Below are 57,671 nucleotides of genomic sequence, written 5' to 3'. Positions count from 1 at the left end.
TCCTTGACATTGAAATGCCGGGCCACGGACATCGGCAGGATCACGAGGCCGGCACCGGACGCCACCACCTGCATGGCCATCTCCGGCCCGCCCATTCCGGCGACATCCAGGAAGTTCTCCTCCGCGAGGTCCTCCAGCGCCACCTCTTCGAACACCGAGATTTCATGGCCCTTCGGGGCCACCACCACAGGCTGCTCTTCGTAGAGCGGAATCACGTGCAGTCCATCGCGATCCACCGGCAGGCGGACAAAGCTGAGATCCGCGGAGCCGTCGCGCAGGACGTCCAGCTGCGCGCCGTCGTCGGACATGAACGAGTGAAGCGGAACATCCGGCATGCGCTCTTCCCAGCGCCGGATCCATTTCCCGGGCGTCACGCCGGCGACATAGGCGAAAGTGAGCCCCTGGGGCCCGCTGGTTTCAGCGTCGGAAGCGTCGGGGGTACCGACGGCGGGCAGGGATTCTTGATCGGATGGCACCAGTTCACAGTACCGCGCGGGCCGTAGCCAACCCAGCGCCGGCCCAAGCTACGCCGCGTACACCTGGACCGCTGTCGCCTTGACTACAAAGTGGACGCGCGAGCCCGGTTCCAATCCCAGCTCGGCGGACGCTGAGGGCGTGATGTCCGCTGCCAGATCGCCGGCCCGGACCCTGATGTGGTCCCCATGCGGTTCAAGATCCGTGATCGCAACCGGGAACGAGTTGCGCGGGCTGCCGTGGGCAGCGTCCAGGAAGATGGAAACGGCCGACGGCGGGAACGCGGCGACGCCTGGCTGGCCGGGTTCCGCTTCGTCATCGAGGTCTCCCGCGACATGCAGGCTGGGAAGCTCGACGGTGGCGACCGTCCTGAGTCCGTCCTCCGTGACGGTGCCAGCCATGAGGTTCACTCCGGCCAGGCCCGCGGCGAATGGGCTTCGTGGACGTCGGAATACCTCACGGGTGGCCCCTTCCTCCACAATCCTGCCCTTTTCCATGACGATCACGCGGTCCGCGAGCATGAGGGCATCCAGGACGTCGTGGGTGATGATCAGGGCACGACGCCCGGACAGGACGCGTTTGAGGAGCCGGCGCAAGTGCGGGGCGGCGTGGATGTCCAACGCGGACATCGGCTCGTCCAGGAGCAGCAACTCGGGACTGGCCGCCAGCGCGCGGGCCACCGCAACACGTTGGGCTTGGCCCCCGGACAACTGCCCCGGCTTGCGCCCGGCGAGCTCCATGGCGTCCACTTCGGCCAGCCAGTGCCGCGCAGTTTCGCGCGATTCCGTCCGTGAAACGCCTGAGCTGCGCGGGCCGAATGCCACGTTGTCCAGGACGCTCAGGTGCGGGAAAAGCAACGGCTCCTGGGCCAACAGCGCCGTGCCGCGAAGGTGCGGAGGGGTCCATGCCCGGCCGCCGCCGTCGAGGTTGAAGAGAACCTGGTCCCCGAGGCGGGCAGAGCCCGCGTCCGGCCGCAAGAGTCCCGCCGCGACGGAGAGAAGCGTCGACTTTCCGGCCCCGTTGGGTCCGAGGATCGCAACGGTCTCCGCTTGCCCGAGGGTCAGTGACACGTCCAGGTTGCGGGCCCGGACGGTGGCGTCGATCTGGAAACTCACGCGGCTGCCTCCGCGGGAAGATCCGCGCGGTGCGGACGCCGGTAAGACAGTCCGACGACGATCACGGCCACCGCGACGAGAACCAGCGAAAGGGCGACGGCGGCGTCCGCGTCGGTCTCTCGCTGCAGGTAGATTTCCAGCGGCAGCGTCCTCGTGACACCTTGCAGGCTCCCCGCAAATGTCAGCGTGGCGCCGAACTCGCCCAGGCTGCGGGCAAAGGACAACACCGCCCCCGAGGCAAGGCCGGGGAGGACCATCGGGATGGTCACGCGCCTCAAGATGGTGGTGGGGCGGGCGCCGAGCGTCGCGGCAACGGCTTCGTAGCGGTTGCCGGCCGTCCGCAAGGCGCCTTCGAGGCTGACCACCAGGAATGGCAAGGCGACAAACGTCTGGGCCAGGACCACCGCCGTCGTCGAGAACGCGATCTGGATGCCCGCGAGTTCAAGGCTCTTGCCCAGAAGACCCTGCCGACCGAACGTATAGAGCAGCGCGATCCCGCCCACCACGGGTGGCAACACCAAGGGCAGGAGGACGAAGGCACGGAGGAGCCGCTGCCCGCGGAAGGGCCGGCGGGCTAGGACAAGCGCCAACGGGATGCCGAAGACGATGCAGAGCGCGGTGCTCGCGGCAGAGGTGCGGAGGCTGAGACCCAACGCCGTGAGCGAGGAATCGGAGGTCACCAGCGGGATGAACTGTGTCCAGTTGACCTTTGCAACCATGGCGGCCAGCGGCAACAGGACGAACAAGCCGCCCACTACCGCCAGGCCATAGACCCACCGTGGAATCCCGCTGAAATTCATCGACGCCTACGGTACGCCGAGGCTTGGGTCACCGGGACCATCCGGGCGGCCCCGGCGACTCTTGTGTGCGGCATGGATTCATCCTAGAACAGGGGCTGTGCCACTTCCCTGCAGGGGCGGATACCCTTGAACCATGACCTCTGCAAACTCCCAGTCCATGAAGCCGGCCACCGTTGCCAAGAAACTTGGCATCTACCTGCCTGCAACACCCCAGGAGTTCCAGGATTCGGAAATCACCCGCGCCGATTTCGCCGAGCTCCAGGCCAATGCCCCGGAGTGGCTCGCCGAGCTCCGCCGGACGGGTCCGCACCCGCGTCCCGTCGTGGCACAGAAGCTGAACATCTCCATCAGCGGCCTTGCCCGCGGCGGAATCACCGAGGCCCTCACGACGGCGGAAATCACCGAACTGCTGGCAGCTCCCCCGCAGTGGCTCGTCGTCGAGCGCGCCACGCACGCAGCCGTGCGCTCCGAGGCAAAGCGCATCAAGGAAGAAGCTGCCAAAAAGGAAGCCACGAAGGAAGCCAAGTCCAACGCCACTGCCAAGCGGGACGCACCGAAGGCATCCAAGCGGGACCACGCTTAAGCTCCAAAAGACGTTCACAGGAAGGCGGACAACCCGGACCGGGTTGTCCGCCTTCCTGCTTTTAGGCACGGAATCGGGGCCCTCGCCTCCGAGCCATCCTCGGCGCATACTGAATTTGAGAGCGGTGCGCGTTCGCGTGGAGGTGGTCCGATTGCCCGCCACAACTGGAATCCAGCTGACGGCCTGGGAGGTCGGGCTGTGGGGGCTTTTGCTTCTGTGCGCGGTGGTCTTTACCGTCAACACCGTCCGGAAAGCGGCCGTCCACGGAGCCCCCGACGGCGGCCATCCCGACTTGCAGGGGCACCTCGGCCACCGCGATCGGGAGTTCGTCAAAGAGCCGGACGCCACCTTCTGGAACATCTTCGCCGGACTCGTGGTGATTGTCCCGGCGGTCGTCATTCCCGCGTTGGCCTCGCCCGCCGTCGGGCTCTTGATGCTCTTCCTCGGCGTAGCTGCCGCTATTGCAGCCTTTGCGGTCGGCCGGACACTGGAGCGGAACCGTCAGGACCGCAGCGGTTTCACCGAAGCGGCAGCCCGTCACGACGCCCTCTTGGCCCGCTGGCAAAGGTATGAACTCGATCCCGCCAAGGGCATCGACTTCCCCGGCATGAGCGATGTCAGCGTTCCGCAGACCGCCGCTTTAGTCCGTGCGCTGCAGGAAGCCCAACGGTGCCGCCTCACCGCAGGGACGGACTATGCCCGCGCGGTCGAGAAGTTGGATGTGGCGATGGTCGAAGCCGAAGCAGCTGCGGGCGTTTCTGCGTCGTAGGCGGCTCGCCCGGGCTTCCAAAAGTGAGGTCTCGGCCCTTTCAACCAGTGAAAGCGCCGAGACCTCACGTGTCGATCGGTAACTCGTCCTAGGCCACCGGTACCGCTACGACGCGGCTGTTTGCGGTGACGATCCTGGCGGCTGTTGCCTGGCCCATCCGGACCGCGCCGTCCACGTGCTGGTAGCCTTCGGCAGCCAGATCGGAGGAAGACCAGTAGATCGGTCCTACGTGGGCGTGCTGGTCCTTGCCGTAACGGTGCAGGCCGCCCAGGTCGTAGCTGGACGCGTAGGCCCCACGGGTCCATTCTTCGGAACCCCAGTCGGATTCGTAGTAGACCTCGGCGTCCAGCGCTTTGTCGCCGAGGAAGCCCGCGATGGACTCAAGGACCTTTTTCTTGCGGTCCCCGGCGCTGAGCTCGAAGACCGCGTCTGCCTTTTCGTCCGAAATGAAGCCCACCAGGGTCCCGCGGGCGTCTCCGTGGTTGGTGTTGTCGTAGACCTCCTGGACCAGGGCGTCGGCGCCGAAGCCCGTCCCGGAGAGGCCGTCTTCGCGCCAGAACGGCGTGCGGTAGACGGCGTGCACCTTGATGACCAAGCCCAAGGACTGGTGCTGGTGCATCTGGTGCTGGCGGCGCGGCAGCGGCGGGTTGAAGGACACGCGGGAGTACAGGTTCGGCGGGACAGCCATGATCACGAATCGCGCATTGACGGTTGCACGCTCGGATTCAACGGTGACCCGATGGCCTTCGCCGGCGGCCTCCCAGTTGATGGTGCGGACCGGGCTGCTAAGTACGACGTCGTCGCCCAGTTCCGCGGCGATCAACAGGGAGACCTGCTGCATCCCGCCGATAACCCGCTTGTCAAGGATGAAGTCTTCGTCCGTCAGGTTGGAGAAGGAGCCTGCCGAGGCTGCCATCAGCACCGCTTGCAGGGCCGAGAAAGCGTGGGCCGGCTTCGTCAGCATGCCGCCGGCGATGAAGAGGCCGATATTGTTGCAGGCCTCCTCGTCCGTGGAATTCTGGCGCAGCCAGTGGTGGAAGGAAATGGTGTCCAATTCGCGGGCCTTCGGGTGGGCCCATGGCTCCTCCGGGCCGATCTCCGCGGCGAGGCCGTCCAGGATGGCGGTGAGCTTCTCCATTTCGGCCGCAGTGGTCTCGCTTACGGGGAAGGACGTACCGGTGTAGCGGGTGCGGGTGCCGTCCGGCGAGAGGTACACCGATTCGCCGTCGCGGTAGCGGGAGTACATTTTCAAGCCCAGCTCGTCCAGGAGCCCCATGAGGGCGGTCTGGTCCGGGGACACCCACTGTCCGCCGATTTCCAGCATGGCGCCGTCAATCGTGTCGGTCCACGTACGGCCACCGACGCGGTCGCGTGCTTCGAGCACGGCAACGCTGAGCCCGGCCTTCTTCAACTCGCGGGCGGCCGTCAACCCCGACGGACCGGCACCGACAATTACGACGTCGCGATCAAGATTCAACATGATGTCCTTTCTGTGGCCGTCCCCGTTGGCTGACCAATAAATGAATGACGTTCATTTATCTCAACTGTAGCTGGATTGGCCCCGGCTGTGAAGACCCAAATGGAATAATGCTGATGACACTGCTTCCAGAAAGGTCAGCGATGCCTGAACCCACCCCGGCTCCCGGCGAGACTAAAGCGCGCCGCAGGGCAGGTCGGCCAATGGCGGCGGTCCTCGACCAGGACGGCATCACTGCCGCGGCCTTGGAACTGATCAGCAAGAAGGGCTACGACGGCCTCACGATGGCCGCACTCGCGCGCTCCCTGGGCGTGGCGCCGTCGGCCCTTTACAACCACGTCTCCTCCAAGGACGAGGTCCTTAAACTCGTTGAAGAGGACCTGATGTCCAAAGTCGACTTCGGGGGTTTCAGCACGCTGCCCTGGGAGGAGGCTGTCCGGCAATGGGCCTATTCCTACCGCGGCATCTTCGCGAGGCACACCCCGCTGATCTCGGTGATCGCGGTTCTTCCCGTGACGGACGCCCCACAGACCCTCGCCATGTACGAAGCCGTTACCGAGGGCTTCCTCCGCGCCGGCTTCCCGGAGCAGCAGATCATCCCGAGCATCGTGGCCCTTGAGGCCTACATTTTCGGCGCCGCGTTCGACGCGAACGCGCCGGCGGACATTTTCGACTCCGGCCGCTTGGCCGACTCCACGCCGCACTTCACCTCGGCGGTCCGCAGCCTCGGACCCGAACGGAACAACTACCCGTCCGACCTCGCGTTCGCCATGGGCTTGGATGCGTTGATCACCGGCCTCGGCGCGCTGCGGGTGCAGCCCAACTGACTCGCAGTTGTTGTCGTTATGAGGGCTCATAACGACAACAACTGCGAGTCAGTTGGGAGTTACGGGGTTTGGTGAGTTAAACAAAGGAACCCCGGTCAGAGACCGGGGTTCCTTTGAATTGCGTGCGCGAGGGGGGATTTGAACCCCCACACCCTTTCGGATACTGGCACCTGAAGCCAGCGCGTCTGCCGTTCCGCCACTCGCGCGCAACTTCCTTCGCCCGGGCCGCACCAGGTTTCCCCGGCCTCACCCCTGCGAAAGCAGCGAGATCAAGCATAACGGACAACCTGTTGAAAACGCCAATCGCCCAAGGTCGGGGCAGTAAAACCCCGGGATCCCCCGCTTTGCCGGTCCCCCGCACGGTGCTGAAATCACGCGAGAAGCGTCGCGAAATGATGCGGGCCGCCGAACTTTTCCGGCCTTCCAGGCGTTGTGGAATAAGGCCATTCACAGTCTTGCCCAGTAGTATCGGGGTTGAAGACAGGCTCCTTGCGTGCGCTCCGGCCACTGCGGGGATTCGTCTTGGCTACTGATATCGCAGAGTCAACGAAACGGAAGGAGAAGGACCATGGGCTTGCTTGACAGGGTTGAACGTGGCATAGAAAAGGCCGTCCGCGGCGTCTTCTCCACCGGCTCGCGGGCAAAGGTGGAGCCGGTGGAGATAGCCAGCAAGCTACGCCGTGAACTGGACAACAAGTCCATCACCATTTCGGCCGGCCGCACCTTGGCTCCCAACATCTTCGATGTCCTCTTGAGCGATGCGGACTTCACGCGCGCCCAGGAATGGGGAACCCCACTGGCCGAAGAATTGTGCGACGTCGTCATCCAGCACGTGCGCAGCCAGGGTTACATCCTGCAGGGTCCGGTACGGATCTCTTTCCGTCACGACGAGGCCCAGCGCGAAGGCCATTTCGAAATCACGTCCAGCACCGAGAAATCCAACGGGGCTGCCGCGCCCGCTGCTCCCCGGCCAGTCGTTCCCGCCGCGCCAAACCGCGAACCCACACGGCTCCAGCCTGTCCTGGACATAGGCGGACAACGCTATTCCCTCAACGCGCCTTCGATCGTGCTGGGCAGGTCCTCCGAGGCCGACATCCTGGTGGACGATACCGGCGTCTCGCGCAAGCACTTGGAAATCCAGACGGCAGACGGGGTCATCCACGCCGTCGACCTCGGTTCCACCAATGGAAGCTACGTCAACGGCCACAAAGTGGACGGCAGTGTGGAATTGACTGACGGATCCACCATCACCATGGGACGGACCAAGATCATCTTCAGACTTCTCCCCCAGCCTTCTGGTGGGCGCCCGTGAGCGACATCAGCGAACTGACCATCACCGCACTCCGCTTCGGCTTCCTGCTGTTGCTGTGGGTCCTGATCTTCAGCATCGTCTCGACCATGCGCCGCGATCTCGTGATCGGCCGCAAAGCCGCAATGGGGACTCCGACGGCACGCGAGTTACGCAAGAATCCGGAACTCGCCCCCGCGCCGCCCCAGCCCGTGAAGCAGCAGGCGCACCAGCTCGTCGTCGTTGAGGGACCACTCAAGGGGACCACGCTTCCTCTGGCCGCGAGCCCCATTTTGCTGGGCCGCGCACAAGAGGCCACCTTGGTCCTCGAGGATGATTATGCTTCGGGCAGGCACGCACGCTTGTTCCCGCAAGGCAGCCGCTGGTTCATCGAAGATCTCGGTTCCACCAACGGCACCTACCTCGCCGATCAGCAACTGACCCGCGCCCTGCCGGTGGAGCTTGGCGTCCCCGTGAGGATCGGCAAGACGGTCATCGAATTGAGGCCGTAGCCCATGGCTTCCCCGCAGGCCTCCGAGGGCAAGTCGCTGCCTCCGGAACTTCCCCTCATCATGCGCTACGCGGCGCGGTCCGACGTCGGGCGTGTCCGCTCGAAGAACGACGACTCCGCGTACGCCGGCCGGCACCTTGCCGTCGTCGCGGACGGCATGGGCGGGCATGCGGGCGGGGACGTCGCCTCAGCGTCCACCGTGCTGGACATGATCCACCTCGATCACGATTCCTACCCGGACGGCGCGGAAACAGTCCTGGCAGATGAAATCCAGACCGCCAATTCCCTCCTCTCCGAGCTTGTCCACGTTGACCCGAAGCTCGCAGGCATGGGCACCACGGTCACTGCCCTGCTGCTCGAAGGCAGGCGGCTGCACTTCGCGCACATCGGCGATTCCCGGGCCTACCGCTTGCGCAATGGCAAATTCGAACAAGTCAGCGTGGACCACACCTTCGTCCAGAGGTTGATTGACGAGGGCCGCCTGCGCCCGGAGGAAGCCGAAACCCACCCGCACAAGAACGTCCTCATGCGCGTTCTGGGGGACGTGGACGCCAGCCCCGAGCTGGACCTGGACGAGCTCGACGTCGAACCCGGCGAACGCTGGCTCCTTTGTTCCGACGGCCTGAACTACGTCCAAGGCGCCGTCGTGGAGCAAGTAGTCCGCGAAACCAAGGACCTTGCCGAATGCGCAGAGCTCCTCATTGAGCTGACCCTCGCCAACGGCGCTCCGGACAACGTCACCGTGGTGCTGTTGGAAATCGTGGAGGAGACAGGCGACAACCTCAGCACGGCCGCCGTCGACGTCGTCCCGGAAGCGCCGGCGCCAGCGAACGCGGCCGAAGCGGCGAAAGCCGCACCGCGCAAGGACGGGCACGGCAGCGATGCCAGCGCACCGGCTAAAGAGTCCGGGGCCAACGCCCCCGCAACGGGCCGGGTCCCGCCGCGGGAAACAACGTCCGACGCAGGACCTTCCGCCGCCGCGGCAAAGCCCACCGCGCCCGCGGAGCCCGAAGCGGGCGCTCCCGCAAATCCCGCCGGGACTACCGAACCTCCGACGGCGACAGACCCGCACCTTGGGGAGCACTTGTCGGCCGAGATCCTCCGCGAGGAGCTTTCGAGCCGCCCGCACGAACTTGTCGGTGCCGCCGCAACCGCCGCCGATACGGGTTCGATCCCCACCATCGCAGGGCGCAGTGTTGCACGCCGTGCCGCCACTGTACTGACCCACAAGGCTGAACAGGACCGTCAGGATCCCCAGCCGATTGTCGCCCGGAAGCGGCGCTGGTTGACCCCTGCTATCGCAGCGGTCTTGGCCATTTTCGTGATCGCCGGGCTGTGGCTCGGTTATGCGTGGACCCAGACCCGCTACTACGTCGGTGAATTCAACCAGCACGTCGCGATCTTCAACGGCATTTCGCAGAGCCTTGGCCCGTTCCAGCTGTCGAAAGTAGAGGCCACGACGAATATCCGCATGGACTCTTTGCCTGAATACACACAACAGACACTTCGCCAGACCGTTCCGGCACGGGATCTCTCCGATGCCCAGCAGATTGTGAAAAGCCTGCAGGAGAACGGCACCACAGGGCTGCCGGCCAATTGCCCGACGGCTACCGCCACACCGACGGCAAGCCTCACCCCTACGGCAAGTCCCACGCCAAGCCCGAGTCCCTCGAACCGGCCAACATCGTCACCGACGTCCACGCCGGTCCCTTCGTGCGCGGTGTCCCGATGATTCTGGCCATTACCGCACCCCAGCCACGCCGCAACGTCGAGCTCGTCCTGCTGGTCCTTGCCCTCGCGGTGGGAATCGGCGCCAGCGCCATGGTCGGGCTCAATAATGCGACCGCGTTCGACGGCGATTTCTGGTTCCAGTCGAGTCTCTTGATCGTGGCAGCATTTGCGTTCCACATGGTCCTCAGGTTTCGCGCAAAATATGCCGATCCGATCATGCTCCCGATCGTCGTTGCCCTCAACGGCTTGGGACTGGCCCTCATCCATCGCATGGATCAGCCTGGCGAGGACACGGGTAACAACCAGTTGCGCTGGACCCTCCTGGCCATGGCGGTGTCAATCGTCGTGATCTGGTTCGTCAAGGACCACCGCCTCCTTCGCCGCTTCACCTTCATCGCGCTGGCGGCCAGCGCAGTTCTCCTTGTGCTGCCGCTCGTTCCGGGCATCTCAGCCGGCGAGGTGCTTGGCGCGAGCGTATGGATCCGTCTCGGTCCCATGACCTTCCAGCCAGGCGAAATCGCCAAGATCACCCTGGCTATCTTCTTCGCAGGTTACCTTTCGTCCAACCGCGACCTCATCCTGCTGGCCGGCCGCAAGATCGGCCCCATGCAATTGCCGCGCTTCAAGGATCTCGGCCCCATGATCACGGCCTGGCTCGTGAGCATCGGCATCCTCGTCTTCCAGCGGGACCTCGGCACGTCGATCCTTTTCTTCGGCTTGTTCATCGTCATCATTTACGTGGCAACAAGCCGGATCAGCTGGGTGGTCATCGGGGGCGCCCTGATCCTCGGTGGCGGATTCCTCGCGTCCAAGTTCTTCTCGCACGTTGCGTTCCGGCTGGACAGCTGGTGGAACGCCTTCACCCCGGAAGTCTTCGACCGGTCCCCGGGCGGCAGCGGCCAGATCGTCCAGGGCCTCTTCGGCATGGCCGACGGCGGCCTCGGCGGCACCGGCCTCGGACAGGGCCGGCCGGACCTGGTGCCGTTTGCGAACAGCGATATGATCGTGGCCCTCATCGGTGAGGAACTCGGACTGGTCGGCCTCTTTGCCGTCGTGCTGCTCTACATGCTGCTCTTCACGCGCGGGTTCCGCGCGGCCCTTGGCGCGCGGGACGCGTTCGGCAAGCTCCTGGCGTGCGGGCTCTCCTTTGCCATCGCGCTGCAGTGCTTCGTGGTGATCGGCGGCGTCACGCGGCTCATCCCGCTGACCGGGCTCACCACTCCCTTCCTGGCGGCAGGCGGTTCCTCACTGCTTGCCAACTGGATCATCGTGGGTTTGCTGCTCATGATTTCGAACACCGCGCGCGGCCCGGTGGACACCTCGCCCATTACCCATGCCCCCACAGAGGCGGTGCAGACCTCATGAACCATTCCATACGCAATTCGTGGATGGCAGCCGTTGCCATGTTCGCCCTGCTCTTTGGCGCGATCAGCTATGTCCAGGTCATCGGCGCCGGCGACCTCAATGACAATCCGTGGAACCAGCGCGCTGTCCTGGCGAACTACTGCAACGACCGCGGTGCGATCATCGTGGGCGGCAAACCAGTCGCGGAATCCGTTGCTGGAGACGAAACCTGCAAGTACCAGCGCAGCTACGCCCAGCCGGAGCTCTATGCCGGAATCACGGGCTACTTCTCACGGACCTATGGATCCACCGGGCTCGAGCAGCAGCTCCGGGACGAACTGGCCGGCAGTTCCGACCAGCTCTTCCTGGACCGTGTAAGCCAGATTTTCCTCGGCAGCCAGCCAAAGGGCGCCTCGGTGGAACTGACCCTCGATCCCGTGATCCAGAAGCTCGCCTACGACCTCATTCCTGACGGTCAGCGCGGCTCGATCGTTGTCACCAACCCCAAGACGGGCGCGATCATCGCGATGGTCTCCAAACCGTCCTACGATCCCAACCTGATCGCCACGCACGATCCCGCCAAGGAAAAGGCCGGCTACGACCAAATCAACCAGGTTCCCGGCATCAACCTCAACCAGTCCGTGAGCGGACCCACCGGCGAGTTGCTGGCGCCCGGTTCCGTATTCAAGCTCGTCGATACTGCCGCTGCATTGAGTTCCGGGAAGTACAACAAGGACAGTGTCTTGCCGAACCCGGACAGCCTGCCCTTGCCCGGTTCGAGCGCTTCGCTGCCCAACTACGCCGGCGGCAACTGCTCAACCCGCAACACGGCCGATTTCCCTTTCGCCCTTGAGCAGTCGTGCAATACGCCGTTCGCGAGCATCGCCCTCGACCTGGGCCAGAAGGCCATCGCGGACCAGGCCAGCAAGTTCGGCTTCGGCCAGGATTTCGGGGACCAGCTCAAGCTTCAGTCCGCGGTCAGCGTCTTCCCCACGAATCTGGACCAGGCCGCGCTGGCCCAGTCGGCCGTCGGGCAGCGGGACGTCAGGGCCACTCCGCTGCAAATCGCGATGATGACGGCGGCCATCGCCAACAAGGGCGTCCAGATGAAGCCGAACCTCATCAAGACTGTGCGGGCACCGGACCTGCGCGTCATCAGCGAACCCAAGCCCGAGGCGCTGCGTACGTCCACCACGCCCGATATCGCCAGCCAGATCACTCAATGGATGACCGACGTCGTATCGCAAGGCATTGCGAGTGGTGCCGCAGTACCGGGAATCCAGGTGGCCGGCAAGACCGGTACGGCGCAACTCGGAGATACAGGTTTGAACAACTCATGGTTTACCGGGTTCGCCCCGGCCAACGACCCGCAGGTAGCCGTCACCATTGTCATGGAAGGCGTTGATGTGTCTACCGGCGCAAAGCTAACCAGTCCGAACGCGAAGAAGATTTTTGAGGCGGTGTTGAATAAGTGAGGCCTACGTCAGGAATCACCCTCGGCGGCAGGTTCCAGCTGACCAGTCGCATTGCGATTGGCGGCATGGGAGAGGTCTGGAGGGCAAAGGATCAGATCCTTGGCCGGATCGTCGCCATCAAGGTACTCAAGGAGGAATACACGGGTGACCCCGGGTTCCTCCAGCGGTTCCGTGCCGAGGCCCGCCACACCGCGTTGCTTAATCACGTGGGGATCGCCAACGTCTTCGACTACGGAGAGGAAGACGGCTCCGCCTACTTGGTCATGGAATTGGTGCCAGGCCAGCCGTTGAGCAGCATCCTGGAACACGAGCAGGTTCTTTCGCCGGACCGCACCATGTCCATCATTTCCCAGACCGCCCGGGCACTGGCCCCCGCGCACGCCCAGGGCCTGGTGCACCGCGACATCAAACCGGGCAACCTCCTGATCACGCCGGACTTCCGCGTCAAGATCACCGACTTCGGCATCGCCCGCCTGGCAGACCAGGTTCCGCTCACGCAGACCGGGCAGGTCATGGGTACCGCCCAGTACCTCGCTCCGGAGCAGGCCACGGGGCAAACGGCCACGGGCTCCTCGGACATATATTCCCTCGGGGTTATTGGCTACGAGTGCCTCACGGGGCATCGCCCGTTCTCCGGCGAATCCCAAATCGCCATTGCGCTGGCCCAGGTCAACGACGCGCCGCCGCCGCTTCCCGAAAGCCTGCCCACCCCGGTACGCGCCCTGCTGATGTCCATGCTTGCGAAGGATCCGAAGAACCGTCCTGCGGATGCCATCAAGCTGGCCGAGGCCGCGGAAGCGATCCGCGCGGGCGATATAGCCGCGGCACACGTCGCAGTGCCGGGAATGTTGCTCTTCGAATCCGCCACGGGCCCCATCACAGCGCCGACCGACATCGCCACCGCTCCCACCGGGATTGTGGCCTCGCCGTACGGCAGGGAAGCCCGTTCGACGTCGACCTCGGCACTCCCGGTGATCGGCGCCGCAGCAGCAGGCGCCGCAGCGGTAGGGGCTGCCGCTGAAGGTGGAAACGCGTTGGCCCGCGCCAATGCCCTGGCCGCCGAGCGCAGTTTGAACGAGGCCGACGAGCACAACCAGTACATCCATGAGGAAGAGGAGTACCGGGAAGAGCCGCCGCGGAAGAAACGCAGCCCATGGACGTGGCCGCTCATCGCGCTGATCGCGCTCGTGCTGCTCGCCATAGCGGGGGCGATCCTGACCCAGTCGGGGCTGTTCTCGCCGAGCAGTCCCGCGCCAGCGACGACGGCCCCTCCAAGCCAGGTCTCGAGCGCGCCCCCAACCTCGGAAAGTCCGAGCCCCACGGAGACATCCGCTAGCCCGACGCCGACAACGCCGACTCCCGAGACCATCAACCTGATCCCGGATCAGTACAAGGGACAGCCGTACGACAAGGTGCGCTCGGACCTCAACGCGCTCGGCCTCGTGGTCAGCGGAAGCCAGGTCTTCGATCCGTCCGCGCCCGGCACCGTCATCGACATCAATCCTTCCGGCCCCGTGGCCAAGGGATCGACCATCACCGTCACCTACTCCAAGGGACCGCAGATGGTCACTGTGCCGACCATCGGCAAGGGTGCCACCGAGTCACAAGTGCAGGCTGCCATCGAGGGTGCCGGCCTCCGTTGGGTCACGGGAGATCCCGTTGACGGGGCAACCGGCCAGGCGCCCGGAACATTCGTCAGTTCAGATCCTGCGGCCGGGCAAAAGGTGAACGCCGGGTCCGTCGTGACCTACCACTTGTCCAAGTCGGCCGCGTCCGCTTCTCCCTCAGCCAGCCGCTAAGACACCATGCCAACCGGACGCTCCACCCCTGCCCACAGAGAGGACAGCACTCCAATGACATCCCAGCGCGTCCTCAACGGGCGGTACGAACTCGGTGAATTGCTAGGCCGTGGTGGCATGGCCGATGTCTACAAGGGCACCGACACTGTGCTCGGGCGGACAGTGGCCGTGAAGCTGCTGCGTGCCGATCTTGCCCGGGATCCGCAGTTCCATGCGCGCTTCAAGCGCGAGGCACAGGCGGTGGCGGCCCTGAACCACTCCTCGATCGTCGCCATCTACGACACCGGCGAGTACACGGTGTCCGGCGGACCGGGCGAGGACGTCCGGGTCCCTTACATCGTCATGGAATACGTGTCCGGCCGGACCCTCCGCGACTTGATCCGCGCCAAGGAATTGGACATTGATCAGGCCATCGAGTTCATCCTTGGGGTCCTCGCCGCGCTCGAATACAGCCACAAGGCCGGAATCGTCCATCGCGATATCAAACCTGCCAACGTCATGGTGACCGGGGACTCGAACGATGTGAAGGTCATGGACTTCGGAATCGCCCGGGCGATGGCCGATTCCGCGGCAACCATGACCCAGACGCAGGCTGTCGTTGGCACGGCCCAGTACCTGTCGCCCGAGCAGGCCCTCGGCGAAACCGTGGATGCCCGCAGCGATCTGTACTCCGCGGCGTGCCTGCTGTTCGAAATGCTCACGTCCCGCCCGCCGTTTACGGGCGACAGCCCTGTCTCGGTGGCCTACCAGCACGTCCGCGAGGTCCCGGAGCCGGCCAGCACGTTCAATCCGGCCGTTTCGGAAGCGCTGGACAGTGTCCTGGCCAAAGGCCTGCAAAAGAACCGGGCCGATCGTTTCCAGGATGCAGCTGCGTTCCGCCGCGCCTTGCGTGCTGCCAAGAACGGCGTGGCCGTCCCGGCCGTTGCCGCCGGAGCACCCACGGACGTCCAGGACGTCGTGCCGCCGACGCGGCAGATTGCGGAAGGCACTTTGGCGCGGGGCCTGACGGGCGCCGAATTCCTCGACACCACCCTCGCCGGAAGGTCGGGAAACGGTCAGAACGCCGCCGACCAGGACATGCTGGCCCTGCAGGCTGGCGAAGCGGAATCCGAAGCAGACCACGACGGCGCCATGCCGCTTGGTTTCACCCCCGAACGCGAGCGGACCGCCCGGCAGAAGTCCCGCCGTCGGGCATGGACCGCGGTAGTGGTTGTTCTCGTCCTTCTGGTCTTGGCCGGCGGCGCATTCTGGGTGTACAGCACGGTCAACCAGAAGCCGGCTCCGCCCGCGTTGATCGCAGTGCCACAGGTGGCCGGCATGACCGAAGCCGCGGCATTGCAGACGCTGTACGGCGCCAACCTCAGCCCGGAGTCAAACCACGTCCCGGATGACAAGGTCCCCAAGGGAACGGTGATCGGCAGCGATCCCGGCGTGGGGTCCCAAGTGGCCCCGAAATCGCAAGTCATGCTTAATGTTTCAGACGGCCCGGTCTCGGCGACTGTCCCGGCAGGCCTGAGCGGCCTCACCGAAGCCGCTGCCCGCGATCTCCTGCGTCAGGCCGGCCTTGTGGGCGGGTCGAGTACCTTGGCCAACAGTGCCACGGTTCCGGCGGGCTCCGTCATCAGTACCAAACCCGCTTCCGGGGCCGTAGTTGGCGTAGGCAGCACCGTTGACCTGGTGGTGTCCACGGGCAAGGTAGCCGTGCCTCAACTCGTCGGTTTGACTGAGGCCGATGCAGAAGCGCTACTCAAGGCGAACGGCCTGGCCATTGCGGTCACCGAACAGGAGAATTCGCAAGTAACCCCTGGAAAGGTGACGAGCCAGGGCGATGCTTTCAATTCGCTCGTGGAGCAGGGCAAGACCATCAGCGTGATTGTCGCGAAGGCTCCCGCCCCGCCGCCGAGCCCCTCTCCGACGCCCACGCCGTCTCCAAGCGACACCCGGGGCGGTGGCGGCGGAGGATCCGGCCTGGGCGGATTAGGCGGCTAGCGCTGGATCAGGGGGCTAAGGGTGGCCGCACGCGCGGCCGCTCCGGACATCCCTAGTGATTCAAGCCAGTTGCCGAGCATGAGGTAACCACCTTCGGTGAGCACCGATTCCGGGTGGAACTGCACACCGCACAGCGGCGCAGTGCGGTGCTGTAGGCCCATGACAACTCCGCTGGCGGTTTCGGCGGTGATTTCCAGAACGTCGGGAATGCTTTCCCGGACAGCCGCCAGGGAGTGGTAGCGGGTGGCCGTCACCGGCGAAGGCAACCCGGCAAAAACGCTCTTGCCTTCGTGCTGCACGGGCGATGTCTTGCCGTGCATGAGCTCGGGGGCATGTGTGACGATCCCGCCATAAGCCTCGGCCAAGGCCTGGTGTCCCAGGCAGACCCCGAACATCGGCTTGTTGTTGTCTCCGCACCATTTGATCAACTCAATGCAGACGCCGGCTTCGGCAGGGGTGCCGGGGCCCGGGGAGATGAGCACGCCGTCGCGCGCGTCCGCCAGCTCGATCGCTTCGGCAAGGGTGACGTCGTCGTTCCGGACCACCGTGGTTTCAGCACCGAGTTCCTGCAGGTAGCCGACCAGGGTGTAGACGAAGCTGTCGTAGTTGTCCACGACGAGGATTTTTGTTGTGCTCATGGCTGCTGTGCTGAACCAATCGTTGAGTCGGTGAGGGTAGTGAACTGTGACATCCAGGGGAAAAGGAACTGGACCATCAGGACAATCGCGCATGCCACGAGTGCAGCTGATGTCAGGATACGCACCCACAGTGGCCCCGGGAGGTGGCGGAAGATCCATCCGTACATGGCTTAGCCCTTTCCGGCCGTTTGGGCGACTTGCTTGGCGATCTCCTGCGGCGGCCCGGCGGAGGCAGGTTGCCAGCTTTCCAGCAGGGAGTAGGCGATGATGCGTTCCTGGGAACCAAAGCGCGGATTGCAGCTGGTCATGGTGAGGTAGCTTTCGGTGGGCTCCACACCCGGCTGCGTGGGGACCGGAAGAAGGACATCGGTCCGCGACGGCATCACGATCTGGTTGTTTCGGAAGACATACGTGTAATAACCGTCTTTGGTCTGCACATATATTTTGTCGCCCGGAACCAGGAGATGGATGTTGTCCAGCACGGCGCCATGGGTCTGGCGGTGTCCGGCGACGGCGAAGTTGCCCGGCGCTCCCGGCATGCTCGTGGATCCGTAGTGGCCGAGACCCAGCGTGTCCAGAATGTCGGAACCGGTTCCCTCGATGATGGGCCGCGAATAGTCAGGGCCGAACCGGGGAATGTACATGATGCCGATCATGCCGCCGTGTTCGGGAGCCTGGGCAACCACAGGTTTCCCGTAGTTCGGCGGTGCAGCAGGATTGGCAGGGGCAACAGGTGCCACCGGTCCCGCAAAACTCTTCGCAAATCCCTGGACGGCCTGGCTCTGCTTGGCGTCCGCTTCGACGTTGGTCCACCACAGCTCCCACGCCACAAAGAGCAACAGGATGATTCCCGCGGTGAGGAGGAGTTCGCCCACGATCTGGACGATCCTGCGCACGACGTCGCCTTTGCTTGGCCGTCCCTTTGGCCGCGGCGGGCGGGACTTGCGTCCTCCCCGGCGCGTACCCTCCGCACCCGTTCCCGTGCCGTCGTCCGGCACGGCAGCGGCTTGCTGCGTCTGCTGCTGCGCCACTGGATCTCCTCTTGACAGGCGCGGATGCCCGACGACGAGCAGTCTCCGAAATCCGGCTAGACTTGGCTGCTAGAACGAACCCCGGAATTGCCGCGTGCGCGTTGACCGCTGGAATTTTCCTTCCTGCAGGATATCAAGCTGACGCGCGGCCTTTCATTCAGCCGGCCAAGGAGGATCCGTGCCCGAGTCCAAGCCCCGCAAGAGGGCCGCCCGCCCCACCGAAGCGGCCACCGCGCACCAGTACAAGCCGAACCCCATCTGGTACAAGCCCGTCATGTTCGGTCTCATGATCATCGGCCTGCTGTGGATCATCACGTTCTACATCACGAGCGGCCAACTTCCCGTACCTGCATGGGCGTCCTGGAACATCGTGGCGGGCTTCGGCATCGCGATCGTTGGCTTCTTGATGACTACCCGCTGGCGCTCCTGAGCGGCGACCTCACATTCCGGCCGCCTGCCGCGTCTACTAGGCATGACCATCAGGCACACCACCATTGATTCCCCACTGGGTCAGCTCACGCTGACCGCCCGGGACGAGTCGCTGACCGGTATTTTCTTCGAGGGCCATTGGCATATGCCGCCGTCGGAATTCTTCGGGGAAGCCGTATCCGCCGAGGATCCCGTGTTCCAGCAAGCTGCGCGTGAACTCGGCGAATACCTGTCTGGCGAGCGAACGGTGTTCGACGTCCCTTTCCAGGTTTCAGGGAATCCGTTCCAGCAGCGGGTATGGGCCAGGCTGGAACACATTCCGTATGGCGAAACCGTCAGCTATGGAGAATTGGCCACCGAACTGGGCGACCGCAATCTTTCGCAAGCCGTCGGTTCGGCGGTTGGCCGCAATCCACTCAGCATCATCATCCCTTGCCACCGGGTTGTGGGGCGCGACGGGAGGCTCACCGGATACGCCGGCGGCCTCGACAACAAGCGCTTCCTCCTGGACCTCGAAGAACCGGCCTCGGCGAAGGAAAGCAAGCTCTTCTAATGGAGCCCAAGAAGCCGTTCGAACTTGTCGTCCGGGAACACGGACCCACGGTTCTTCGCGTGTGCCGCGCGGTTCTGGGCGCCCACGACGCCGAGGACGGCTGGTCGGAGACTTTCCTCTCCGCTTTGAAGGCCTACCCCGAACTTCCCGCGGGCGCCAACGTGCAGGCTTGGCTCGTCACCATCGCCCACCGCAAATCCATCGACATCGTCCGCGCCAGGAACCGCCAGCCGCTTCCCGTGGATGAACTTCCTGTGCGACCATCCGGACTCGGCATCCCCGGTGACGGTCATCGGGAGGTGCTCGACGCCGTCGGGCAGCTCCCCCCGAAGCAGCGCCAAGCGGTGGCCTACCACTACCTCGCCGGGCTCCCCTACAAGGACGTCGCCGGGCTTCTAGGCGGAACCCCCGACGCCGCGCGTCGAGCGGGAGCCGACGGCGTCAAGGCGCTGCGCACCATTCTCGTTGATAGCTCCGAGAGCTACGTGAAAGAAGAAACCCCATGACCATCCATCATGACGAACCGGACGTCTCCGCGCTCCTCGCACCCCTCGAGTCCGTGGAACCGGGCCTCATGCAGCGGCTCCACGACCGCCTCGCAGCGGCGGCCGCCGAACAGGACACCCTCGACATTGCCTACCGCACCGTGGATTCGCCGATCGGCAAACTGCTGCTCGCAGCCACGGAACGCGGCATGGTGCGCGTGGCCTTCGAAGTGGAAGACCACGACGCCGTGCTGCAGCGCCTCGCGGAAAAGCTCAGTCCGCGGATCCTCTTCTCAGCGAGCCGGCTGGATCCGGCCGCCCGCGAGCTGGACGAATACTTCGCGGGCACCCGGCACCGGTTCGACCTGCCCTTGGATTTCAGCCTTTCGCGCGGCTTCCGACTGAGCGTCCTGGAACATTTGCCGCAGATCGCCTACGGCCACACGGAAAGCTACGCGCAAGTGGCCTTGGCTGCCGGCAGCCCGCGGGCCGTTCGTGCCGTCGGGACCGCTTGCGCCACCAACCCGCTGCCGGTGATTGTTCCGTGCCACCGGGTGGTGAAGTCCGATGGATCGTTCGGGAACTACCTCGGCGGTGCGGAAGCCAAACGCGCCCTGCTGGCTCTCGAGGCGGCATGACTTCGGGATGGACGGAACCGCTGTTTCCGCTTGAGTTGCCGGACGCGCCCGACGCCGGTCCACGGGAGATCGCGCCCGGCGCGGTGCACGTTCCGGGCTGGCTGAGCCTTGAGCAGCAACAGTGGATAGCGGCCCGTTTCGAGGAGTGGACGCAGGGTCCCGTCCCCTTGCGTGCCGCGGTGCTTCCCGGTGGGCACCCGATGTCCGTCCGGACGGTCTGCCTCGGCTGGCACTGGCAACCCTATAGATACACACGCGAGGCCTTTGACGTCAACGGGCGCCGGGTCCTCGACCTTCCTGATTGGATGGTGCGCCTGGGTCGCAAGGCACTGTTCGAGGCCTACGGTGACGCCGCAGAAGCCGCAAGCTACACGCCGGACACTGCGCTCGTGAATTTCTACGACGAGGCGGCCAAAATGGGAATGCACCAGGACAAGGACGAAAAGTCGCGGGCCCCGGTGGTGTCGCTCAGCATCGGGGACAGCTGCGTCTTCCGCTTCGGAAACACGGAGACGCGCACCAAGCCGTATGCCGACGTCGTGCTCTCCTCAGGCGACCTCTTCGTGTTCGGCGAAGCGTCCCGTTTTGCATACCACGGAGTCACCAAAGTGCTCCCCGGAACGGCGCCGGAAGGTTGCGGATTGCCGAAGGGACGGATCAACATCACCATGCGCGTCACGGGAATGTCGTAGGGCCGGGGCACAATGGCAACAACAGCTTCTACCCGTCTTCCTGTGGAGGATTACCTATGACCCCGGCCGAGAACGGCACCATCATCGGCGACGACGGCCTTGCTCGTCCGCCCTGGGCTTCCGTCGACCCGCTCATGCGCGAGTACTACGACCACGAGTGGGGAATGCCCGTACGGGATGAACGGGGACTGTACGAACGCATCAGCCTCGAGGGTTTCCAGGCGGGACTGTCCTGGGCCACCATCTTGCGCAAGCGCGACGCGTTCCGGTCCGCTTTCATGGACTTCCACCCTGAAAGCGTCGCGGCCTTCACGGAGGCGGACGTCGAACGGCTGATGCAGGATTCGGGAATTGTGCGCAACCGCCTCAAGATCCGTGCGGCCATCACCAACGCCAAGGCGACGATCGGCTTGCGGAGCGAGGGCGGCTTGGTGGACTTCGTGTGGTCCTTCCAACCGGAGTCGACGCCGGAACCGCGGACGTTTGCCGACGTCGCCAGCCAATCGCCGGAATCGATTGCGCTCTCCAAGGCCCTGCGCAAGAAGGGCTTCGCTTTCGTGGGGCCCACCACGATGTACGCACTGATGGAGGCGATCGGCATGATCGACACCCATTTGCTCGACAGCCATCGCCGCGGCAGCTCAGGAGTCTGGCTCTGATTCCCGCCTTCTTTCCACAGAAGTGCGTAACTTTATCCACAGCTGTGGACAATTCATGTGGACATCCACGTACATGAGGCCAAGATCCCCGCATTCGGGCGATGACCGGACCCGTCCTCCTTGATCCGTGGTTTTACCCAGTGTGCACAAGCCTGTGGATAGTGTCCGCGGGTTCATTGAGAGTTCACTCCCGAGGCATTGAGAACTTCATTTCGCGCCCCGCCGGTCGCTGCGGCTCGCTGGCTCCGGCTCGCTGGCTCCGGTTCGCTGTCCCGGGTCCGCGTCCCGGGTCCGCGTCCCGGGTCCTTGTCCAGGGTCCTTGTCCCGGGTCCTTGTCCCGGGTCCTCAAATGTGGGTGTGGCCGGAATATGTGAAAGAATTTGCGTATGAATGCAGATAAGAGTGCCTGCTCGCTCGGAGTCGACAGCCAATACGTTGAATTGGCCGTCGAAGTGTTCGCGATGCTGGCTGACGCCACGAGGGTCCGGATCGTCCTCGCGCTGCGGGACGGTGAAATGGCCGTCGGAGCGCTGGCCGACCTTCTAGGGAAGTCCCCCGCGGCAGTGTCGCAGCACCTTGCCAAAATGCGCTTGGCCAGAATGGTCTCCACGCGGCAGGACGGGACCAGGGTCATGTACCGCCTGGAGAATGAGCACGCCCGCCAGTTGGTTGCGGATGCAATATTCCAGGCGGAACACGCCTTGGGCGGCACCCCTGCACACCACCGCGTAGAACAGGAATCGGCATGAGCGGCCACCAGCAAGTCGGTCATCACGAGCACGACGTGCATGAGCACGACGTGCACGACCACGACCACGACCACGACCACGACCACGACCACGACCACGACCACGACCACGACGGACACTCCCACAAGCATCACAAGGGTCTCAAGGGGTGGCTGTATGAGCTCTTTGTCCCGCATACCCACGATTCCGCCGATTCCATCGACGATGCGCTTGAGTCCAGCACACAGGGCGTTCGGGCGCTGAAGATCAGCCTCTTCATACTCCTTGGCACCACGGTCCTGCAGTTCCTTGTGGTCCTTATCAGCGGCTCTGTCGCGTTGCTGGCCGACACCATCCACAACTTTTCGGACGCACTCACCGCAGTGCCACTCTGGATCGCGTTCATTCTGGGACGCCGCGCAGCAACCCGCCGATACAACTATGGATACGGGCGGGCGGAGGACCTTGCCGGATTGTTCATTGTCGGCGTCGTAGCGCTTTCGGCGGTGGTCGCCGCATGGCAATCCATCGATCGCCTCTTCCATCCGCAGCCCCTGCACAATCTGTGGTGGGTCCTTGCGGCCGGGCTCATTGGCTTTGCGGGCAATGAGATCGTGGCCGTCTACAGGATCAGGGTGGGCCGGCAGATCGGATCCGCTGCACTGGTCGCCGACGGCGTGCACGCGCGCATTGACGGATTCACCTCCCTCGCAGTGGTGATTGGCGCCGGCGGCGTGCTGCTCGGCTTCCCGCTGGCGGATCCGATTGTCGGCCTGCTGATTTCAGCAGCCATCATCGTCCTGCTCTGGGGTACGGTACGCAGCATCGGGCGACGCCTGATGGACGGCATAGAACCCGAACTTCTCGATACCGCCCAGGCGGCCTTGGACAGGGCACCGGGCGTACTCTCCGTGCCGCGGCTCCAACTACGTTGGGTCGGCCATCGCCTGCAGGGTGCCGCCACCATCGTCGTCGCCGACGCTTCCCTGTCAGCGGTGGAGAAGACGGTCAGCGAGGCCAGGCATCGGCTTGAGCACGCGCTTCCGAAGCTCGACGACATGGCGATACAGGCCGTTACCGAAGCTGGCCGCTGATCGACGGGTCCTGTTCCCAACCGCTGCCCAGCCGCTGCCCAGCCGCTGCGGCTATGATGGCCCACTGAACCTTATGTTGTGAGCCACTTACCCGATCTTGGGCCACTGACCGGACCCGCCCGGCAGTCCGAGATCCACGAAAGAAGATGCCCATGAGCCAGCAAGCGATTCCGGCGAAGCCTCGCCGAAACGTGGAAATGGTGCTGTTGGTGCTGGCACTTGGCGTCGGCATCGGTGCCCTCGCAATGACCAGCGTGGACAAGAAGGAAGCCCTTGACGTTGGATTCTGGCTTCAGGCGGGTGCCCTGACGGCGCTGGCCGGAATCTTCCACGTCGTCCTGCGTTTCAAGGCCAGATATGCGGATCCGGTGATACTCCCGATCGTTGTCGCTTTGAACGGCCTCGGCATCGCCATGATCCGACGCCTCGATGCGTCAAACGGCACTAATGCGGGGGGCAACCAGCTGACGTGGACGATCGTCTCGGTGCTGGTCGCGGCCGCCGTGCTGTGGCTCTTGAAGGATCACAGAATCCTGCGCCGGTACACGTTCATCGCACTCGCTGTCAGCGCCGCGCTCCTCATTCTTCCGCTTGTCCCGGGCATTTCCGCGGGAGACATCAACGGCGCGAATGTCTGGATTCGCCTTGGTTCCCTGCAGTTCCAACCCGGCGAGATCGTGAAGATTACGCTCGCAATCTTCTTCGCGGGCTACTTGTCCTCCAACCGGGACTTGATCCTGTTGGCCGGTAGGAAATTCGGGCGCTTGCAGTTCCCCAGAATCAAGGACACCGGGCCGATGATCACTGCCTGGGCAGCGAGCGTTGGCGTACTGGTCTTCCAGCACGATCTCGGCATGTCCATACTGCTGTTCGGCCTGTTCATCGTGATGATCTACGTTGCCACGAGCCGGGCCAGCTGGCTCGTCCTCGGCGTCGTGCTCATGCTTTTGGGCGGATACGCCGCGGCAAAGATCTTTTCCCATGTCGGCTTGCGCATCGACGCCTGGATCAATGCCTTCGACCCCCAGGTTTTCACCCGCTTCCCCGGAGGCAGCGCCCAGATTGTCCAGGGCCTCTTCGGAATGGCCGACGGCGGCCTGATCGGAAAAGGCCTCGGACTTGGAAGCCCGGACCTTGTGCCTTTCGCGAACAGCGACATGATCATCGCTTCCCTTGGCGAAGAACTCGGCCTGATCGGGCTGTTCGCGATCGTCCTCCTCTATTTGCTGCTTTTCACGAGGGGATTCCGGGCCGCCCTGGGCATCCGGGATGCCTTCGGAAAGCTCCTTGCCTGTGGCCTGGCCTTCTCCATGGCTCTTCAGTGCTTCATCATTATCGGCGGCGTCACGCGCCTTATTCCCCTCACTGGACTCACGACGCCGTTCCTCTCCGCGGGCGGATCCTCCCTCCTTGCCAACTGGATCATCGTGGCTTTGTTGTTGCGGATCAGTGACGCAGCCCGCAGGCCCCAGACGGTCGCTTCCCAGACCGAACACGTCCCGGTCTGACGCCGGTCCGACCTTCAGGCTCCCGCTACCACCTTCGTTCACACGCTCGACCGTATCGCCTCACAATAGGGCCTCTCTCAGAGGGCGGTATCGGCCTGCCTGCGTACCCGCTTCTGCGGCGCGCGCCCGCTTCTGTGCCCGCGCCCGACGTCAGCCCGACGTCAGGCAGCATGGCATCGAAGCTACGTAGCGATTGACCATCCTGGCCGTCCCCGCGCCAGTTACACACTTAACAACAGGCAACTACCCACAAGTTATCCACAGTTGGGGAAAAACTGTGCCTACAAAGTGGAAAACTCCCAGAACGGCGGGCTTCAAGGTCCAGGAAGGACAACGAACTACAGCGATGTGAGTTATTAACAATGTTGATAACTCTGTTGATACCGCTCTCTTACGGCTCCTGACGGTGAGGTTGTCCACACACCACCGAAAAACGCGATTCTTATCCACATACCCACAAGCGTGTGGGCAAAAGTTATCCACAGATGTGGACGTTAATCCCCAGGGAGACCCGCTGCCCCTGCTATCTAGGCGCGGAAGGTCCATCCACCGTTGAACTACACGGTTGTAAGTTACGCACACTGTGGATAACAGCTGTGGAAAACATATCCGAGGGGGTATTGACGCGCCTGAACGCACAGACTTAAGCTGGCGATATTCAATCATTTAGTTGATAAACCATCTGATAGAGTACCGTCAAGATTCGGAATTCCGCAAGGCTTGGGACTGGAGCCAGACAGGGGAGACGCATGCCGGACACGATCGGCACAGCCGTGCTGGATCCTGAAGACCAGCTCAACAGGGCATTCATGGCCCTCGCCGATCCTGTCCGGCGCAAGATCCTGGCGCGGTTGGCCCTGGGCGATGCCACTGTCGGTGAGATCGCCCAGCCCTTCACCGTCACCCTCCAAGCCATCTCCAAGCACCTTCAAGTGCTAGAGGGCGCAGGGCTCATCACGAGGAGGAGGGAAGCGCAGCGCCGTCCCTGTCACCTGAACACCGCGGCGCTGGGACCTTTGGCCGGGTGGATTGAGAACTACCGTCTCCAGGCAGAGGAACGTTTCGCCCGGTTGGACGAACTACTGGCCAGCACAGCCCAAAAGGACAATCCGGAAAAGGAGAAGGACAATGAGCACCAACACAACAATCATTGACGTCGCGGCGGGCACGCCGTTCATCGACACGAGCCGCGACTTCGATGCCGCCCCGTATCGAGTGTTCCAGGCTTTCACGGATCCCGAACTGGTGGTCAAATGGTTGGGTCCGCGTCGCCTGGAAATGCGCCTGGAGGCGTACGACGCGCGGACGGGCGGCAGCTACCGCTACACGCACCTGGACGAGCAAGGCAACGAGTTCGGCTTCCGCGGGGTCTTCCACGAGGTCCAGGAACCGTTGCGGATCATCCAGACCTTCGAATTCGACGGCGCCCCGGGGCAAGTCACCTTGGATACCACCCGGTTTGAAGACCTTGGGGGCCGCACACGCGTTGTGCAGCGCTCCGTGTTTCCCTCGGTGGAGGCCCGTGACATGGCAGTGGCCAGCGGCATGGATGCGGGCATCAAGGAGTCGATGGACCGCTTGGAGGCGCTCCTAGGGTAAGAAAAGCGTAAAGAGCTGTCAGCCCGCGGTGGCCCCAAGGACGGTAGCCAGCACAAGAATTCCGGCCACCAGTGCCATGCCGGCAGTTTGCAACAGCGCCTGGCGCGGTCCACGCGGAGCAAAGGCGATGACGGCGGCACACAGGCCGCCCGTGATCAGGCCGCCCAAGTGGGCCTGCCAGGCGATTCCCGGGACGACGAAGCCAATCACCCCGTTGATGACGATAAGGATCCACAACTGCCGGGTGTCTCCGCCGCGCCGGCTTTGGATCACGAGGAGTGCGCCAAAGAGGCCGAAGATCGCGCCTGACGCACCTTCAACGGGGGTTACAGGGAAGACCGGCGTCAGCAGCATGAAGCCAACGGAACCACCAATGGCGGAGAGCACGTAGACGGCGAGGAAGCGAATGCGCCCCAGAACGGGCTCCAGCACCTGGCCGAAGATCCAGAGCATGTACATGTTGAGCACGATGTGCAGGACGAAACCTTGTGAGTGGACGAAAGCGCTCGTCAGCATCCGCCATGGTTCGAAGGCCCCATATTGGGGAGAGGCATAGGCGGAGGCGAAAACGAGCTGGCCCTCCACGACACCGCCGGGAATCAGCCATTGCAGCACGTACACCAAGGCACACAACCCGATGAGTACGTACGTCACCAAAGGACGCCCGGTCGCGACGGCGCCGCCATAGGCGGAACGCACTGCCGGCGTCGAACGCTTCATTTCATTGACACAGTCAACGCATTGGAACCCGACGGCGGCCGCCCGCTGGCATTCGGGGCATGCAGGACGCCCGCAACGCTGGCACCGCACGTAGGAAGGCCTGTCCGGGTGCCTGGGGCACACCGGAATGTCTGCTGACGGCTCTGCCGCCGGGATTCCGTAACTCATATGCTGCTCATACTCCGGGGATCAGAGCTGGACGATGTCAATGCTGTTGATGACGACATCCTCAACAGGACGGTCGCCCATGCCGGTGCGGACAGCCTCGATGGCGTCTACAACCTTCTTGGACTCTTCGTCAGCCACCTCGCCGAAGATCGAGTGCTTGCCGAAAAGCCAGTCGGTGTTGACCGTGGTGATGAAGAACTGGGAGCCGTTGGTGCCCTTGCCCATCTGGACACCGGCGTTGGCCATGGCCAGCTTGTAAGGGGCGTTGAAGTTGAGTTCCGGGTGGATCTCGTCGTCGAACTTGTAGCCCGGTCCGCCGATGCCGCGGCCGAGGGGATCGCCGCCCTGGATCATGAAGTCTTTGATGATGCGGTGGAAAATGGTGCCGTTGTACAGGGGGGTACCGGTCTTGTCTTCGCCCGTTTCCGGGTGGGTCCAGGACTTTTCGCCTGTGGCCAGGCCAACGAAGTTGGCGACCGTCTTGGGCGCGTGGTTGCCGAAGAGGTCAACCACGATGTCACCGAGGCTCGTGTGGAAAGTTGCTTGTGCGGTTGCGATGGTCATATCGCCATTCTTCCATGCAGGGTCAACGCCGGTGCGGCCAGGAAGGCGGTTCCGCGCTCGGTGAAATCTTCCATGAATCCGCTGGATGAATAGCCGGTGCCGATCAAGCGACGTAGGCTAACAACAAACGAGCATGTTGATCGGGAGGTAGTTGTGAAGAAATCGGACCGGATTGCCCGCGAACTTGAACACACCGTCGTGAATGGTGTCGAAAATGCCAAGGACTGGGCGACACCGCGCGTCGAGGCAGCTGTGAACTGGGCGGTTCCCCGCATCCAGCACGGAATCGACACCGCTTCGCCGAAGCTTCAGGAAGGCCTGAAGTCAGCTGCGTACAACCTCGCCGACGGCGTTGCGACCGTCACCCCTAGGCTCCAGGAAGGCCTGGCGAACCTCGCACCGAGGATCCATGACGTCGTCGAGGATGCCTCACCTAAGATCCAGGAAGCCCTTAACAAGGCAACCCCGGCACTCAGCCACGCCCGGGACAAAGTTGTTGAGGAATACCTGCCCAAGCTCTCGGAACAGCTCGGGCAAGCCTCCGGGGTTGTCCACCAAGCCCTTGAGAATGCACCCGCTCAGGTGGACGCCGTGGCCCAGAGGCTGGTGGACTCGGGAGTGGTTCACAATCTGCAGGAGCAAGCACAAGCCACAGGCGCCCAGCTGAAAGCCGCGGCCGAGGAAGCATCCAAAACAGTCTCGAAAGAGCTCGCCAAGACCCGGAAACCCAAAAAGCGGGGCTTCCTGATCTTCACGGTTGTAGCAGCGGCTGCAGCGGCCGGCATTGCGGCGTGGAGGGCCAGCCGTCCTGTAGAGGACCCATGGAAGACCCCGGTCCCGGTCGTAACACCCTCGCCGGTGCCGGCCGCGGCTGTAGCCGAGAAAGTGGCTGAGAAGGCCAACGAAGCCGCCGACAAGGTAGCCGAAAAGGTTGACGACGTGAGGCTCGACGTAGCCGACAAGAGCGAAACTGTAGCCGAGAAGGCAAAACACGTCGTCGAGGACGCCACGGACACCGCAGCGAACGTGGCAATCGACGCCAAGACGGCGGTAAAGAACATCGCCGCCAGCCTTCACAAGGACGAGGCAGACGAGGACCACGAGGCTTCTGACGAAGCAGGCAAACACGAGGCCTAGGCGAAAGCCGGATTCGCGCCGCGTTGAAGGGATTCCGGTTCGCCGGGATCCCTTCAATTGTTTGGCCACTTGTCACCGGAGACTTCCTCAAGGGATACCGGCCTGATGTTAGATTTATGGAGATGCCAGCCGATAGATCTTTCGTAGATGCAGCCACCAACGCAGCCGTCGCACCCGTGAAGCCGAGCGTTTCAATCATCATCCCGGCGTACAACGAGGAAAGCGTCATACGGCAATGCTTGATCGCGGCCATCTACCAGTCGGTACCTGCGGATGAAATCATCGTCGTGAACAACAGGTCCACAGACCGCACCGCGCAGATCGTCCAGCAGATGCAACTGGAATACCCTGAGAGCCCCATTATCCTGTTGAGCCAGGACAAGGCCCAGGGACTCATTCCCACCCGCAACTTTGGCCTCAACAGCGCCACGTCGGATGTCCTCGGCCGGATCGACGCCGACTCCGTCCTGGAACCTGACTGGGTGGAGCAGGTCCAAAAGGCCTTCGCCGACCCCTCAGCGCAGGCTGCAACCGGTCCCGTGGTCTACTACGACATGCCCATGCGCCGCTTCGGGCTCAAAGCCGACGACAAAATGCGCCAGCTCATGCTCCGGCTCGCGAAGCACCAATATCATTTCCTTTTCGGATCCAACATGGCGCTTCGCCGTTCCGCCTGGGAAACCATCCGGGACGAAACCTGCCTGGACGAGAAAGACGAGATGCATGAGGACATCGATCTTTCCCTGCACCTTGCCGACCACGATCTCAGGGTCCAGTACTGGCCGCAGATGGTCTCGGGCATGTCCGCCCGCAGGCTCGAGGATTCACCGCGCGACTACCGCTATTACGTGACCCGCTTCGACAGGACCTACAAGGCCCACAACGTCAAGAAGATGGCGCTCAAGGCCCCCATGGTGGTGTTCTTCTCGGTCTACTTCCCGGCCAAGCTGCTCCGGGCCATCCACGCGGCCAACGCGAGCCAAAGCGTCCGCCGCGGCGGCCTGTAGCCGCTCAGTCAGTGCCGAGCTCGGCGATTTTTCCGTCAACGTCACCCTTGCCGCGCCGCTGACCAGCGACGACGACGGCGAGACCACCCAGGATCAGGGCTAGCCCCGCATAGGTACCGGCCGGCAGGGTCTCGTGCAGGAAGACCGCAGCGAGAAGCGCCGCCCCCGGGATCTCCAGCAGGATGATCATGGAAACCAGCAGCGGGCTCAGGGTGGCCAGGAGATGGTTGAAGGCGGTGTGGCCCACCAGCTGTGCGCACACAGTGATGGCCACGATCCCCAGCCAGCCTCCGGCGTCGAACCCCACGAGCCGCTGGCCGCCCATGAGGGCCAGCACCGCGACAATGGCGGCGCAGATCCCGTAGCAGAGCGTCGTGTACGTTCCGATGCCCATGCTCTGCCGGGCTTTGCCTCCGGCCAAGGTGTACAGCCCGGCCAAGGCGCCACCGGCGAGAGCGAGGATGTCGCCAAGGAGGGCCTTCGGTGAAGTCCCCATGTCGAAGCCCGTGATGGCGGCGACGCCGCCTAACGCGATGCCAAGCCCCACCAGGACCGGCCAACGGTGCCTCGTCCCGCGGAGGAGCTGGAAAACGGCGATCCACGCCGACTGCAGGCACACCAAGGCGGTGGCGGCCGCGACTGACGTGAGCTCCAGCGCAGTGATGAAGCAAGCGAAATGGAAAGCCAGCGCCACTGCCGCGACGGCGGACCACGTGAACTCGCGGCGGGTGATCTTGCGGAATTGTCGGGGCTCGCGGATCAGGACCGGCGAGGCCATGACGACGGCGGCGATTGCGTTGCGCCAGAAAGCGATGGCCAGTGCCGTGACGGAGGTCGCCCCAAGCGTTCCGGCGATGAGGGGTCCGGATGATGCGACGCCAAGCACACCCAAAGCAGCAACGATGAAGTTCACAATTCAACCTTAGTGGGGCGGCTTAACGCAAAGAGTCCCGGTCATTTCTGACCGGGACTCTTTCTTATGGTGGAGGCACGGGGACTCGAACCCCGAACCCCCTGCTTGCAAAGCAGGTGCGCTACCAATTGCGCCATGCCCCCATAAGAAGCAACCCGTCCATACTACCCTAGTTCCATCGATGGTTTTGACCATCTCCAGACCGGGTGCCTTCGCTACTCAACCGTATCGGTTGCCTTGCTCCAGACCGTTTTCCGGGCTTCGGATTCCTGCACTTTTTTGTAGAGCAGGACGCCTGCGACCGCAGCTGCAACTACCAGCAACTTCTTCACACGCACCCCGTTCCGACTCGGTTTCCCGAACCTTTAGCAAAACCTGTGCAGGTTCCGTGGGCGTACCAGGACTTGAACCTGGGACCTCTTCGTTATCAGCGAAGCGCTCTAACCGCCTGAGCTATACGCCCCGATACCTCTTCGGGCCGAGACATGACTTTACAGCACATCCCGGCCCGATCTCAAATCGAGGTATTTTCACCACTGTTTTCCAGCAGTTTCCCCCAATTTCCGAGCGTTTGGGCTAGTCGTCGGTGAGGGTCACGCCGATGCCGCCAACGAGTGTTGCGGCAATGTTATAAAGCACAGCGCTCAGCATCGACAGGGCAGTCAGCAGCACGACATTCACTACGGCAATGATGGTGGCAAAGGAAGCCACCTGTCCCAGCGATGCGACCTTCTTGAGTTCGAAGCCACCGCTTTCCGAGCCCGCCAGGGTGCCCAGAAGGCTGTCCACCTGGTTGAAAATGCCGGTCAGGTCCAGAACGGTCCAAAGCACGACTGCTGCGATCACCGTCACGATGCCCAAGGCAACGGACAGCAGGAACGCCATTTTCAGGACAGACCACGGATCAACCTTGCTCACGAGCAGGCGGGCGCGGCGGACCTTGGCCTTGGGTGCCGGCTTAACGAGCCCGGGAGCTCCCGAGGCGGGACGCTGCTGGCCCTGCACGGGCCTCTGGCCGGGCGCGGCGGGACGCTGCCCTGCCGGGCGCTGTGTTCCCGCAGGACGCTGTCCCGGAACGGCCGGGCGCTGGCCGGGAACCGCAGGACGTTGGCCCGGGACCCTTTCCGCGCCGGTTCCTGCCGCACCCGGCGTGGATGCCGCAGGGCGCTGCTGGGGACGGGCCGGTGCGTCTACCCGCGGAGTCGCCGACGGCTGCCGCAATCCTCCAGGGACACCCGTACTCGGCTTGGGATATGAGTCCGAATTGCTCACTCGTTACCTCCGGTATTGTGTTCGTTCAGCTCGACGCCGGACCCATTACCGGATCCTGCGGCCGATCCCGATTCGGCCGTTGCGGTCGCCTGATCGGCGCCGCCGTTTGCAGCCAACGTTACGTCATCGTCCGCCCCGGACGTTCCTCCGGAGGGATTTTCGACGCTATTGACGGCTGAGGCATCGTCCGCGCCCTGGCCGTGTTCGTCGTCGGACTCCTCGACATCAAGGCCGCGTTCGCTGTTGCGGGCCACCTCGATGATGCGGTCGTTCTTGTCAGGCTTCGCGAAGATGACGCCCATGGTGTCACGGCCCTTGGCAGGAACCCCTGCCACCGCGGAGCGGACAATCTTGCCACCCTCCATGACCACCAGGACTTCGTCTTCTTCATTGACGATCAGCGCACCGACAAGGTCGCCGCGTTCTTCCTGAAGCTTGGCCACTTTGATGCCCAGCCCGCCACGGCCCTGGAGACGATACTCCTCGACGGCGGTGCGCTTGGCGTATCCGCCTTCAGTCACCACGAAGACGAACGAGCCGTCCTGGACGACGTCGGCCGCGAGCAATTCGTCGTCTTCACGGAACTTCATTCCGGTCACGCCCGAGGTGGCGCGCCCCATGGGACGCAATGCCTCGTCGGTGGCCGTGAAGCGGATCGACTGGCCCTTGCGGGAAACCAGGAGGAGATCGTCCGTTTCGGACACGAGCTGCGCCGAGACGAGCTCGTCCTCATCCCGCAGGTTGATGGCGATGACGCCGGCCGTGCGGTTGGTGTCGTAGTCTTCCAAACGCGTCTTCTTCACCAGGCCGTTCTTGGTGGCGAGCACCAGGTACGGGGCTTGCTCATAATCGCGCAAATCAAGGACCTGGGCGATGTGCTCGTCCGGCTGGAAGGCCAACAGGTTTGCCACGTGCTGTCCCTTGGCGTCCCGGCCGGCCTCCGCCAGCTCGTACGCCTTGGCCCGGTAGACCCGGCCCAGGTTGGTGAAGAACAGCAACCAGTGGTGCGTGGTCGTGACGAAGAAGTGTTCCACGACGTCGTCGCCGCGAAGCTGGGCGCCTTTGACCCCCTTGCCGCCTCGCTGCTGCGAACGATAGTTGTCGCTGCGGGTGCGCTTGACGTAGCCGCCGCGGGTGATGGTGACCACCACTTCTTCCTCGGGGATGAGGTCTTCCATGGACATGTCACCGTCGAAGCCCATGAGGATGTGGGTCCGGCGGTCGTCTCCGTGCTTGGCCACAATCTCAGCCAATTCCTGGCTGATGATGTCGCGCTGGCGCTGCTCGGAAGCCAAGATCGAGTTGAACTCCGTGATCATGGCTTCAAGCTCGGCATGCCTGTCCTGGATCTTCTGGCGTTCCAACGCGGCGAGCCGGCGGAGCTGCATGTCAAGGATGGCGCGGGCCTGGAGCTCATCGATCTCCAGCAGTCCCATCAGGCCGTCGCGGGCGGCCTCGGTGGTGTTGGAGGCCCGGATGAGCGCAATGACCTCGTCCAGCATGTCCAACGCCTTGAGAAGTGCGCGCAGGATGTGCGCCTCTTCCTCGGCCTTGCGCAGGCGGTAGCGGGTCCGCCGGACAATGACGCTCATCTGGTGGGCCACCCAGTGCCGGATGAAGGCGTCCAGGCTCAGCGTGCGGGGTACGCCGTCGACGATTGCCAGCATGTTGGCACCGAAATTGTCCTGCAGCTGAGTGTGCTTGTAGAGGTTGTTGAGCACCACCTTGGCCACGGCGTCGCGCTTGAGTACGATCACGAGCCGCTGGCCGGTACGGCCGGACGTCTCGTCGCGGAGGTCCGCGATGCCTTGGATCTTGCCGTCCTTGACCAGTTCGGCGATCTTGATGGCCAGGTTGTCCGGGTTTGCCTGGTACGGCAATTCGGTGACCACCAGGCATGTGCGGCCCTGGAGTTCCTCGACGTTGACCACAGCGCGCATGGTGATGGAGCCCCGGCCCGTCCGGTACGCGTCCTCGATGCCCTTGTGGCCGAGGATGGTTGCACCGGTCGGGAAGTCCGGGCCCTTGATGCGCACGAGCAACGCTTCGAGCAGCTCTTCACGGCTTGCAGTCGGGTTGGCCAGGTACCACTGCACACCGTCGGCGACTTCGCGGAGGTTGTGGGGCGGAATGTTGGTCGCCATGCCCACGGCGATGCCGGAGGAACCGTTGACCAGCAGGTTGGGGAAACGCGCCGGCAGGATGGTGGGTTCCTGGTTCTTGCCGTCGTAGTTGTCCTGGAAATCGACGGTTTCCTCGTCGATGTCGCGGACCATTTCCATGGCCAGCTGGGCCATTTTTGTCTCGGTGTATCTCGGGGCCGCGGCGCCGTCGTTGCCCGGGGAACCGAAGTTGCCTTGGCCCAGGGCCAGCGGATAGCGCATCGTCCAGTCCTGGATGAGGCGGACCAGGGCATCGTAGATCGCGGTGTCACCGTGCGGGTGGTACTGGCCCATAACCTCGCCCACCACGCGGGCGCACTTGTTGAACGAGCGGTCCGGGCGGTAGCCGCCGTCGAACATCGCGTACAGCACGCGGCGGTGGACGGGCTTCAGGCCGTCGCGGACATCCGGGAGCGCGCGGCCGACGATGACGGCCATGGCATAGTCCAGATAGGAACGCTGCATTTCCGTCTGCAGGTCCACCTGGTCTACGCGGTCCGTCAGTACATCGCCCTCGAGAACGGGTTCCGGAATGCCGGCCGATTCAGCGGGAACCTCAGGTGTTTCTTCACTCATAGTCTATGATTTCCGTTTCAGGTATATGTCAGTACTGGAATATTTCTAGGGCTTTGAAGTCTCTAGATATCCAGGAACCTGACGTCCTTGGCGTTCTGCTGAATGAAGTTCCGGCGCGATTCCACGTCTTCACCCATCAGTACGGAGAAGGTCTGGTCCGCTGCCAAGGCATCGTCCATGGTGACTTGCAGGAGCGTGCGGTGGTCCGGGTCCATGGTGGTGTCCCAGAGTTCGGTGTAGTCCATTTCACCGAGGCCCTTGTAGCGCTGGATGCCGTTGTCCTTCGGGATACGGCGGCCGGCGGCCTGGCCGGAAACCAGCTTGGCGTCACGCTCACGGTCGCTGTAGACGTAGTCGTGGGGGGCGTTCGACCACTTGATGCGGTACAGCGGCGGCTGGGCCAGGTAGACGTACCCGTTCTCAATCAGCGGACGCATGTAGCGGAACAACAGCGTCATCAGCAGCGTGGTGATGTGCTGGCCGTCCACGTCGGCATCGGCCATGAGGACGATCTTGTGGTACCGCAGCTTGGAGATGTCGAAGTCCTCGCCGATCCCGGTTCCGAAAGCCGTGATCATGGACTGGACTTCATTGTTGCCGAGGGCCTTGTCCAGCCGTGCGCGCTCCACGTTCAGGATCTTGCCGCGCAGCGGCAGGATCGCCTGGGTCTCGGGGTTCCGGCCACGCTTGGCCGAACCGCCGGCGGAGTCACCCTCCACGAGGTAGACCTCGCAGCGCGAGGGGTCCTTCGAAGAGCAGTCGGACAGCTTGCCCGGCATACCGAAGGATTCCAGCGGGCTCTTGCGGCGCGCGTTGTCGCGAGCCTTCCGGGCGGCCATGCGGGCTTGGGCGGCCTGGACAGCCTTGCGGATGACGTCACGGGCCGGACCGGGGTTGCGTTCCAGCCAGTCGCCGAGCTGGTCGGTGACCACCCGTTGGACGAAGCCCTTGACCTCGGAGTTACCCAGTTTGGTCTTGGTCTGGCCCTCGAACTGGGGTTCGGACAACTTCACCGAGATAACGGCGGTGAGGCCTTCGCGGATGTCGTCACCGGTGAGGTTGTCATCCTTTTCCTTGATGATCGTCTTCTCGCGCGCGTAGCGGTTGATGAGCGACGTCATCGCGGCGCGGAAGCCTTCTTCGTGGGTTCCGCCCTCGTGCGTGTTGATCGTGTTGGCGTAGGTGTGGACGCTCTCGGAATATGCCGTGGTCCACTGCATCGCGACCTCGACGGCGATGTGCCGCTCAGTGTCTTCGGTTTCGAAGGCGATGACGTCCTCGTGGACGACGTCCACCTTCTTGTTCGAGTTCAGGTGTTTTACGTAGTCGAGGAGACCGTCGTTGTACTGGTAAACCACCGTGCGGTGTTCTGCCGCGACTTCGCCGTCGGTGGCAACAGCGTCGAGATCCAGGTCATCGTCGCCTGCTCCCGCGACAGGACGCTCGTCCGTGAGGGTGATGCGCAGCCCCTTGTTGAGGAAGGCCATCTGCTGGAACCGTGCGCGGAGGGTTTCGAAATCGAATTCGGTGCTCTCGAAGATGGTGCCGTCCGGATAGAACGTCTGGGACGTTCCGGTCTGCTCCGTTGCTTCGCCCTGGACGAGTCCGCCTTGTGGCTTGCCGCCGTCGGCGAAACTCATTCGCCAAACGTGGCCCTGGCGACGCACCTCGGTGTCGACCCTGCGCGACAGTGCGTTGACGACGGAAATACCGACGCCGTGGAGGCCGCCGGACACCGCATAGCCGCTGCCGCCGAACTTGCCGCCCGCGTGCAGGATGGTCATGACAACTTCGACGGTGGGCTTCTTTTCCGTGGGGTGCATATCCACCGGGATGCCGCGGCCGTCGTCCACCACTTTCACGCCGCCGTCGGCCTGGAGGGTCACTTCAATGTGGCTGCAGTACCCCGCAAGAGCCTCGTCCACCGAGTTGTCCACCACTTCATACACCAAGTGGTGGAGGCCGCGCGGGCCCGTGGATCCGATGTACATGCCCGGGCGCTTGCGCACCGCCTCGAGACCTTCAAGGACGGTGATGTCGCTCGCACCGTATTCCTTGGACCCCGAGGGTGTGTCAGGCTTGTGGGCGTTCTCCTTCGCGGGCTCTACTGCCAAGGTCTCTGCATTGTCGTTAGCCACAGGCGCTTTCGACTCCTCCGTGTTCGATGGTCGCCGGCCGTCACCGCACCAAGGAAGCACGTCCGTCAGGACACACCACAGGGACACGGCAGCCGCCAACAGGGACGTCACTGCTAACGCCGGCTACTTCGCGATTGGCAGATCCGCTGTTACAAGTGCTGTTCAGCGGAGCCAATCAACGTTCACCGGCGCCCAGTTGTCTATGCCGATTCTATCGTGACTGAGCGCAGTTCCTCGCAAAACCCGGCCCATATGCTCAGGAAAGTAGCTGTAGGAGGCCGTGGGCCCCATCTGCAAGGTGCCAAAACGGCCCCCTCTAGGGAGCTATACGGTCCGGGGAGGTTTCTCGCCCCTGTGCGCCCTTCAAGCAGAATGCGCCGGCGAGGGTGCACGGAAGTTACCCGTAGGTATCCCGGGGGCCCCGCCCATTGACGCTTCGGCCGCCCTTGCGCCAGCTCGGCGCGGTGGGTGCGAGAACCTGGATGGACGTCACCACTCCTTCTCCGAGTTCCCTTCGGAACATGTCCAGGAGGCTGGTGCTCAGGAGCCTGAGCTGGGTTGCCCACGCGGTGGAATCGCAGCGGACATGGAGCGTGGTGTCGGTAAAACTCTCAGGAGTGCAATGCGCGGAAATCTCCGGTCCCACCAAGGCATCCCACTCAGCCATCACGGAACCAACTGCCACTGGAGAGGTCCAGCCCCGTTCCGCCACGAGCCTTCCAACGACTTTCCCCAGGCCAAGCGGATCCCTGCCGCTGCCGTGGAATTGGCTGAATCCGCGGGTGTCGCGGACGCCCTTGCGTTTGGGAGCGGCACCCGTCCGTGGGGCGGCGCGGCGGATTTCGCCCCGTGCAACGGCCGCTTCCCGCATCCGGTTCAAAGCTGATTGGGCAGCATCAATCTCGTCGGGGTCCCTGCCCGGCTGGCGTCCGCCGGGGCTATCCTTCTCCATCAATGCCTCCGGGCACAACCTTCACGCGTCGCCCCGCCAGTTCCTCGGGAATGTCCGCGTCGACGGCGGCCGTCACCAAAACCTGTTCGGCGCCGGCCACTATTGCAGCCAGTTTACGCCGACGCTGTACGTCCAGTTCGGCGAACACATCGTCGAGAATGAGGATCGGAGCAGAACCGCCGGTACGCGTGTCGTCGAGCATGACGTAGTACGAGGCCAGGCGCAGGGAGAGGCACATGGACCATGTTTCGCCATGGGAGGCATAGCCTTTTGCCGGTGCCTGGCCCAGAACCAGTTCGAGTTCGTCGCGATGGGGTCCCACCAGGGAAATTCCGCGTTCCAACTCCTTGCGGCGCGAGGCCGCGAAGGCCTGGATGTAGCGCTCCGTGAGCTGATCCACGGACAGGGAGCGCAGGTCCTCCACCCCCTCTGAACCTTCAGCGGGACGCTCGGCAGGACCGCCGTCGTCGTCGAGCACGCCCTGGATGGTGGAGCGGTAGACCGCGCCTGCTTCCTTCGATCCGTCCGTCAGTTGCGCGTAGGCGTTCTTGAGGTGGGGACGGAGCCGTTCCACGAGTTCCAGCCGCGCATGCAGGAGCTCCGCGCCGGCCCTCGCCATGTGCTGGTCCCAGACATCGAGCGTTGCCTCATGGCCCGAGGTGAATTTCCCGGCGCGGGCCGATTTCAACAGGGCATTGCGCTGTTTGAGCACCCGGTCGTAGTCGGTGCGGGTTGCCGCATGGACAGGCATGAGGCTGACCAGCAGTTCGTCGAGGAAGCGCCGGCGGTTGGACGGATCACCCTTGACCAGGGCAAGGTCCTCGGGCGCGAAAAGCACCGTCTGGCAAATGCCCAGGATGTCGCGGGCCCGGGCAGGATTTCCGCGGTTGATCCGGCCCCGGTTGGCACGGCCGGCATTGATTTCGAGTTCGACTACCGTCGGTTGTTCGCCCCGGACAAGCTTCGCCCGGATCAACGCGCGGTCCGTGCCGAAGCGCAGGAGAGGCGCATCGGTACTGACGCGGTGCGAGCTCAGGGTAGCCAGGTATCCGATGGCTTCCATGAGGTTCGTCTTGCCGATGCCGTTGGACCCAACCAGGACCGTGACGCCGGGGCCAAGCTTGAGGTCAACCTGCGCGTAGCTGCGGAAATCGGTCAGCGAAAGATGTTCGAGGTACACGCGTACTGCTGGTCGGCCGGGGCCTAGTTGGCCGGACGGGTGGCGTGTCCGCCGAACTGGTTGCGCAACGCAGACACCATCTTCATGGCCGGTGAGCTGTCCTCGCGGGAGGAGAAGCGGGCGAAGAGCGCAGCGGTGATTGCCGGCGCGGGAATCGCGTTGGCTATGGCTTCTTCCACCGTCCAACGGCCTTCGCCCGAGTCCTCGACGTAGTCCCCGATGGACGCCAGGCCCGGGTCTTCGTCCAATGCTTTGACCATGAGGTCCAACAGCCAGGATCGGACGACCGTGCCCTTTTGCCATGCCCGGAAGGTACCGGGAAGGTCCTTGATGATGTCCTTGGCCGCGAGCAATTCGTAGCCTTCGGCGTAGGCCTGCATCAGACCGTATTCGATGCCGTTGTGGACCATCTTGGCGTAGTGGCCTGCCCCCACGCCGCCCACGTGGACGAAGCTGTCGGCACGGTCGCCTTCGGGGCGAAGCGCATCGAATACCGGCATGGCGAGTTCGATGTCTTCGTCCGAGCCGCCTGCCATCAATCCGTAGCCGTTCTGCAGTCCCCAGACGCCTCCGGAAACCCCGCAATCGGCGAAACGGATGTCCTTGGAGTCCAGGAACGCCGCGTGTTTCTGGTCTTCGGTGAAGCGCGAGTTGCCGCCGTCGATCACCATGTCTCCGGCCGAAAGCTTCTCGCCGAGTTCGCTGATCACAGCGTCGGTGATATCTCCGGAGGGCACCATGACCCAGACGAGGCGCGGCGTCGGAAGGGCAGCAATCAGCTCGTCAACGGAGGCGACGTCCGCGATGTCCTGATTGCGGTCAAAGCCGGTGACCTCGATTCCGCCTTTGCGCATGCGTTCCCGCATGTTGAAACCCATTTTTCCAAGGCCGATCAGTCCGATGTGCACGGTGTGAACTCTTTTCTGCGTTGGTGGTTGTGGTATTGACCCGACTGACTCGCATTTGATGTCGTTTTGAGCGCCCGGAACGACAACTAATGTCAGCTAGTTGGGGAGGCGGACGGGCATCACGAGGTAGCGGTAGTCGCCCTTGTCGTCGCCGTCGGCGTCAACCTGGGCGGTGATCATGGCCGGCTTGGGCGCCGTGGTGAAGGAGAAGCGTACGAACTTGGTCTCGATCACGCTCAGGCCCTCCACGAGGTAGTGCGGGTTGAAGGCGACAGTGATGTCTTCGCCGCTGAGCTGGGCTTCCAGTTCCTCGGATGCCTGCGCGTCTTCGCCGGTACCGGCGTCGAGGTTCAACTGGCCCTGGGTGAACGCCAGGCGGACCGGGGTGTTTCGCTCCGCTACCAGGGACACGCGGCGAACGGCTTCAACGAGTTCCTGGGTTTGGACCGTCGCGTGGATCGGCGTGGAATCCGGGAACAGGGACCGGATCTTGGGGTAGTCGCCGTCGACGAGCAGGGACGTGGTGGTGCGCCCGCCGCTTTCGAAGCCAATCAGGCGGCTGTCGTCGTCTGCGAGGGCGAGATGGATGTCTCCGCTGCCGCCCAGTGTCTTGGCCACTTCGTTGAGGGTCTTCGATTTCACCAAGGCGCTCGTGGAAATTCCCGGGGTGACGGGCTTCCACGGTACTTCCCGCATGGCCAGGCGGTAACGGTCAGTGGCGAGGAGGGTGATCATGTCATCTTCGATTTCCATCCGGACACCGGTGAGGATCGGCAGGGTGTCATCCCTACTGGCAGCGATGATGACCTGCGAAACGGCCTGCGCGAAAGCGTCGCCGGGCAAGGTTCCACTGATGGCGGGAAGTGCCGGAAGCGGCGGGTATTCGGATTCCGGCATCGTGGCGAGATGAAAGCTGCTTCGACGGCACGTCAGCGTGACTTTGCTGCCATCGGTTTCGATGTCGACAGGAGCCGACGGCAGGCTGCGGCAGATATCGGCCAGGAGGCGTCCGGAAACCAGGATGGTTCCTTCGGTGGTGATGTCAGCCGGGATCTCGAGACGGGCGGAGGTCTCGTAGTCGAAGCTCGAGAGACTCACTGTTCCGGCTTCTGCCTTGAGGAGGAGACCTGAAAGTACCGGGACGGGCGGCCGCGGAGACAAGGACCGGGCTGTCCATGTGACGGCTTCTGCCAGGACATCCCGCTCGACTCTGAACTTCACGGAAGGGTGCCGCCTTTCATTGCTGCTGCCAGTGTTCCACCGGAAACTCCCCCAGGAGCCCGGAAATCCAGCGTCCGGAACCCGAAAGCTGCATGGTCCGCAGGGAGCGAACTACAAAGCAGCACCAAGGATGGACGCGATGCAGACAGCTTAGCCGGAAGTTCGGGCATTAACCCATCCCCGGCCTGCTGGCGCGTGGTTCGAAGCAGCCATGGGCTGCGTCGCTGGGTGGGCGGAAGGAGATTGTTATTTGAGGGAATTCATTTTTTTGGGATTAGTAGTGTTAATAACCCCTGTGGAAACTGTGGATAACCGGCTCTGGAGCCGCAGTTCCGGGGTTAAGCCCTGTTCACGACATGTGGGTGACAGGGGTTTTAAACAGGGTGTGGACGTGGATAACCCCCAGGGCCGTTTTTAACGATCCACAGACGGCTCAAGGGTTTTAAGCCCATTAACCGCGCTTGTCCCCTTAAGTATCCACAGGCTTATCCACATGTGCCTGTTAATAAGGTATGTAGTGGCCCGAGGGGATCGACTCAGGAATCGCGTTGCTGCTGCTTGATGCGGTTGGTCAGCTCGGTCACCTGGTTGTAGATCACACGGCGCTCGGCCATCAGTTCGCGAATCTTGCGGTCCGCGTGGATCACCGTTGTGTGGTCGCGGCCGCCAAGCTCCTGGCCGATCTTCGGCAGGGACATGTCCGTGAGCTCGCGGCACAGGTACATTGCGATCTGCCGAGCGGTCACCAACGTGCGTGTGCGGGACTTGCTGCAAAGCTCTTCCATGCTGAGCTTGAAGTACTCGGCCGTCTGCTTGAGGATCTGGTCGGCCGTGATCTCCTGGGCTCCGTCATCGGTGATCAGGTCCTTCAGCACCATTTCGGCGAGGGCCACATCGACGGGCTGGCGGTTGAGGCTGGCGAACGCGGTGACGCGGATCAGCGCGCCTTCGAGCTCGCGGATGTTGCTGGAGATCTTGGAAGCGATGTACTCCAAAGCGTCGTCCGGGGCGGACAATCCCTCGCTCTGGGCCTTCTTGCGGAGGATCGCGATGCGGGTTTCGAGTTCCGGTGGCTGGATATCGGTCAGCAGGCCCCACTCGAAACGGGACTTCATGCGGTCCTCGAATCCGGCCAGCTGCTTCGGCGGGAGGTCCGAGGTGATGACCACCTGCTTGTTGTTGTTGTGCAAGGCGTTGAAGGTGTGGAAGAACTCTTCGAGCGTCCGGTCCTTGCCCGCCAGGAACTGGATGTCGTCAATCAGGAGCACGTCGACGTTGCGGTACGTGGTCTTGAAGCTGGCGCCTTCGTCGTCGCGGATGGAGTTGATGAAGTCGTTCGTGAACTCCTCGGAATTCACGTAGCGCACCCGGATTCCGCTGTAGAGCCGGCGGGCGTAGTGGCCGATCGCGTGCAGCAAGTGGGTCTTGCCGAGCCCGGAGTCACCGTAGATGAACAGCGGGTTGTAGGCCTTGGCCGGTGCCTCCGCGACCGCGACGGCGGCGGCGTGGGCGAAGCGGTTGGAAGAACCGATCACGAAGGTGTCGAAGACGTACTTCGGGTTCAGCCGGCCGAATTCGTGCGAAGTGCTCGGCGGAGTGGGCTGCGGCTTCAGTTCCACGGCGAGGTCGTTCGCGGAAGAGAGTTCGACGGCGGGGGCCGGCTCTTCGTGGATGGGCACCAAATCCGTGTCGACGTCGATCGCGCACCGGATGTCGTCGGAAAAGACGCTCCGGAGGGCGTCATCGAGGGCGTCCTTGACTTGCGTCTGGAGAACCTCGCGGGTCAGTTCGTTGGGCACGGCCACCAGGAGGGTGGAACCGATCAGGCCTTGCGCCTGCGCAAGGATAACGAAACCACGCTGCCGGGGTGTGACGCGATCGTCTTGTTCCAGCAGGCTCAGCACCCGCCGCCAGGAACTTCCGACCGTGTTGGCGTGGTTGGCTTCGTCTACCGTCATCAATTGGTTCCCTCGAGTGCTTGCTTGCCTGGATTGCGGCAGCCGAAGGTCCGTGGCCGATCAAAGGGCGTGGATTCCGAACCGAATCCACAGGGTTATGCACAGTCCGTGGATAATCGGCTACTGAGACACTCTAGGGGATGGAAACTCCAGAAGATAGCTGGGAACAAGCTTGTGGATAATTACACCGTTGTGGTTCTGAAACGGGGCCTGTGAGCCACTTCATCCACAGGCTGATGCGTGTACTTAGCCACAGCTGGGGATAACGGGCACGACGGCTCCCGGTTTGACCTCGGGGGTCTTTTTGCCCTAACGTTGTGAAGTCCTATGTGTCCGCTTTTTGACCACCCGCACCTCCGGTAAATCCGGCGTTGGGCGGCGGCGGATACTCAATAAACTTAGCGTCGGCCAGTTCTTCCCCTTTTGATCGGGTGGGCGCACCTTTGATCCACTGGAGTAACTAACGTGAGCAAGCGGACTTTTCAGCCGAATAACCGCCGTCGGGCCAAGAAGCATGGCTTCCGCCTTCGTATGCGCACCCGTGCCGGCCGTGCCATTCTGGCCGCCCGTCGTGGCAAGGGCCGCGTCGAACTGTCGGCCTAAATAACTGACTCGTCGGTCAGCCTTCCAAGCGAGTCACTAGGTGCTAGCCACCCGTAACCGTCTGCGGACTTCTACCGACTTTTCAACAACTGTACGTTCCGGCGTCCGCAATGGACGCCGGAACTTAGTGTTATATACGGCACCTATCGGTGCCGGCGAACCGAGCCGCATCGGCTTCATCGTTTCCAAAGCTGTCGGGAACGCTGTGACCAGGAACCTCGTTAAGAGGAGACTGAGAGAAGCAGGTGCTTTGTCTTTGAATAGGCATGGCACGGGTCTTGCTGTGGTGGTCCGGGCGTTGCCCGCGGCCGCTACGGCAAGCTGGGACCAGCTGCTGACGGATTACAACGCCGCCTTGGCGGCAACCACGAAACGGCTCGGCGGATCCTCTCCGCGGGTTGTTTCGCCCACCCAGGGCACCACAACGGAAGGGACACCGCGTGCATGAGCTGAGCTCCGCCGTCGTCCGTTTCTTTAGAGTCGCTCCGGGGATCCTCGGAACTTTTCTGTGGGAGCTGCCGCGCAACGTCCTCATCATCTTGCTGAAGACGTACCGCAGGATCATTTCTCCCTTATATGGCCAGGTGTGCCGGTTCTTCCCCTCCTGCTCGGCTTATGCCCTCGAAGCGGTGACGGTCCATGGTGCCGTCAAGGGAAGTTGGCTCGCGGTGCGGCGCCTTGCGCGTTGCCACCCCTGGAACGCCGGCGGCGTGGACCACGTCCCCGCCGGACATCGTCATTGGCCCGAAGGCCAGACGCCCACAATTGTTGTACTGAACAACCCGGACCAGTTCCTGGCTGTGTGGTCTGATGAAGACGGTCGCCGCACAGCGGCCTGAGGAAATAGGGAAAACGTATGGACATCTTTGGAACAATTCTGGCCCCGTTCAAGTGGCTAGTGTCCGCGATCATGCTGGGGTTCCACGACGGGCTGAGTTTCATCGGCCTGCCTCCGGAGAACGGCTGGACTTGGACTCTGTCCATCATTGGCTTGGTGCTGGTGATCCGTGCTGCCCTGATCCCTGTCTTCGTCAAGCAAATCAAGGCACAGCGCGGCATGCAGCTGCTTCAACCTGATCTGAAGAAGATGCAGGCGAAGTACAAGGGCAAGACCGACCAGCTCTCCCGCCAGGCGATGGCGCAGGAACAGATGGCGCTGTACAAGAAGCACGGCACCAACCCGTTCTCCGCTTGTTTGCCAATGCTGATCCAGATGCCGTTCTTCTTCGCGCTGTTCCAGGTGCTCTCCGGTATCACCCAGGCCCGACAGGCCGGCACGGGCATTGGAGCCCTGAGCCATGAGCAGGTGGTGCAGTTCGACGAATCCAGCATCTTCGGCGCTCCCCTCTCCGCGTCCCTGCTTCACGGCGGCCCTGCAGGCACCGACCAGACGGTTGTCTGGGTCCTGTCCATCGTGATGATCCTGGCCATGACGGCGTCGCAGTTCATCACGCAGAAGCAGATCATGGCCAAGAACATGTCCGACGAGGCGATGGCCAGCCCGTTCATGCGCCAGCAGAAGATGATGCTGTACATCCTGCCGCTGGTGTTCGGTGTGGGTGGCATCAACTTCCCGATCGGTGTCCTGATTTACTGGACCACCACCAACCTGTGGACCATGGGTCAGCAGTTCTTTGTCATCCGCCGCATGCCGACGCCGGGTTCCCCTGCTGCGAGGGCCCTCGCTGAGCGTCGCGCCGCCAAGGGCTTGCCGTCGCACCCGCTTTTTGGCGGTAAAAAGGACGCCGACGTCGCTGCCGAGGTGGCCGCCGTCGAGGTCAAGGCACAGCAGCGCACCCAGCCACAACGTAAGAACAGGAAGAAGAAGTAATGTCTGTTGAAAGCACCGAAGAGGCAACGGCCGCTGCCTCCGCCGAGGAACTGGTAGAAGCCACAGTAGAAACTTCGGAAGAGGACGCTGCTGCCGGCAAGGGTACTTCCGTGAGCCGCCTCGAGGAAGAGGGCGACGTCGCCGCAGACTACCTCGAGGAACTTCTCGACATTGCCGATATCGACGGCGACATCGACATCGAGATCCGGAATGGCCGCACCTACATCTCCATCGCAGCCGAAGACGATTCCGAGGGGCTGGAGAGCCTGGTAGGCCGCGACGGCGAAGTGCTCGAAGCCCTTCAGGAACTCGCTCGACTCTCAGTGCTCTCGGCAACCGAGAACCGCTCGCGCCTGGTGCTCGACATCAACGGTTACCGCAAGGAACGTGCCGGCGATCTGCAGCAGATTGCCGAAAACGCCGTGGCGAAGGTCAAGGAAACCGGAGCTCCGGTGGCACTTGAACCCATGAGCGCGTACGAACGCAAGATTGTGCACGACGCTGTCGCGGACCTCGGTTTTGTATCCGAGTCCGATGGCGAAGGCGCCGGCCGCCACATCGTGGTTTCGGCCGACTAACGGATCATGGTTGAAATCACGGCAGCCGAACTCCAGGCAGCAGAGAAGATTTTCGGTGACCGGCTCGGTCTCGCCCAGCGGTACGTAGAACATCTGGCGACGTCGGGAACCGAGCGCGGGCTGATTGGCCCGCGCGAGGTTCCCCGCCTGTGGAGCCGGCACGTTCTCAATTGCGCCGTCATCGAATCGGTGATAGCCCACGGAAGCCACGTTGCAGACGTTGGATCCGGGGCGGGACTTCCGGGCTTGTGCTTGGCAATTGCGCGTCCCGATCTTGAACTCACGTTGATCGAACCCCTGGAGCGGCGGGTCATCTGGCTTCAGGAAGTAGTGGACGACCTTGGACTGGGCAACGTCACGGTCATGCGCACCAGAGCCGAACTCGCAGTGGGAATGGTCGACGCGGATGTCGTCACGGCGAGGGCGGTCTCTGCCCTGTCCAAACTCGCCGGACTGACCATACCCTTGCTTAACGGCAAGGGTGAAGTTGTGGCGATCAAGGGCCGCAGTGCTGCCGAGGAGATTGAGCAAGCAGCTAAAATCATCCGTAGGCTCGGCGGCGTGGAAACGTCTGTTGTGGTTTGCGGGCAGGAGCTCTTGGAGGAACCCACCACTGTGGTGAGGATCGTCGTTAACAAACAGCGGAAGATCGCCTAGCTTCGGCGCTGTGTCCCGCGTGTCCGCAACTGAGCGGTTAAGCTAGAGAACGGCAGCTAGAGCCGAATGAGAGTGAGAGTGTGACAGTGGGCAGTAGCGAAACCTCCACCCAGCGGATCCCGCCATTTATTTCCTTGGGGTCGGCTCGGGCCATGGCTGCACCCTCGGCATCCTTTGAATCTGCACTGATGCGCACGAATTCGGTTGCAAACGCCGCTGTTTCACGTGAAACCGTGATTGTCGGACATGACAACGTCATGGACTCCATTGATGATTCCAGCCCGATTGCACGCCAGCTCGCCAACGAGACCCGACGGCGTGAACGACTGGTGGGACGTGAGCTTCCCAAGCCGGAAAAGACCCGCATTTTCACGGTGTCCAATCAGAAGGGCGGCGTGGGAAAGACCACCACGACGGTCAATATTGCGGCAGCCTTGGCCTCCGCGGGACTCAATGTCCTCGTGATCGACATCGATCCTCAAGGAAATGCATCCACCGCTCTGGGTATTGAGCACCACGCCGACGTCGACAGTATTTACGACGTGCTGATCAACGACCTCCCGCTGCGTGACGTCGTGGCTCCGTGCCCCGATATCCCGAATCTCATTTGCGCGCCGGCAACCATTCACCTGGCGGGCGCTGAAATTGAACTGGTTTCCCTCGTTGCACGCGAGCAGCGTCTGCGCCGCGCCATCGATGTCTACTCGAAGGAACGCGCCAAGAACGGTGAAGGTCGCCTGGACTTCATCTTCATTGACTGCCCGCCCAGCCTGGGCCTGCTGACCGTCAACGCCTTCTGCGCGGCGAGCGAGGTACTCATCCCCATCCAGTGTGAGTACTACGCATTGGAAGGCCTGAGCCAGCTTCTCAAGAACATCGAAATGATCCAGAAGCACCTCAACGCCGATCTGGTCGTTTCCACCATTCTCCTCACCATGTATGACGGCCGCACCAACCTGGCCGCGCAAGTGGCTTCCGAAGTCCGCCAACATTTCCCGGATCAGGTTCTCGGCGCTGTGGTTCCTCGCTCGGTGCGCATCTCGGAGGCCCCAAGCTACCAGCAGACGGTGATGACCTATGATCCGTCTTCCAGCGGCGCGTTGTCCTATATGGAAGCCGCTGCGGAAATCGCCGAGCGCTAGACTTCCTTAATCACTGCAATATCCTTGGCGGGCTCTATTCTTGCCATTCCACCGGAGGGACATACTAATGAGCGAAAAGCGACGAGGCCTGGGTCGGGGTCTTGGGGCTCTCATTCCCAGCTCCGCTTCGGCTGGTGCATCGGGGAACGGCGTCCCGGCGTCCCGCCCTGTGGACCTCTTCTTCCCTGAGGCGCGGAAGGCACCGGAGACGGTGGACGCTCCCGAGGCGCCTGAAACGGAAGTAGCGAAGAGTTCCCCCTCGCGCGGCTCTTCGTCCAAGAGCACGACGGCGGCAAAGAGCCCTGCTGCGAAGTCACCCGCGGCGAAGGTCACCCCCGCGAAGACCACCGACGCTGACCGATCGGCCGGATCCAAGCCAGTCGGGGCCGCTGCTGCTACTTCAGGAGAGGCCGTGGCTGACTCGCTTCCCTCGGAATCGTCCGGGGTCCAACTGGTCGAGGTTCCCGGGGCGCGCTTCGCCGAAATCCCTGTCGGGGACATCCATCCCAACCGCAAGCAGCCGCGCAGTGTCTTCGATGAGGACGACATGGCGGAGCTGGTTCATTCCGTCAAGGAAATAGGCGTCCTCCAGCCAATTGTTGTACGTACTTCAACCGAAAAGGGTGGAGAACCGTATGAACTGGTGATGGGTGAGCGGCGATGGCGGGCAGTGCAGGCCGCCGGGCTCGAAACCATCCCGGCGATTGTTCGCGATACCACTGATGACGACCTCCTTCGTGATGCTCTGCTGGAAAACCTCCACCGCAGTCAGCTGAACCCTTTGGAAGAAGCTGCCGCCTACCAACAGCTCCTTGAGGACTTCGGTACCACCCACGAGCAGCTGGCCGATCGGATCGGCCGTTCGCGTCCGCAAGTGTCCAACACTCTCCGCCTCCTCAAACTTCCTCCGCTCGTGCAACGGCGCGTAGCGGCCAGCGTGCTCTCGGCCGGCCATGCGCGGGCATTGCTCGCTCTCCCGGACGCAGCCTCGATGGAGCGTCTCGCGCAGAAGATTGTCGCCGAAGGAATGTCCGTACGGGCCACCGAGGAAGCTGTCGCGTTGTACCAGGATCCTACGGTGCCGCCGAAGAACAGCATTCCGCGTCCCAACGCACGCCATGAGCGTCTCGACTACCTTGCTTCTTCACTTTCGGATCGCTTGGATACCAATGTGAAGATCACCCTGGGTGCGCGAAAGGGTCGCGTGAGCATTGAGTTCGCTAGTGTTGAGGATCTGAATCGCATCATGGATGTTTTGTCACCTGGGGACGAAAGCTAGTCGCTAGGTTTCCACGGAACCGGGGTTTGCTTCTCTCGAGGCAGGCCCCATTTTCGTTTAATGGTTTCCATGCGGCGCTTGCAGGGGTCCGTTTGGTCCTTTTTCGTTGCTCTCTCATAGAGGCCCGGCTCCCATGGTGCGCTCCCATGGCGTGTGCTGGTGGACTCGTTCCCTGGGGCCGGAGTGAGGCGTGGTGCTTTTGGGACGGTGTTTCACGTGAAACGGGCAGTCGTATAGGCCTGAGGTACTGGAAGATCAGTACCTTTTCGCACCCAACGGGGTCCCCCATGTCGCTCGGAGAAGCCAGTATCGAGTTCAGTTGGCCGCTGCTTTAGAAGTCGACACGATCGCGCATCGAGACGATGTCCCTTAACCTCGCGCTAGCCACCGTTGCCTCGTGGCTACATTCTTGATTCCTGCATTGACTAACAAGGTTTGCCCATGGTTGACGGTTCCCTTGATCCTCCGCATTCGAAGTTCGGGCAGCACGCGCAATTGTTTGCCAGAGAGCCTGACGTCAGCCATCCCGGAGGCTGGGCCTTGTTCTTTGAGTGATACATCTCCACAGACTTCTCGGATGATGCCTCTCGAGCGTGGGCAGCCTGCGAATGTTTCACGTGGAACAGCCGAGTCTGCCGACGTGTGCCGGGGAAATCCGTTTGACAGCGCGTGAATCTTCCGGTTGATGGGGCCAACTCTATGGATCGCCGCCAGGCTAGGTTTCACGTGAAACAGGAGCGGCGATGGAGTCCATCGCAATCGAGCCAAAGCTCGGCGTACCAGTAATTGGTAGTCAACTCGCAGTTCGGAGCAAATTCCCTGCAACGTGGCGGTGTGCCCTGGGCGCAAAGTAAACAGTTGCTCGGAGTATCGATGGTTTCAACTAGGCCATCTGCCCCTCCGGAACTCGAGCCCACCATTTCAGGATGCGGTGGCACATCACTTTATGATGCGGTGTGTCTTGGCCTGCTTGTGCTCCCCTTTCGGCGTTGGTTGCACCTCGACGGGCGTAACAGGTCCGGCCATCCCGCTGCGTGCGATGTTGCCAGGACGCGGGCCTTCCAGTTTCCAGCTAGTTGTTGGGTATCAGTACCCCAGCCACTGTCTGCTTTCACCTACGGTGGGCCGTACTCGGCGCGAATTCAGTGGCGGGTGCATACGTCTGTCTGCGGTCTTAGGGGGCTATCTGTGTGTCTGCGCCAGTGACAGCCACGAACCACCATTTCCCGGTGACCAAATGACGACGGGTGCGCCGAACCGAACGATGCCGAACATCTTCAGGATCTTATGGACGCGGTATTGGTCGACTTCGACGATCGTGTTGCGTTCCCGCCTTCACGGCGACATAGGACCGGCGGGTGGCAAACCGTTCCCTGAGCTCGTTTGAGTGTGGCAGTGTGGCAGTGCGGCTGGAAGGGAGTCCGCCTGGAAGGGAACAGATCCCTGGGAGCTCGATCGTCGTCCGGCTGCCGCGTGGCAACAGCCCCTGAGCTCGTGGATTGCGGCGAGGCGGCATGGCTTGGGCGATGTCCTATCCGGACTAGGAGCCCATTCCATCATCCATGTTCGGAGGCGTCCAAGACGGTTCGCGGGTCCCCCGGACCTTGTCATCGAATTCCAGAGCTCGGGAAGTGCGATTGGACCCCGAATAAGTCAGCACCGCAAGACGGCCTCAGGGAGAATCTGATCGAAGTCCTCCTGTGGACCACGGAACTCACAGGAGAGACTGGATCTCGTGGTGTGTGGTGTGTGGTGTCGGCACTGGCTCCAGTCGCCGGTGCCTGCGCCTACGCGGACTTAGGTGCGTGCCCCGACCGGCGTCTGGACGCAGCACAGAGGACCCCTGTACCTGGTGTGCCGACTTGCGGTGAACTTGGATCGAGCGGTGGTGGGACGCCGGCTCCCCCGGAGACGTCGTGCGACGGGATTGAAATCCTGGCATCCTGGCCGCGGTCGTCCTCGTGCCGCGCTGTCCTCAGGTGAGGCTCGCTTGCTGTACTGCTTGCCGGCGCGGCGACAAGCGCGCCGAGGATGTCCGGATGGCTCTCAGTCCTGGTTGGCAGCGCACAGAATCTCTTCATGGACACTCCACACACTTCGGTCTGCCGAATGATCCAGCCCACGGGGCGTCCGTGGCTGGGGCGTCCTGAGTTCGATTCCTGCAAAAGATTCAGAAGGGGTTCGTCTTAGCGGGCATCCATCCCCCGAGCTCCGGCTAGCTAAAGCGCGAGAGTTAGGAGGACCCGATGTGGCTTCGGCTGAGCTTGCCATCGGATCGCCGACGCTACAGGCCAATACTTCCACGGGCGGGCGGGGCGGTATCGACGAATCTGAACGCAGACGATCCGAGAAAGCTTAGCCGTGTGGAGTGTGTATCTCGCTGTTGAAAAGTCTGAGAGCAGCGGTGGATATCGCTGTGGATAACTTTGTTGATAATTCGGTGGGACTGCGGGAGCTCAGGCCTGAGCTCTGTGGGTATCTCGTCGGTCGGCGTCGGTATTCGTGTGGTCCTGAGGTCGCTCGCTGGCTCTGTTTCACGTGAAACAGAGCCAGCGCCTGTAGATCAACCAGATTTACCCCGTTTGGGACCAATATTGGCAGATTCACGGGCTTCTGAAAGCTTTCCGGTCCGTATCAAATCTGATCTCATCTGGCTGGCTAAGCTTTGCTGCGTTCCGCGCCGGACATGCTCCCCAACCGTCCGGGAGAAGCTAGTCGAAGTGGTTCTTTGCGCCCGTGGATATCGTTGTGGATAACCGTGTGTATAACTTTTGGCCGGTCGGTGGATATCCCTCCCAGCGAAGAGCCAGCTGAAGTGGAATCTTGCCTCCATGTTCCTCGCCAGTGCCCGGCTCGACTCGGCTCGGCTTGGTGCTCTCGGGATCTTCTATTCCGCCTGCGCCCCGTGTGAGCGCTCTTGAATTCGACGGTCGCTGCATGTTTCACGTGAAACGCGACCGAATCGAAGGCTGCCGATCACCCGACACCTTCCACTGTCGGTGGGCAAGGGCCGGTGGCAACGACCGAGACCGGAGGACTCCAGGAGCGTGACTGCAGCGGGAGCGCCTGCTGACATTCGGAGAAGCACTGCTGGCATCTATTGGCCCGCGGGTTACCTAATCGGGCGCGGTTCAGTCACGCGGAAACGCGGTTGAGCCACTAGATTGCGGCCAGCCTTGGTTTCTGAATCCCGGACCGGGCGGCCGTGTAGGCATGTCGCTTCTCGTAGTTCAGCTTCGTTCATGAGGGTAGTCGGGCCAATCATTGCTCCCGGTTAGAGGGACCTCCTCCGTTCTCTTGGATTGAGCAGGCGCTCCAGATCGCCCCGTCTACCCCGGACAACCTCGCCAAAAGCAACCAACCCCACCTTGGCCGGTCGAGTTGACCTGCCTTGGGGTTCAATTGTTAGCGCTTCTCGCCTCGTTGCAGGAAGGGGCTTGTGTGAGGGATGCCCAGGGAAATTGCTGCCTCCAGGCTGATCATTTGGCGGCGCTCCGCCTTGCCGGACTTCTTGTCCCGCTGAGGCGGGCTTGAACCCAGGCTCTCGTGCTGGGAGGCAATTTCCGTGGACGTAGCTCTAGTTGCTCGTTTGAGACTCTGTCTCCCCCATTGCCATACGTCCACGATCCTCGGGTGCAGGAAGACGTCAGGGCCACCCCGGCGCGGCTCAGGCGAGTTTGTGTACGGGGAACCAATGCCCAAAGCTGTGGGTGGCGGGTTCAAGATAGCGTAGTCGGCTGAGTCGAGTCTGACTGCAAGACAGCCCGCCCAAGGTACTTCACCGTGTCGGCAGGGATCCTGGATGGGTACTCCCACAATCAGTCTGAATCCCTCGAACGGACCACGTGATTGCCTAACGGCCCGCTCTGGGACCACGTGCGCCGGCGAGCGAAGAAGGCCTGGCCGTCCTAGGGCCTGACATGTAGTGTGTGGCTGCGACACCTTTGTCCTGACTGTGCAGCCGCTGGCCTCAGGTCCTGCCGTCTGAGAGGGTCTGATGCCGCACACTTCGGCTCATTCAGCCACGTTCACGTCTACGCCGTTACGGATCGGCGTTACGGATCAATAGGGGGCTGTCGATAGAGCCACCCACAACCCGGCACCCATAGTCCGTCGGCCTTCTCACGCCGTGAGGATGAAGGCGTCCACACGGCGCCTGCTCCCAAGCCTCACGGTGCCAAGGGGCCATTCCAAGGAACTGTATTGTGGCGCAGGGCAATGGCGAACTCCTCCCCCGATTGACGGCCAACAAGCGGCCTCCTCAGCCTCGATGCATGTCCAAGGGTTACTGGGATCGAAGGCTACTCGTGATGACGGACGGAGCAATGGACGGGGTGGGCCGCGTCCCAAGGGACGAAGCAACCTGAATTAATTGTTTACGGACCTATTAGTACTAACGGTCGGGCCTTCTGCCGGCCGACGTCGCCAGGCACTCGTTTGTCCGGTGTCCGGATAGCTTTACGCCTTGCGAGAGTTGCTGGTAGCCACTTGACGCGCCTGTCTGTCACGTGCCGACGGAAGTGTCCGTATTGATCGCAGGCCTGAAGAAGTGCCCGGCCGGCTCTCGGGACACCGCGGTGTTTCACGTGAAACATCGCTGATATGGGGATTTTCAATAGGACGTTCATCCCGTGCCAAGGAGGGTGGTTTGCGGCGACCCCCGGTGCGCCGGTCATGGCCTAGCACCGAACAAGCCGCGGCGTGGTTCTTGACGGGGGTTGATCGACCTGGAAAGCCGCAATGAATAAGGGACGACGCCCCGGCTCGGCGGCAAGCCGTAACCCCCGCACCCAGTAGTACCAGCGCGGTTTCACGTGAAACCGTCCAATCGCCACTGTCCCGCGATCTGCCTGCGCGAGGCTCAGGTCATCCAGCAATGAACCCGGCACCCAAAGCACTTTTACTCCCTCATCAACGAGCCGTGTTTCACGTGAAACAGTGCATGTGTTGAACGTATGGTTCGACCTGTTTCGAATTCAATAGCGAGGGATCGTGGGCTCCAACGCACGGGTAGCACGGTTTCACGTGAAACGACCGGATCACATACTTGCCCTTCGTATCGAACGTAGTGACTCGGCAGCCTGAATGGAATCTCCCTGCGTCCGCGGCGATGCATGAGTCAGTCGGGCGCAACTATTGCTTAGTAAACATTCCAGCATTCGAAGGCGGAATTAGTTCACCCACTCCGGCCCGTCTCCGGGGGCCGAAGTTTCAGTGGCCGTCTGGGCCGTTCCAGCGAAGAACTGCCCCTTTTGAAAGTGAAAAAGGTTCAGAAATAGGAATAAAAACCGAGACTGGCAGCGGTCGTTCACTGCGCCTCTCAATATCACCAGCCGAAACCACGAGGCTCGGGTCTCGAACTCAATAGCGTGTACCCAAAGACATGAAAAAGCCGGCGGTCTCGCTCAACAGCGAAACCACCGGCTCAATCGGGAAGCAGGCCTTACAGGCGCGCCGCATGTCCTAGGACAGGACGGATTCAAATTCCTTTTCGAAGAACTGCTTCGGCTTTGCACCGATAACTGTGCTCTTCACTTCTCCCCCGCTGAAGAGGTAAACGGCTGGGATGGACGTGATGCCGTACTCGGCGGCTATGGCGGGGTTGTCGTCGACATTCAGCTTGACGACATCGACCTTGTCTCCGTATTCAACCGAGATCTCATCGAGGATTGGACCCAACTTACGGCACGGGCCGCACCACTCTGCCCAGAAGTCCACAATGACCGGCTTTTCAGCGGCCAGGACGTCGGTGCTGAAACTGGCGTCGGTAACGTTTTTCGCGTTGCTCATAATTCTTTCCCTTCGAATGGATGGCTGCTGTGCCGGTTAGGCGTGCAGGTCTGCAAGATAGTGCTCGACGTCCAAGGCAGCGACACAACCGGATCCGGCTGCCGTGATGGCCTGGCGGTAGGTCGGGTCCACGACATCGCCGGCGGCGAAGACGCCCTTGATGCTGGTCTTGGAGCTGCGGCCGTCGACGGCGATGGTGCCTTCAGGAGCGAGCTCCAGTTTTCCCTTGACGAGTTCGGTGCGGGGATCGTTGCCAATGGCCACGAAAACTCCAGTGACGGCGAGCTCCGACTCGGTGCCGTCGACGAGGTTCTTCAGCTTCAGGCCAGTGACCTTGTCCCCGCCGATGACGTCCTCGACGGCGGTATTCCACACGAAGTTGATCTTTTCGTGGGCCTGGGCGCGGTCACCCATGATCTTGGAAGCCTTGAGGGTGTCGCGGCGATGTACCACGGTGACCGACTTGGCGAACTTGGTGAGGAAGAGGGCTTCCTCCATGGCAGAGTCGCCACCGCCGATCACTGCGATGTCCTGGTCTTTGAAGAAGAAACCGTCACAGGTTGCACACCAGCTCACCCCGTGGCCGGAAAGGCGTTTTTCATTCTCGAGGCCGAGCTCACGGTATGCGGAACCCGTGGACAGAATGATGGCGCGTGCCATGAACTTCTCCCCCGTGCCGATAGTCACGGACTTGATGTCGCCGTCGAGGTCCAGTTCGGTGACATCCTCAAACTGAATCTCCGTCCCAAAGCGTGCCGCCTGCTTTTCGAAGTTCTCCATGAGATCGGGTCCCATGACGCCTTCGGGGAAGCCGGGGTAGTTCTCGACGTCTGTCGTGTTCATCAGTTCGCCACCGGCCGTCACGGAACCGGCGATGAGAAGCGGGTTCATGTTGGCCCGTGCCGTGTAGACGGCCGCCGTGTAACCGGCAGGCCCGGAGCCTACGATAATGACATCACGTACGATGGACGCGGTGTTTTCTGCGTTGCTCACTGTTGGGTGAACCTCTTCCTTAATCGATGCACCGGTTCCTTGCGGCCGGCCACATGGCACAACCCTATGGCGGCGCGGAATATTCCGATGTTTCCGGGGACCCTAATATCCACCACCATTCAGGGTACCTTCTGGCAGTGCAGGGCATGGAAGCGAGAAGCGTCGGCTACTGGACCTTGATCTCCGCAAGGCGCAGGCCGTAGCCGTAGCGCGTCTTGGGGGCGGTCAGTTTGGGCAGGGCCTTGATGGAGATAATCACGTATTGGGCCGTTACAGGGGCACTGAGCGGCATGGTGAGCTCCGGTGAGGTGAAGCTGTTGGTGCCCACCAGCTTGGCACCGTCCAAGGCCGGACGATCATTGGTGTAAACGCTGATGTTTCCACCGGATGCGCCCAACTGGCTCAAAGTGACGGACGTCACCTGCGAGGGTGTCTTGAGCTTGACCAGCAGCGACACTCCATCGGGTGCGAGTCCACCCCAGTCCGCCGTGGCGAATTCCATGTCCGACCAGTAACTGGCGGCATTGCCGTCGTATGCCTTGACCAGGTCCTTGTCGTAAGTTGCTGCGAAATCGAAATCGCCCATACGGGTGACTCCATCGATGACCGGCGGCGCTGCGACCGGCGGCGCCGAGGCGGTACCTGTGCTGCTCGGCTGTCCAGTTACGGTTTGAGACGCCGAAGAGGACTGCTTGGCCGCGGGAGCCCCGCCGGGGATGAGGTTGCCGAGATTGGTGACAGCAAGGATCAAACCTACGATCAACACGGCGGCAAGGACCCCGCCTACGAGCCAACGGAAGGAACGGGGCTCGCGAACCGGCTCCTCGTCGTAATATTCGTCCTCGTCGAGGGGCCCTGCTTGCTCGCGCGCGTTCGACGGGAAGCTCGAGGCTCCCCGGCTGTATCCGGCGGCAGCCGCGGCCGCATCGCGGGAAGCGCCCGTGCCGCGCGCTCCGCCGTCGTCGTTAACGAAGCCATAGTCGTCCTCGGACCAGAGAGAGACTTTGGATTCCTGGGCCGGGGTTGCAGAAGTAGGCGCCTGAGGAGTGGATGCTGGAACAGCCTGGGTGGCGGGCGCCGCTTGGATTTGCTGGGGAGCGGTCCGGCTCGCCTCGGCGGTCGAAGTGGACGCGGGCCTCCCCGAAGGCGCGGCTTGGCCGTCGTCGCTGTTTGACTTGCCGCTGCCGTTTACGGCGGCCGCGGCCGCTGCGGCAGCAGCCCCTGCCCCCGCTGCCGCAGCAGCGATGCGGGAACCAAAGCCCCCGGAGGCCGACGCCGGCCGGCCAGCGGGCATGGGAGGAACCACCGGGCGGTGCGGGTCAGCGGCAGCCGGCAGCGATTCGCCAGCGGGATGGGGCTCGACCTCGTCGTAACTGATGTACTCGGCGTCGTGCTCGTCGTCGTCGTAGAGTCCGTCGTAGGTCTCGGGTTCGTGGGAACGGGCCTGGCCGAAGATCTCGCTGCCAAGCGTGTCCGTGAAGAACGGTTCGACGTAAGGAGGGTTGGTGGCCACCACCAGGTCCAGCAGGTCGGGCGCGCTGCTGTGGTTCGTAATGAGGTACGTGGTGCTGTCGCTGACCCCGAGGTCGAGGATCTGGACATGTCCGGGCCGTTCGCCGGTGGCGACCTCGCGGGCGCTCTTGGCAACCTGATCGGCGTTTCCGGGGCCAGCCACGAGGATGCTGA

52 protein-coding genes and 3 tRNA genes (2 of these 55 running past the window's edge) are annotated in these 57,671 nt (G+C 62.7%); 31 read left to right on the top strand and 24 right to left on the bottom strand.

The genetic code is table 11. The annotated features are described in order from the left end of the window. The 3 genes from QRN45_RS02925 to QRN45_RS02915 all read right to left on the bottom strand — a co-directional run. Positions 1–455: the 5' portion of a LysR family transcriptional regulator substrate-binding protein gene (locus QRN45_RS02925; RefSeq protein ID WP_372489624.1), read on the bottom strand. 280 nt of this gene lie to the left of the window's left edge; 455 of the gene's 735 nt are visible here — the first part of the coding sequence; its start codon is at positions 453–455; its stop codon lies beyond the left edge, outside the window. A 69-nt stretch (positions 456–524) separates the two neighbouring features. Beyond that, positions 525–1,589 (bottom strand): sulfate/molybdate ABC transporter ATP-binding protein, encoded by a 1,065-nt coding sequence (locus QRN45_RS02920; RefSeq protein ID WP_284762389.1) that lies wholly within the window; start codon positions 1,587–1,589, stop codon positions 525–527. Continuing rightward, positions 1,586–2,389: an ABC transporter permease gene (locus QRN45_RS02915; RefSeq protein ID WP_078107027.1), complete on the bottom strand. Its 804-nt coding sequence runs from the start codon at positions 2,387–2,389 to the stop codon at positions 1,586–1,588. The genes QRN45_RS02920 and QRN45_RS02915 overlap by 4 nt, the downstream gene beginning before the upstream one ends. 133 nt (positions 2,390–2,522) lie before the next feature. On the opposite strand from QRN45_RS02915, the gene QRN45_RS02910 reads away from it, so the two are divergent. Together QRN45_RS02910 and QRN45_RS02905 are read left to right on the top strand one after the other, a co-directional pair. Continuing rightward, the gene (locus QRN45_RS02910) at positions 2,523–2,972 is read left to right on the top strand and encodes a DUF5997 family protein (protein WP_078107028.1); all 450 of its coding nucleotides are present in this window, start codon (positions 2,523–2,525) and stop codon (positions 2,970–2,972) included. 151 nt (positions 2,973–3,123) lie between these two features. After that, a complete protein-coding gene (locus tag QRN45_RS02905) occupies positions 3,124–3,741 on the top strand; it encodes a hypothetical protein (protein ID WP_284762388.1) in 618 nt (205 codons plus the stop codon). A gap of 88 nt (positions 3,742–3,829) precedes the next feature. On the opposite strand, the gene QRN45_RS02900 is transcribed toward QRN45_RS02905, so the two are convergent. Further along, positions 3,830–5,221: a flavin monoamine oxidase family protein gene (locus QRN45_RS02900; RefSeq protein ID WP_284762387.1), complete on the bottom strand. Its 1,392-nt coding sequence runs from the start codon at positions 5,219–5,221 to the stop codon at positions 3,830–3,832. A gap of 107 nt (positions 5,222–5,328) precedes the next feature. Here QRN45_RS02900 and QRN45_RS02895 point away from each other — a divergent pair, with 107 nt between their 5' ends. Beyond that, complete coding sequence (locus QRN45_RS02895; protein ID WP_078107031.1) at positions 5,329–6,045, top strand: TetR/AcrR family transcriptional regulator; 717 nt, start codon at positions 5,329–5,331, stop codon at positions 6,043–6,045. Positions 6,046–6,168: 123 nt separating this feature from the next. Here QRN45_RS02895 and QRN45_RS02890 read toward each other — a convergent pair. After that, a tRNA-Leu gene (locus tag QRN45_RS02890) sits at positions 6,169–6,251 on the bottom strand. Positions 6,252–6,613: 362 nt separating this feature from the next. On the opposite strand from QRN45_RS02890, the gene QRN45_RS02885 reads away from it, so the two are divergent. Genes QRN45_RS02885 through pknB form a run of 7 tightly spaced genes read left to right on the top strand, consistent with a single transcriptional unit; the run spans position 6,614 to position 16,182 of the window. Beyond that, the gene (locus QRN45_RS02885; RefSeq protein WP_241707656.1) at positions 6,614–7,357 is read left to right on the top strand and encodes an FHA domain-containing protein; all 744 of its coding nucleotides are present in this window, start codon (positions 6,614–6,616) and stop codon (positions 7,355–7,357) included. Positions 7,358–7,362: 5 nt separating this feature from the next. Further along, entirely contained in the window at positions 7,363–7,845 is a 483-nt protein-coding gene (locus tag QRN45_RS02880; protein WP_241707711.1) for an FHA domain-containing protein FhaB/FipA, read from the top strand. A gap of 3 nt (positions 7,846–7,848) precedes the next feature. After that, positions 7,849–9,576: a PP2C family protein-serine/threonine phosphatase gene (locus QRN45_RS02875; RefSeq protein ID WP_284762386.1), complete on the top strand. Its 1,728-nt coding sequence runs from the start codon at positions 7,849–7,851 to the stop codon at positions 9,574–9,576. Continuing rightward, positions 9,573–10,940, top strand: coding sequence for an FtsW/RodA/SpoVE family cell cycle protein (locus QRN45_RS02870; protein ID WP_241707710.1), 1,368 nt, complete (start codon positions 9,573–9,575; stop codon positions 10,938–10,940). Before QRN45_RS02875 ends, QRN45_RS02870 begins: the two co-directional genes overlap by 4 nt. Continuing rightward, on the top strand, positions 10,937–12,394 hold the full coding sequence (locus QRN45_RS02865) for a penicillin-binding transpeptidase domain-containing protein (RefSeq protein WP_284762385.1): 1,458 nt from the start codon (positions 10,937–10,939) through the stop codon (positions 12,392–12,394). Before QRN45_RS02870 ends, QRN45_RS02865 begins: the two co-directional genes overlap by 4 nt. After that, positions 12,391–14,193, top strand: coding sequence for a protein kinase domain-containing protein (locus QRN45_RS02860; RefSeq protein WP_241707654.1), 1,803 nt, complete (start codon positions 12,391–12,393; stop codon positions 14,191–14,193). Before QRN45_RS02865 ends, QRN45_RS02860 begins: the two co-directional genes overlap by 4 nt. Before the next feature lie 54 nt (positions 14,194–14,247). Then, positions 14,248–16,182 (top strand): Stk1 family PASTA domain-containing Ser/Thr kinase, encoded by a 1,935-nt coding sequence (gene pknB / locus QRN45_RS02855; RefSeq protein ID WP_264637135.1) that lies wholly within the window; start codon positions 14,248–14,250, stop codon positions 16,180–16,182. Here the strand turns inward: pknB and QRN45_RS02850 are convergent. Further along, positions 16,179–16,820: an aminodeoxychorismate/anthranilate synthase component II gene (locus QRN45_RS02850; RefSeq protein ID WP_241707652.1), complete on the bottom strand. Its 642-nt coding sequence runs from the start codon at positions 16,818–16,820 to the stop codon at positions 16,179–16,181. The two genes, pknB and QRN45_RS02850, sit on opposite strands and share 4 nt — an antisense overlap. Before the next feature lie 170 nt (positions 16,821–16,990). After that, a complete protein-coding gene (locus QRN45_RS02845; protein ID WP_241707709.1) occupies positions 16,991–17,716 on the bottom strand; it encodes a class E sortase in 726 nt (241 codons plus the stop codon). A 313-nt stretch (positions 17,717–18,029) separates the two neighbouring features. Here QRN45_RS02845 and QRN45_RS02840 point away from each other — a divergent pair, with 313 nt between their 5' ends. The 11 genes from QRN45_RS02840 to QRN45_RS02790 all read left to right on the top strand — a co-directional run bounded on the left by QRN45_RS02840 (position 18,030) and on the right by QRN45_RS02790 (position 26,236). Beyond that, positions 18,030–18,281 carry a cell division protein CrgA gene (locus QRN45_RS02840; RefSeq protein WP_241707651.1) on the top strand — a complete coding sequence of 84 codons (252 nt, stop codon included), beginning with the start codon at positions 18,030–18,032 and terminating at the stop codon, positions 18,279–18,281. 42 nt (positions 18,282–18,323) lie between these two features. Beyond that, a complete protein-coding gene (locus QRN45_RS02835) occupies positions 18,324–18,833 on the top strand; it encodes a methylated-DNA--[protein]-cysteine S-methyltransferase (RefSeq protein WP_241707650.1) in 510 nt (169 codons plus the stop codon). Next, positions 18,833–19,339 carry an RNA polymerase sigma factor gene (locus tag QRN45_RS02830; RefSeq protein ID WP_241707649.1) on the top strand — a complete coding sequence of 169 codons (507 nt, stop codon included), beginning with the start codon at positions 18,833–18,835 and terminating at the stop codon, positions 19,337–19,339. The genes QRN45_RS02835 and QRN45_RS02830 overlap by 1 nt, the downstream gene beginning before the upstream one ends. After that, positions 19,336–19,956, top strand: coding sequence for a methylated-DNA--[protein]-cysteine S-methyltransferase (locus QRN45_RS02825; protein WP_241707648.1), 621 nt, complete (start codon positions 19,336–19,338; stop codon positions 19,954–19,956). Before QRN45_RS02830 ends, QRN45_RS02825 begins: the two co-directional genes overlap by 4 nt. Continuing rightward, positions 19,953–20,648, top strand: a complete 696-nt coding sequence (locus QRN45_RS02820; RefSeq protein ID WP_241707647.1) for an alpha-ketoglutarate-dependent dioxygenase AlkB family protein — start codon at positions 19,953–19,955, stop codon at positions 20,646–20,648. The genes QRN45_RS02825 and QRN45_RS02820 overlap by 4 nt, the downstream gene beginning before the upstream one ends. Before the next feature lie 56 nt (positions 20,649–20,704). Further along, on the top strand, positions 20,705–21,307 hold the full coding sequence (locus QRN45_RS02815) for a DNA-3-methyladenine glycosylase I (protein WP_241707646.1): 603 nt from the start codon (positions 20,705–20,707) through the stop codon (positions 21,305–21,307). 386 nt (positions 21,308–21,693) lie between these two features. After that, entirely contained in the window at positions 21,694–22,056 is a 363-nt protein-coding gene (locus QRN45_RS02810; RefSeq protein WP_078107045.1) for an ArsR/SmtB family transcription factor, read from the top strand. Then, on the top strand, positions 22,053–23,129 hold the full coding sequence (locus tag QRN45_RS02805; protein ID WP_264637133.1) for a cation diffusion facilitator family transporter: 1,077 nt from the start codon (positions 22,053–22,055) through the stop codon (positions 23,127–23,129). Before QRN45_RS02810 ends, QRN45_RS02805 begins: the two co-directional genes overlap by 4 nt. Positions 23,130–23,281: 152 nt before the next feature. Further along, a complete protein-coding gene (locus tag QRN45_RS02800; RefSeq protein ID WP_078107047.1) occupies positions 23,282–24,637 on the top strand; it encodes an FtsW/RodA/SpoVE family cell cycle protein in 1,356 nt (451 codons plus the stop codon). A gap of 749 nt (positions 24,638–25,386) precedes the next feature. After that, positions 25,387–25,791, top strand: coding sequence for an ArsR/SmtB family transcription factor (locus tag QRN45_RS02795; RefSeq protein ID WP_284762384.1), 405 nt, complete (start codon positions 25,387–25,389; stop codon positions 25,789–25,791). After that, positions 25,766–26,236 carry an SRPBCC family protein gene (locus tag QRN45_RS02790; RefSeq protein WP_284762383.1) on the top strand — a complete coding sequence of 157 codons (471 nt, stop codon included), beginning with the start codon at positions 25,766–25,768 and terminating at the stop codon, positions 26,234–26,236. Before QRN45_RS02795 ends, QRN45_RS02790 begins: the two co-directional genes overlap by 26 nt. An 18-nt stretch (positions 26,237–26,254) precedes the next feature. Here QRN45_RS02790 and QRN45_RS02785 read toward each other — a convergent pair whose 3' ends face one another. Further along, positions 26,255–27,124, bottom strand: a complete 870-nt coding sequence (locus tag QRN45_RS02785; protein WP_284762382.1) for a rhomboid family intramembrane serine protease — start codon at positions 27,122–27,124, stop codon at positions 26,255–26,257. A 21-nt stretch (positions 27,125–27,145) separates the two neighbouring features. Next, positions 27,146–27,688 (bottom strand): peptidylprolyl isomerase, encoded by a 543-nt coding sequence (locus tag QRN45_RS02780; RefSeq protein ID WP_078107051.1) that lies wholly within the window; start codon positions 27,686–27,688, stop codon positions 27,146–27,148. A gap of 153 nt (positions 27,689–27,841) precedes the next feature. Between QRN45_RS02780 and QRN45_RS02775 the strand changes: the two genes are divergently transcribed. Continuing rightward, the gene (locus QRN45_RS02775; RefSeq protein WP_284762381.1) at positions 27,842–28,825 is read left to right on the top strand and encodes a hypothetical protein; all 984 of its coding nucleotides are present in this window, start codon (positions 27,842–27,844) and stop codon (positions 28,823–28,825) included. 122 nt (positions 28,826–28,947) lie between these two features. After that, the gene (locus tag QRN45_RS02770; protein ID WP_284762380.1) at positions 28,948–29,832 is read left to right on the top strand and encodes a glycosyltransferase family 2 protein; all 885 of its coding nucleotides are present in this window, start codon (positions 28,948–28,950) and stop codon (positions 29,830–29,832) included. A gap of 4 nt (positions 29,833–29,836) precedes the next feature. Here the strand turns inward: QRN45_RS02770 and QRN45_RS02765 are convergent, their stop codons facing one another. The 12 genes from QRN45_RS02765 to dnaA form a co-directional block, all read right to left on the bottom strand. Continuing rightward, positions 29,837–30,745, bottom strand: coding sequence for a DMT family transporter (locus QRN45_RS02765; RefSeq protein WP_241707639.1), 909 nt, complete (start codon positions 30,743–30,745; stop codon positions 29,837–29,839). Between the two features lie 67 nt (positions 30,746–30,812). Then, positions 30,813–30,888 (bottom strand) — tRNA-Ala (locus QRN45_RS02760). A gap of 72 nt (positions 30,889–30,960) precedes the next feature. Beyond that, positions 30,961–31,077 carry a DLW-39 family protein gene (locus tag QRN45_RS02755; RefSeq protein ID WP_216353810.1) on the bottom strand — a complete coding sequence of 39 codons (117 nt, stop codon included), beginning with the start codon at positions 31,075–31,077 and terminating at the stop codon, positions 30,961–30,963. 57 nt (positions 31,078–31,134) lie between these two features. Next, positions 31,135–31,208: transfer RNA gene (locus QRN45_RS02750), tRNA-Ile, on the bottom strand. Between the two features lie 113 nt (positions 31,209–31,321). After that, on the bottom strand, positions 31,322–32,017 hold the full coding sequence (locus QRN45_RS02745; protein WP_078107061.1) for a DUF3566 domain-containing protein: 696 nt from the start codon (positions 32,015–32,017) through the stop codon (positions 31,322–31,324). Further along, a complete protein-coding gene (gene gyrA / locus QRN45_RS02740) occupies positions 32,014–34,755 on the bottom strand; it encodes a DNA gyrase subunit A (protein WP_241707638.1) in 2,742 nt (913 codons plus the stop codon). Before gyrA ends, QRN45_RS02745 begins: the two co-directional genes overlap by 4 nt. Before the next feature lie 62 nt (positions 34,756–34,817). Next, positions 34,818–36,893, bottom strand: a complete 2,076-nt coding sequence (gene gyrB / locus QRN45_RS02735; RefSeq protein ID WP_078107063.1) for a DNA topoisomerase (ATP-hydrolyzing) subunit B — start codon at positions 36,891–36,893, stop codon at positions 34,818–34,820. Positions 36,894–37,290: 397 nt separating this feature from the next. After that, complete coding sequence (locus QRN45_RS02730) at positions 37,291–37,845, bottom strand: DciA family protein (protein WP_241707637.1); 555 nt, start codon at positions 37,843–37,845, stop codon at positions 37,291–37,293. Further along, positions 37,832–39,025, bottom strand: a complete 1,194-nt coding sequence (gene recF, locus QRN45_RS02725) for a DNA replication/repair protein RecF (protein ID WP_241707636.1) — start codon at positions 39,023–39,025, stop codon at positions 37,832–37,834. Before recF ends, QRN45_RS02730 begins: the two co-directional genes overlap by 14 nt. Positions 39,026–39,048: 23 nt before the next feature. Further along, positions 39,049–39,969, bottom strand: coding sequence for a phosphogluconate dehydrogenase (NAD(+)-dependent, decarboxylating) (gene gnd, locus QRN45_RS02720; protein ID WP_139359626.1), 921 nt, complete (start codon positions 39,967–39,969; stop codon positions 39,049–39,051). 60 nt (positions 39,970–40,029) lie between these two features. Next, positions 40,030–41,154 carry a DNA polymerase III subunit beta gene (gene dnaN / locus QRN45_RS02715; RefSeq protein WP_078107067.1) on the bottom strand — a complete coding sequence of 375 codons (1,125 nt, stop codon included), beginning with the start codon at positions 41,152–41,154 and terminating at the stop codon, positions 40,030–40,032. A gap of 536 nt (positions 41,155–41,690) precedes the next feature. Then, a complete protein-coding gene (gene dnaA / locus QRN45_RS02710; RefSeq protein ID WP_078107068.1) occupies positions 41,691–43,112 on the bottom strand; it encodes a chromosomal replication initiator protein DnaA in 1,422 nt (473 codons plus the stop codon). A gap of 465 nt (positions 43,113–43,577) precedes the next feature. On the opposite strand from dnaA, the gene rpmH reads away from it, so the two are divergent. From rpmH to QRN45_RS02670, 8 genes are all read left to right on the top strand, one after another. Then, positions 43,578–43,715 carry a 50S ribosomal protein L34 gene (gene rpmH / locus QRN45_RS02705; protein WP_011776797.1) on the top strand — a complete coding sequence of 46 codons (138 nt, stop codon included), beginning with the start codon at positions 43,578–43,580 and terminating at the stop codon, positions 43,713–43,715. Positions 43,716–43,755: 40 nt separating this feature from the next. After that, on the top strand, positions 43,756–44,163 hold the full coding sequence (rnpA, locus tag QRN45_RS02700) for a ribonuclease P protein component (protein ID WP_078107069.1): 408 nt from the start codon (positions 43,756–43,758) through the stop codon (positions 44,161–44,163). Then, positions 44,156–44,554 (top strand): membrane protein insertion efficiency factor YidD, encoded by a 399-nt coding sequence (gene yidD, locus QRN45_RS02695; protein ID WP_370873887.1) that lies wholly within the window; start codon positions 44,156–44,158, stop codon positions 44,552–44,554. The genes rnpA and yidD overlap by 8 nt, the downstream gene beginning before the upstream one ends. Positions 44,555–44,571: 17 nt before the next feature. Further along, positions 44,572–45,546 (top strand): membrane protein insertase YidC, encoded by a 975-nt coding sequence (gene yidC, locus QRN45_RS02690; protein WP_078107071.1) that lies wholly within the window; start codon positions 44,572–44,574, stop codon positions 45,544–45,546. Beyond that, a complete protein-coding gene (locus QRN45_RS02685) occupies positions 45,546–46,124 on the top strand; it encodes a Jag family protein (protein WP_078107072.1) in 579 nt (192 codons plus the stop codon). The genes yidC and QRN45_RS02685 overlap by 1 nt, the downstream gene beginning before the upstream one ends. A gap of 6 nt (positions 46,125–46,130) precedes the next feature. Further along, a complete protein-coding gene (gene rsmG / locus QRN45_RS02680) occupies positions 46,131–46,781 on the top strand; it encodes a 16S rRNA (guanine(527)-N(7))-methyltransferase RsmG (protein WP_241707635.1) in 651 nt (216 codons plus the stop codon). An 86-nt stretch (positions 46,782–46,867) separates the two neighbouring features. Further along, complete coding sequence (locus QRN45_RS02675) at positions 46,868–47,923, top strand: ParA family protein (protein WP_241707634.1); 1,056 nt, start codon at positions 46,868–46,870, stop codon at positions 47,921–47,923. A 67-nt stretch (positions 47,924–47,990) separates the two neighbouring features. Then, complete coding sequence (locus QRN45_RS02670; protein WP_241707633.1) at positions 47,991–49,202, top strand: ParB/RepB/Spo0J family partition protein; 1,212 nt, start codon at positions 47,991–47,993, stop codon at positions 49,200–49,202. A gap of 5,463 nt (positions 49,203–54,665) precedes the next feature. On the opposite strand, the gene trxA is transcribed toward QRN45_RS02670, so the two are convergent. The 3 genes from trxA to QRN45_RS02655 all read right to left on the bottom strand — a co-directional run. Beyond that, positions 54,666–54,992, bottom strand: a complete 327-nt coding sequence (trxA, locus tag QRN45_RS02665; RefSeq protein ID WP_078107075.1) for a thioredoxin — start codon at positions 54,990–54,992, stop codon at positions 54,666–54,668. Positions 54,993–55,028: 36 nt separating this feature from the next. Then, complete coding sequence (gene trxB, locus QRN45_RS02660) at positions 55,029–55,985, bottom strand: thioredoxin-disulfide reductase (protein ID WP_241707632.1); 957 nt, start codon at positions 55,983–55,985, stop codon at positions 55,029–55,031. A gap of 166 nt (positions 55,986–56,151) precedes the next feature. After that, on the bottom strand, positions 56,152–57,671 hold the 3' portion of the coding sequence (locus tag QRN45_RS02655; RefSeq protein ID WP_241707631.1) for an ABC transporter substrate-binding protein. It continues 124 nt past the right edge of the window; the window shows 1,520 of its 1,644 coding nt (coding positions 125–1,644); its start codon lies off the right edge, out of view — the gene reads right to left on this strand; the stop codon is at positions 56,152–56,154.

Origin of the sequence: Arthrobacter sp. efr-133-R2A-63, assembly GCF_030209795.1 — a bacterium.
Taxonomy (GTDB): domain Bacteria; phylum Actinomycetota; class Actinomycetes; order Actinomycetales; family Micrococcaceae; genus Arthrobacter; species Arthrobacter bambusae_A.
Note: the sequence above shows the minus strand (reverse complement) of the source record. Positions and strands in the feature narration are given on the sequence as shown.

Coding starts and splice junctions, on each gene's coding strand:
- QRN45_RS02805 (WP_264637133.1), top strand. CDS start 22,053: ATGAGCGGCCACCAGCAAGTCGGTCATCACGAGCACGACGTGCATGAG.
- dnaA (WP_078107068.1), bottom strand. CDS start 43,112: ATGACGGTAGACGAAGCCAACCACGCCAACACGGTCGGAAGTTCCTGG.
- QRN45_RS02785 (WP_284762382.1), bottom strand. CDS start 27,124: ATGAGTTACGGAATCCCGGCGGCAGAGCCGTCAGCAGACATTCCGGTG.
- QRN45_RS02910 (WP_078107028.1), top strand. CDS start 2,523: ATGACCTCTGCAAACTCCCAGTCCATGAAGCCGGCCACCGTTGCCAAG.
- rsmG (WP_241707635.1), top strand. CDS start 46,131: ATGGTTGAAATCACGGCAGCCGAACTCCAGGCAGCAGAGAAGATTTTC.
- QRN45_RS02875 (WP_284762386.1), top strand. CDS start 7,849: ATGGCTTCCCCGCAGGCCTCCGAGGGCAAGTCGCTGCCTCCGGAACTT.
- QRN45_RS02795 (WP_284762384.1), top strand. CDS start 25,387: ATGCCGGACACGATCGGCACAGCCGTGCTGGATCCTGAAGACCAGCTC.
- QRN45_RS02815 (WP_241707646.1), top strand. CDS start 20,705: ATGACCCCGGCCGAGAACGGCACCATCATCGGCGACGACGGCCTTGCT.
- gyrA (WP_241707638.1), bottom strand. CDS start 34,755: ATGAGTGAAGAAACACCTGAGGTTCCCGCTGAATCGGCCGGCATTCCG.
- QRN45_RS02830 (WP_241707649.1), top strand. CDS start 18,833: ATGGAGCCCAAGAAGCCGTTCGAACTTGTCGTCCGGGAACACGGACCC.
- QRN45_RS02780 (WP_078107051.1), bottom strand. CDS start 27,688: ATGACCATCGCAACCGCACAAGCAACTTTCCACACGAGCCTCGGTGAC.
- QRN45_RS02900 (WP_284762387.1), bottom strand. CDS start 5,221: ATGTTGAATCTTGATCGCGACGTCGTAATTGTCGGTGCCGGTCCGTCG.
- QRN45_RS02915 (WP_078107027.1), bottom strand. CDS start 2,389: ATGAATTTCAGCGGGATTCCACGGTGGGTCTATGGCCTGGCGGTAGTG.
- QRN45_RS02670 (WP_241707633.1), top strand. CDS start 47,991: ATGAGCGAAAAGCGACGAGGCCTGGGTCGGGGTCTTGGGGCTCTCATT.
- QRN45_RS02810 (WP_078107045.1), top strand. CDS start 21,694: ATGAATGCAGATAAGAGTGCCTGCTCGCTCGGAGTCGACAGCCAATAC.
- trxA (WP_078107075.1), bottom strand. CDS start 54,992: ATGAGCAACGCGAAAAACGTTACCGACGCCAGTTTCAGCACCGACGTC.
- QRN45_RS02850 (WP_241707652.1), bottom strand. CDS start 16,820: ATGAGCACAACAAAAATCCTCGTCGTGGACAACTACGACAGCTTCGTC.
- QRN45_RS02835 (WP_241707650.1), top strand. CDS start 18,324: ATGACCATCAGGCACACCACCATTGATTCCCCACTGGGTCAGCTCACG.
- QRN45_RS02885 (WP_241707656.1), top strand. CDS start 6,614: ATGGGCTTGCTTGACAGGGTTGAACGTGGCATAGAAAAGGCCGTCCGC.
- QRN45_RS02730 (WP_241707637.1), bottom strand. CDS start 37,845: ATGGAGAAGGATAGCCCCGGCGGACGCCAGCCGGGCAGGGACCCCGAC.
- QRN45_RS02800 (WP_078107047.1), top strand. CDS start 23,282: ATGAGCCAGCAAGCGATTCCGGCGAAGCCTCGCCGAAACGTGGAAATG.
- QRN45_RS02895 (WP_078107031.1), top strand. CDS start 5,329: ATGCTGATGACACTGCTTCCAGAAAGGTCAGCGATGCCTGAACCCACC.
- QRN45_RS02865 (WP_284762385.1), top strand. CDS start 10,937: ATGAACCATTCCATACGCAATTCGTGGATGGCAGCCGTTGCCATGTTC.
- QRN45_RS02770 (WP_284762380.1), top strand. CDS start 28,948: ATGCCAGCCGATAGATCTTTCGTAGATGCAGCCACCAACGCAGCCGTC.
- QRN45_RS02825 (WP_241707648.1), top strand. CDS start 19,336: ATGACCATCCATCATGACGAACCGGACGTCTCCGCGCTCCTCGCACCC.
- QRN45_RS02790 (WP_284762383.1), top strand. CDS start 25,766: ATGAGCACCAACACAACAATCATTGACGTCGCGGCGGGCACGCCGTTC.
- QRN45_RS02870 (WP_241707710.1), top strand. CDS start 9,573: ATGATTCTGGCCATTACCGCACCCCAGCCACGCCGCAACGTCGAGCTC.
- QRN45_RS02685 (WP_078107072.1), top strand. CDS start 45,546: ATGTCTGTTGAAAGCACCGAAGAGGCAACGGCCGCTGCCTCCGCCGAG.
- pknB (WP_264637135.1), top strand. CDS start 14,248: ATGACATCCCAGCGCGTCCTCAACGGGCGGTACGAACTCGGTGAATTG.
- yidC (WP_078107071.1), top strand. CDS start 44,572: ATGGACATCTTTGGAACAATTCTGGCCCCGTTCAAGTGGCTAGTGTCC.
- QRN45_RS02820 (WP_241707647.1), top strand. CDS start 19,953: ATGACTTCGGGATGGACGGAACCGCTGTTTCCGCTTGAGTTGCCGGAC.